Source organism: Pseudomonas sp. PGPR40, from assembly GCF_022014505.1.
In the GTDB taxonomy this organism is placed as follows: Bacteria; Pseudomonadota; Gammaproteobacteria; order Pseudomonadales; family Pseudomonadaceae; genus Aquipseudomonas.
In genome coordinates this window covers 57,672-101,569 of sequence record NZ_JAKLSP010000028.1, presented here as the reverse complement: position 1 = coordinate 101,569, position 43,898 = coordinate 57,672, and the positions used below count along the sequence as shown (strand labels likewise).

General features: G+C 59.7%; 38 protein-coding genes (1 of these 38 only partly in view). 23 read left to right on the top strand and 15 right to left on the bottom strand.

The genetic code is table 11. The features are described 5' to 3' along the window. Positions 1 to 138: 138 nt before the first annotated feature. The 8 genes from fabI to gloB all read right to left on the bottom strand — a co-directional run bounded on the left by fabI (position 139) and on the right by gloB (position 10,836). Positions 139 to 933, bottom strand: a complete 795-nt coding sequence (gene fabI, locus MEB48_RS22495; RefSeq protein WP_007906751.1) for an enoyl-ACP reductase FabI — start codon at positions 931 to 933, stop codon at positions 139 to 141. A gap of 20 nt (positions 934 to 953) precedes the next feature. Beyond that, complete coding sequence (locus MEB48_RS22490) at positions 954 to 2,564, bottom strand: ABC transporter ATP-binding protein (RefSeq protein WP_237886086.1); 1,611 nt, start codon at positions 2,562 to 2,564, stop codon at positions 954 to 956. 1 nt (position 2,565) lies between these two features. Next, complete coding sequence (locus tag MEB48_RS22485; RefSeq protein ID WP_237886085.1) at positions 2,566 to 3,585, bottom strand: ABC transporter permease; 1,020 nt, start codon at positions 3,583 to 3,585, stop codon at positions 2,566 to 2,568. Position 3,586: 1 nt separating this feature from the next. Beyond that, positions 3,587 to 4,660 carry a microcin C ABC transporter permease YejB gene (locus MEB48_RS22480; RefSeq protein ID WP_237886084.1) on the bottom strand — a complete coding sequence of 358 codons (1,074 nt, stop codon included), beginning with the start codon at positions 4,658 to 4,660 and terminating at the stop codon, positions 3,587 to 3,589. 4 nt (positions 4,661 to 4,664) lie between these two features. Continuing rightward, positions 4,665 to 6,506 (bottom strand): extracellular solute-binding protein, encoded by a 1,842-nt coding sequence (locus MEB48_RS22475; protein WP_237886083.1) that lies wholly within the window; start codon positions 6,504 to 6,506, stop codon positions 4,665 to 4,667. Beyond that, complete coding sequence (locus MEB48_RS22470) at positions 6,503 to 8,335, bottom strand: extracellular solute-binding protein (RefSeq protein ID WP_237886082.1); 1,833 nt, start codon at positions 8,333 to 8,335, stop codon at positions 6,503 to 6,505. Before MEB48_RS22470 ends, MEB48_RS22475 begins: the two co-directional genes overlap by 4 nt. Positions 8,336 to 8,517: 182 nt before the next feature. Beyond that, positions 8,518 to 9,969 carry a transglycosylase SLT domain-containing protein gene (locus MEB48_RS22465; RefSeq protein WP_237886081.1) on the bottom strand — a complete coding sequence of 484 codons (1,452 nt, stop codon included), beginning with the start codon at positions 9,967 to 9,969 and terminating at the stop codon, positions 8,518 to 8,520. Between the two features lie 99 nt (positions 9,970 to 10,068). Then, entirely contained in the window at positions 10,069 to 10,836 is a 768-nt protein-coding gene (gene gloB / locus MEB48_RS22460; RefSeq protein ID WP_237886080.1) for a hydroxyacylglutathione hydrolase, read from the bottom strand. A gap of 65 nt (positions 10,837 to 10,901) precedes the next feature. On the opposite strand from gloB, the gene MEB48_RS22455 reads away from it, so the two are divergent. From MEB48_RS22455 to MEB48_RS22435, 5 genes are all read left to right on the top strand, one after another. Further along, positions 10,902 to 11,660 (top strand): class I SAM-dependent methyltransferase, encoded by a 759-nt coding sequence (locus tag MEB48_RS22455; RefSeq protein WP_237886079.1) that lies wholly within the window; start codon positions 10,902 to 10,904, stop codon positions 11,658 to 11,660. Between the two features lie 94 nt (positions 11,661 to 11,754). Further along, positions 11,755 to 12,207, top strand: a complete 453-nt coding sequence (rnhA, locus tag MEB48_RS22450; protein ID WP_003180633.1) for a ribonuclease HI — start codon at positions 11,755 to 11,757, stop codon at positions 12,205 to 12,207. Between the two features lie 212 nt (positions 12,208 to 12,419). Then, positions 12,420 to 13,178: a DNA polymerase III subunit epsilon gene (dnaQ, locus tag MEB48_RS22445; protein ID WP_237886078.1), complete on the top strand. Its 759-nt coding sequence runs from the start codon at positions 12,420 to 12,422 to the stop codon at positions 13,176 to 13,178. 262 nt (positions 13,179 to 13,440) lie between these two features. After that, positions 13,441 to 15,696: an Orn/Lys/Arg decarboxylase N-terminal domain-containing protein gene (locus MEB48_RS22440; RefSeq protein WP_237886077.1), complete on the top strand. Its 2,256-nt coding sequence runs from the start codon at positions 13,441 to 13,443 to the stop codon at positions 15,694 to 15,696. 14 nt (positions 15,697 to 15,710) lie between these two features. Then, positions 15,711 to 16,325, top strand: a complete 615-nt coding sequence (locus MEB48_RS22435) for a GNAT family N-acetyltransferase (RefSeq protein ID WP_237886076.1) — start codon at positions 15,711 to 15,713, stop codon at positions 16,323 to 16,325. Here MEB48_RS22435 and MEB48_RS22430 read toward each other — a convergent pair. Both MEB48_RS22430 and MEB48_RS22425 read right to left on the bottom strand, forming a co-directional pair. After that, on the bottom strand, positions 16,291 to 17,184 hold the full coding sequence (locus MEB48_RS22430) for a LysR substrate-binding domain-containing protein (protein WP_237886075.1): 894 nt from the start codon (positions 17,182 to 17,184) through the stop codon (positions 16,291 to 16,293). The two genes, MEB48_RS22435 and MEB48_RS22430, sit on opposite strands and share 35 nt — an antisense overlap. 88 nt (positions 17,185 to 17,272) lie before the next feature. After that, a complete protein-coding gene (locus MEB48_RS22425) occupies positions 17,273 to 17,500 on the bottom strand; it encodes a hypothetical protein (protein ID WP_237886074.1) in 228 nt (75 codons plus the stop codon). Positions 17,501 to 17,685: 185 nt separating this feature from the next. On the opposite strand from MEB48_RS22425, the gene MEB48_RS22420 reads away from it, so the two are divergent. Continuing rightward, on the top strand, positions 17,686 to 18,246 hold the full coding sequence (locus MEB48_RS22420) for an NADPH-dependent FMN reductase (protein WP_237886073.1): 561 nt from the start codon (positions 17,686 to 17,688) through the stop codon (positions 18,244 to 18,246). Between the two features lie 144 nt (positions 18,247 to 18,390). Here MEB48_RS22420 and MEB48_RS22415 read toward each other — a convergent pair whose 3' ends face one another. Next, positions 18,391 to 19,341, bottom strand: coding sequence for a DUF1853 family protein (locus MEB48_RS22415; protein ID WP_237886072.1), 951 nt, complete (start codon positions 19,339 to 19,341; stop codon positions 18,391 to 18,393). Positions 19,342 to 19,465: 124 nt separating this feature from the next. On the opposite strand from MEB48_RS22415, the gene MEB48_RS22410 reads away from it, so the two are divergent. The 8 genes from MEB48_RS22410 to MEB48_RS22375 all read left to right on the top strand — a co-directional run bounded on the left by MEB48_RS22410 (position 19,466) and on the right by MEB48_RS22375 (position 29,831). Continuing rightward, positions 19,466 to 20,356: an NAD(+) kinase gene (locus MEB48_RS22410; RefSeq protein WP_030130396.1), complete on the top strand. Its 891-nt coding sequence runs from the start codon at positions 19,466 to 19,468 to the stop codon at positions 20,354 to 20,356. Then, a complete protein-coding gene (locus MEB48_RS22405) occupies positions 20,353 to 21,327 on the top strand; it encodes a metallophosphoesterase (RefSeq protein ID WP_442969117.1) in 975 nt (324 codons plus the stop codon). Before MEB48_RS22410 ends, MEB48_RS22405 begins: the two co-directional genes overlap by 4 nt. Beyond that, on the top strand, positions 21,324 to 22,196 hold the full coding sequence (locus MEB48_RS22400; RefSeq protein ID WP_237886070.1) for a rhomboid family intramembrane serine protease: 873 nt from the start codon (positions 21,324 to 21,326) through the stop codon (positions 22,194 to 22,196). Before MEB48_RS22405 ends, MEB48_RS22400 begins: the two co-directional genes overlap by 4 nt. Before the next feature lie 28 nt (positions 22,197 to 22,224). Continuing rightward, positions 22,225 to 22,485, top strand: a complete 261-nt coding sequence (locus MEB48_RS22395) for a YeaC family protein (protein WP_237886069.1) — start codon at positions 22,225 to 22,227, stop codon at positions 22,483 to 22,485. Further along, complete coding sequence (locus MEB48_RS22390; protein ID WP_237886068.1) at positions 22,482 to 23,312, top strand: DUF2797 domain-containing protein; 831 nt, start codon at positions 22,482 to 22,484, stop codon at positions 23,310 to 23,312. Before MEB48_RS22395 ends, MEB48_RS22390 begins: the two co-directional genes overlap by 4 nt. A gap of 10 nt (positions 23,313 to 23,322) precedes the next feature. Next, a complete protein-coding gene (gene pepN, locus MEB48_RS22385) occupies positions 23,323 to 25,980 on the top strand; it encodes an aminopeptidase N (RefSeq protein WP_237886067.1) in 2,658 nt (885 codons plus the stop codon). Positions 25,981 to 26,353: 373 nt separating this feature from the next. Beyond that, on the top strand, positions 26,354 to 27,418 hold the full coding sequence (locus MEB48_RS22380; RefSeq protein WP_237886066.1) for a WD40/YVTN/BNR-like repeat-containing protein: 1,065 nt from the start codon (positions 26,354 to 26,356) through the stop codon (positions 27,416 to 27,418). 28 nt (positions 27,419 to 27,446) lie between these two features. Next, positions 27,447 to 29,831 carry an efflux RND transporter permease subunit gene (locus tag MEB48_RS22375; protein WP_095053806.1) on the top strand — a complete coding sequence of 795 codons (2,385 nt, stop codon included), beginning with the start codon at positions 27,447 to 27,449 and terminating at the stop codon, positions 29,829 to 29,831. A 176-nt stretch (positions 29,832 to 30,007) separates the two neighbouring features. Here the strand turns inward: MEB48_RS22375 and MEB48_RS22365 are convergent, their stop codons facing one another. Both MEB48_RS22365 and MEB48_RS22360 read right to left on the bottom strand, forming a co-directional pair. After that, a complete protein-coding gene (locus tag MEB48_RS22365; RefSeq protein ID WP_237886090.1) occupies positions 30,008 to 30,727 on the bottom strand; it encodes a FadR/GntR family transcriptional regulator in 720 nt (239 codons plus the stop codon). A 198-nt stretch (positions 30,728 to 30,925) separates the two neighbouring features. Beyond that, complete coding sequence (locus MEB48_RS22360; RefSeq protein ID WP_237886065.1) at positions 30,926 to 32,662, bottom strand: IlvD/Edd family dehydratase; 1,737 nt, start codon at positions 32,660 to 32,662, stop codon at positions 30,926 to 30,928. Positions 32,663 to 32,855: 193 nt separating this feature from the next. Between MEB48_RS22360 and MEB48_RS22355 the strand changes: the two genes are divergently transcribed. The 9 genes from MEB48_RS22355 to MEB48_RS22320 all read left to right on the top strand — a co-directional run bounded on the left by MEB48_RS22355 (position 32,856) and on the right by MEB48_RS22320 (position 39,837). Next, positions 32,856 to 34,178: an MFS transporter gene (locus MEB48_RS22355; RefSeq protein WP_237886064.1), complete on the top strand. Its 1,323-nt coding sequence runs from the start codon at positions 32,856 to 32,858 to the stop codon at positions 34,176 to 34,178. A 166-nt stretch (positions 34,179 to 34,344) separates the two neighbouring features. Beyond that, the gene (araD1, locus tag MEB48_RS22350; protein WP_237886063.1) at positions 34,345 to 35,337 is read left to right on the top strand and encodes an AraD1 family protein; all 993 of its coding nucleotides are present in this window, start codon (positions 34,345 to 34,347) and stop codon (positions 35,335 to 35,337) included. Between the two features lie 10 nt (positions 35,338 to 35,347). After that, a complete protein-coding gene (locus MEB48_RS22345; RefSeq protein ID WP_237886062.1) occupies positions 35,348 to 36,928 on the top strand; it encodes an aldehyde dehydrogenase (NADP(+)) in 1,581 nt (526 codons plus the stop codon). A 199-nt stretch (positions 36,929 to 37,127) separates the two neighbouring features. Continuing rightward, a complete protein-coding gene (locus tag MEB48_RS22340; protein ID WP_237886061.1) occupies positions 37,128 to 37,424 on the top strand; it encodes a DUF5629 family protein in 297 nt (98 codons plus the stop codon). Further along, a complete protein-coding gene (locus tag MEB48_RS22335; RefSeq protein WP_237886089.1) occupies positions 37,417 to 38,586 on the top strand; it encodes a lactonase family protein in 1,170 nt (389 codons plus the stop codon). Before MEB48_RS22340 ends, MEB48_RS22335 begins: the two co-directional genes overlap by 8 nt. A gap of 156 nt (positions 38,587 to 38,742) precedes the next feature. Next, a complete protein-coding gene (locus MEB48_RS22330; protein WP_237886060.1) occupies positions 38,743 to 38,922 on the top strand; it encodes a hypothetical protein in 180 nt (59 codons plus the stop codon). Positions 38,923 to 39,129: 207 nt separating this feature from the next. Continuing rightward, positions 39,130 to 39,255: a hypothetical protein gene (locus MEB48_RS29160; RefSeq protein WP_269137580.1), complete on the top strand. Its 126-nt coding sequence runs from the start codon at positions 39,130 to 39,132 to the stop codon at positions 39,253 to 39,255. 115 nt (positions 39,256 to 39,370) lie between these two features. Then, on the top strand, positions 39,371 to 39,583 hold the full coding sequence (locus tag MEB48_RS22325) for a hypothetical protein (protein ID WP_237886059.1): 213 nt from the start codon (positions 39,371 to 39,373) through the stop codon (positions 39,581 to 39,583). Further along, a complete protein-coding gene (locus tag MEB48_RS22320) occupies positions 39,580 to 39,837 on the top strand; it encodes a hypothetical protein (protein WP_237886058.1) in 258 nt (85 codons plus the stop codon). Before MEB48_RS22325 ends, MEB48_RS22320 begins: the two co-directional genes overlap by 4 nt. A gap of 111 nt (positions 39,838 to 39,948) precedes the next feature. On the opposite strand, the gene MEB48_RS22315 is transcribed toward MEB48_RS22320, so the two are convergent. Both MEB48_RS22315 and MEB48_RS22310 read right to left on the bottom strand, forming a co-directional pair. After that, positions 39,949 to 40,545 (bottom strand): glutathione S-transferase, encoded by a 597-nt coding sequence (locus tag MEB48_RS22315; protein ID WP_237886057.1) that lies wholly within the window; start codon positions 40,543 to 40,545, stop codon positions 39,949 to 39,951. Beyond that, a protein-coding gene (locus MEB48_RS22310; protein WP_237886056.1) for an AAA family ATPase crosses the window boundary here: on the bottom strand, positions 40,542 to 43,898 show its 3' portion. 285 nt of this gene lie beyond the right edge of the window; the window shows 3,357 of its 3,642 coding nt (coding positions 286-3,642); the start codon falls outside the window, past its right edge; the stop codon is at positions 40,542 to 40,544. The genes MEB48_RS22315 and MEB48_RS22310 overlap by 4 nt, the downstream gene beginning before the upstream one ends.

The window sequence follows — 43,898 nt, the reverse complement described above, 5'->3', positions numbered from 1 at the left end:
GCTAGGGTTGATCTCAATACTGGATACGATAAACCGGCTTAGCCGCATAGCCTGAACCGCCGTATACGGAACCGTACGTACGGTGGTGTGAGAGGACGGCGGATGTAAATCCGCCTCCTACTCGATGCTAACCGAAGATCACTCTTCGATGTTGCCCATGGCGGTGGTGTTGAAGCCGCCGTCTACGTACATGATTTCGCCGCTGATGCCGGACGCCAGGTCCGAGCACAGGAAGGCGCCGGCGTTGCCGACTTCGTCGATGGTGACGTTACGACGCAGCGGGGTTTGCGCTTCGTTGGCGGCCAGCATCTTACGGAAGTTCTTGATGCCGGAAGCGGCGAGGGTGCGGATCGGGCCGGCCGATACGCAGTTGACGCGGGTGCCGTCCGGGCCCAGGGAGCCGGCCAGGTAACGCACGCCAGCTTCCAAAGAAGCCTTGGCCATGCCCATCACGTTGTAGTTCGGCATGGTGCGCTCGGCACCCAGGTACGACAGGGTCAGCAGGCTGCCATTGCGGCCTTTCATCATTTCGCGGCCAGCCTTGGCCAGGGCCACGAAGCTGTAGGCGCTGATGTCGTGAGCGATGCGGAAACCTTCACGGGTGGTGGCTTCGGTGAAGTCGCCGTCCAGTTGGTCGCCCGGGGCGAAGCCGACGGAGTGCACGATGCAGTCCAGGCCGTCCCACTTCTTGCTCAGTGCTTCGAAGACCTTGGCGATTTCTTCATCGCTGGCCACGTCGCACGGGAAGCACAGCTCAGGGCTCGAGCCCCAGCCTTGTGCGAATTCTTCGACACGACCCTTGAGTTTGTCGTTCTGATAAGTGAAGGCAAGCTCAGCGCCCTCGCGATGCATGGCGGCAGCGATGCCGGATGCGATGGACAGCTTGCTGGCGACACCGACGATCAGTACGCGCTTACCGGCGAGAAAACCCATGTGTTGCTCCTCTTTTCAGGTTATTGCGCAGTGGCTGGTGCCAGAAAAGCGGCTTCCAGCAACTGCTGTGTATACGGATGTTGGGGGGCGGCAAAAATGCTTTGCGCGTCTCCCTGTTCGACCACTTGGCCATGCTTGACCACCATCAGCTGGTGGCTCAGCGCTTTGACGACAGCCAGGTCATGGCTGATAAACAGATACGTCAGGTTGTACTTTGTTTGCAGTGAACGTAGCAGCTCCACCACTTGGCGTTGCACGGTCCGGTCGAGGGCCGAAGTCGGCTCGTCCAGCAGAATCAACGCCGGTTTTAGCACTAATGCCCGGGCAATGGCGATTCTTTGCCGTTGCCCACCGGAAAATTCGTGGGGGTAGCGGTGCCGGGTTTCCGGGTCCAGGCCTACCTCCTTGAGTGCCGCAATGATCGCTTGTTCCTGTTCCGCTTCAGTGCCCATCTTGTGGATCCGCAGGCCTTCGCCAACGATCTGGCTCACGCACATCCGTGGGCTCAGGCTGCCGAAAGGGTCCTGGAACACCACCTGCATTTCCCGCCGCAGCGGCCGAATTTCTTGCTGCGTCAGGCAGTCTAGCTGCTTGTCTTCAAAACGGATGGTGCCTTTGCTACCGATCAGCCGCAAAATTGCCAGACCGAGCGTCGACTTGCCGGAACCGCTTTCTCCCACAATCCCCAGGGTCTGGCCCTGGGGCAGGCTGAAATTAATCCCGTCTACCGCTTTGATATGGTCCACGGTCTTTTTCAGAAAGCCTTTCTTGATCGGGAACCAGACTTTCAGGTCCTCGACCTGCAGCAGCGGCGGGCCAATCACATTGCTTGCCGGTTTGCCGCTGGGCTCCGCTGCCAGCAATTCCCGCGTGTACGGATGCTGCGGTGCGCGGAACAATTCTTCGCACGATGCCTGTTCGACGATGCAACCGCGCTGCATGACACATACCCGATGCGCAATTCTTCGCACAAGGTTCAAATCATGACTGATCAGTAACAACGCCATGCCCAGACGGGCCTGCAATTCCTTGAGCAGTTCGAGAATTTTCAGTTGAACGGTCACGTCCAGCGCCGTGGTCGGTTCGTCGGCGATCAGCAATTCCGGCTCATTGGCCAGGGCCATGGCGATCATTACCCGCTGGCGCTGGCCGCCGGACAACTCGTGGGGCAGGGCCTTGAGACGCTTCTCGGGCTCGGGGATGCCGACCATTTCCAGCAGTTCCAGCGTGCGTTTGGTTGCGATTTTGCCGGTCAGGCCTTTGTGGATGCCCAAGATTTCGTTGATCTGTTTCTCGATCGAATGCAGTGGATTGAGCGAGGTCATCGGCTCTTGAAAGATCATCGCGATTCGGTTGCCGCGGATGTGGCGGATGGTTTTCTCTTTCAGGCCCAGCAGGTTCTGGTCGGAATAAGTGATGGTGCCGGACGGATGTCGGGCCAGCGGGTAGGGCAGCAATCGCAGGATCGAGTGGGCGGTCACCGATTTGCCGGAGCCGCTTTCACCCACCAGCGCCAGGGTTTCGCCACGCTTGATGTCGAAGTTCACACCCTCGACCACCCGCTGAATGCGCTCGCCGACGACAAATTCGACGGCCAGATCGCGCACTTCGATCAGATTGTCCTGATTCATTTCACTTCCTCGGGTCGAAGGCATCGCGAGCGGACTCGCCGATGAACACCAGCAGGCTCAACATCAGCGCCAGCACCGCAAATGCACTCATACCCAGCCACGGCGCTTGCAGGTTGGATTTACCTTGGGCCACCAGCTCACCCAGGGACGGCGCGCCCGGCGGCAGGCCGAAGCCGAGGAAATCCAGGGCGGTCAGGGTGCCGATGGCGCCGGTCAGGATGAACGGCATGAAGGTCATGGTCGAGACCATGGCGTTGGGCAGAATATGGCGGAACATGATCGCACCATTGCGCATGCCCAGCGCCCGCGCCGCGCGCACGTATTCCAGATTCCGACCACGCAGGAATTCGGCGCGCACCACATCTACCAGGCTCATCCACGAGAACAGCAGCATGATCCCCAGCAGCCACCAGAAGTTTGGCTGCACGAAACTGGCCAGAATGATCAGCAGGTACAGCACCGGCAACCCGGACCAGATCTCCAGGAAACGCTGCCCGGCCAGATCGACCCAGCCGCCATAAAAACCCTGCAAGGCCCCGGCGATCACGCCGATGATCGAGCTGAGAATGGTCAGCGTCAAAGCGAACAGCACCGAAATCCGGAAGCCGTAAATCACCCGGGCCAGCACGTCGCGGCCCTGATCGTCGGTGCCCAGCAGGTTATCGGCCGAAGGCGGCGCGGGCGCCGGGACTTTCAGGTCGTAGTTGATGCTCTGGTAGCTGTAGGGAATTGGCGCCCACAAAACCCAGGCATCCTTGGCCTTGAGCAATTCACGGATGTAGGGGCTCTTGTAGTTGGCTTCCAGCGGGAATTCGCCGCCAAACGCGGTTTCCGGGTAGCGCTTGAGTGCCGGGAAGTACCAGGCGTTGTCGTAATGCACCACCAGCGGTTTGTCGTTGGCGATCAGCTCGGCACCGAGGCTTGCGCCGAACAGAATCAGGAACAGCCACAGTGACCACCAGCCACGCTTGTTGGCCTTGAACAGTTCGAAACGTCGGCGATTGAGAGGAGACAGGTTCATCTCAATGCTCCCGGCTTTCGAAGTCGATGCGCGGATCGACAAAGGTGTAGGTGAGGTCGCCGATCAGCTTCACCACCAATCCCAGCAGAGTAAAGATGAACAGCGTGCCGAAAACCACCGGGTAATCACGGTTGATCGCCGCCTCGAAACTCATCAAGCCGAGGCCGTCGAGGGAGAAAATCACTTCCACCAGCAATGAGCCGGTGAAAAAGATCCCGATGAACGCCGAAGGGAAACCGGCGATCACCAACAGCATGGCGTTGCGAAATACATGGCCGTAGAGCACGCGGTGACGGGTCAGGCCCTTGGCCTTGGCGGTGACCACATACTGCTTGTTGATTTCATCGAGGAAGCTGTTCTTGGTCAGCAGCGTCATGGTCGCGAAGTTGCCGATCACCAATGCGGTCACCGGCAGTGCCAGGTGCCAGAAATAATCGAGGATCTTGCCGCCGGTGCTCAGCTCGTCGAAGTTGTTCGAGGTCAGGCCCCGCAGCGGGAACCAATCGAAATAGCTGCCGCCGGCGAACACCACAATCAGCAGGATGGCGAACAGGAACGCCGGGATCGCGTAACCGATGATGATTGCCGAACTGGTCCAGACGTCGAAGTGGCTGCCGTGTCGCGTAGCCTTGGCGATCCCCAGCGGGATCGACACCAGGTACATGATCAGCGTGCTCCACAGCCCCAGGGAGATCGACACCGGCAGCTTTTCCTTGATCAGGTCGATGACCTTGGCGTCGCGGAAGAAGCTGTCGCCGAAATCCAGGGTGGCGTAATTCTTGATCATGATCCACAAACGTTCCGGCGCGGATTTATCGAAGCCGTACATGTGCTCGATTTCCTTGACCAGCGCCGGGTCCAGGCCTTGGGCGCCGCGATAGGCGGAACCTGCCACCGATACTTCGGCACCGCCCCCGGCAATGCGGCTGGTGGCGCCTTCGAAACCTTCGAGCTTGGCGATCATCTGTTCCACCGGCCCACCGGGGGCGGCCTGGATGATCACGAAGTTGATCAGCAAAATGCCGAGCAGGGTCGGGATGATCAGCAGCAGCCGCCGAAAAATATACGCCAGCATCTGATTACTCCGTGCCCGCAGGGTCGGCTTGCAATTTGGTTTCGACTTCTATCGGCAATGTCGCATTGGGCTTGACCCACCAGGTATTGATGCCGATGTCATATTTGGGCGAAACCTTCGGGTGGCCGATATGGTTCCAGTACGCCACGCGCCAGGTCTTGATGTGCCAATTGGGGATCACGTAATAGCCCCATTGCAGTACCCGGTCCAGCGCTCGGGCGTGGGCCACCAGGCTTTTACGCGAATCGGCGTTGATCAGTTGCTCGACCAGTTGATCCACCACCGGGTCTTTGAGACCCATGGAATTGCGGCTGCCGGGTTTATCGGCGGCGTCGGTCATCCAGAACTCACGCTGTTCGTTACCCGGCGAATTGGATTGCGGGAAACTGCCGACGATCATATCGAAATCCCGCGAGCGCACGCGGTTGACGTATTGCGAGACGTCGACCCGACGGATCACCAGATCAATGCCCAAATCACTGAGGTTGCGCTTGAACGGCAGCAGTATCCGCTCGAACTCGGTCTGGGCCAGCAGAAATTCGATGGTCACCGGTTTGCCGTTGGCGTCGACCATTTTGTCGTCGACGATCCGCCAGCCGGCCTCTTGCAGCAATTGCCAGGCCTGGCGCTGTTGGGGGCGGATCATGCCGCTGGCGTCGGTCACCGGGTTCTGGAACGCCTCGCTGAACACTTGCTCGGGAATCTTGCCGCGGAACGGGTCGAGGATCGCCAGTTGATCGGCGTCCGGCAGGCCGGTGGCGGCCATTTCCGAGTTTTCGAAGTAACTGCGGGTGCGCGCGTAGGCGCCGTTGAACAGTTGCTTGTTGGTCCATTCGAAGTCCAGCAACAGGCTCAGTGCGTGGCGCACGCGCACATCCTGAAACACCGGGCGGCGCAGGTTGAACACAAAGCCTTGCATGCCAGTGGGGTTGCCGTTCGGGATTTCTTCCTTGATCAGCCGACCTTCGGCCACCGCCGGAATGTTGTAGGCCTTGGCCCAGTTTTTCGCGGCCGATTCCAGCCAGTAGTCGAACTGACCGGCCTTGAGCGCTTCCAGCGCGACGGTGTTGTCGCGGTAGTAATCGGTCGTCATCACATCGAAATTGTAGAAGCCGCGATTGACCGGCAGGTCTTTGCCCCAGTAATCCTTGACCCGCTCATAGCGCACCGAGCGCCCGGCCTTCACTTCGATGACTTTGTACGGGCCGCTGCCCAGCGGCAGTTCCAGATTACCCTTGTTGAAGTCGCGCGTGGCCCACCAATGTTTGGGCAGTACTGGCAACTGTCCGAGGATCAGCGGCAATTCACGGTTGTTTTTGTGCTTGAACTTGAACAGCACTTTAAGCGGGTCTTCGACGACCACTTCTTCCACGTCACTGTAATAGACGCGGAAGAGCGGGGCGCCGTCTTTGACCAGGGTCTGGAAGCTGAACACCACGTCTTCGGCACGCACCGGGTGGCCGTCGTGGAAGCGTGCTTCGGGACGCAGGTAGAAACGCACCCAGCTGTTGTCCGGGGCTTTTTCGATTTTGCCGGCGATCAGGCCGTATTCGGTGAACGGCTCATCCAGGCCATGTTTGGCCAGGGTGTCGTAGATCATGCTGATGTCGTCGGCCGGCACCCCTTTGTTGATGAACGGGTTGAGGCTGTCGAAGCCACCGAACCCGGCCTGGCGAAAGATTCCGCCCTTGGGCGCATCGGGGTTTACGTAATCGAAATGTTTGAAATCGGCCGGGTATTTCGGCGGCTCGTTGTACAGGGTCAGGGCATGTTGCGGGGCGGCACAGGCCAGCCCGGCGAACAACAGAGCGCTGGCCTGCAAGAGCAGGGCGCGTACGAACTTCATCGATCTTTCTCCGAAGATTTCAGCCACCACGCGCTCAGGCCCAGAGTGTAGGGCGGCGTCATGACGAAGGCGAACCGGTTGCGGTAGGCCAGGCGGTGATAATTGAGGTACCAGTTGGGAATGATGTAGTGCTGCCACAGCAGCACCCGGTCCAGCGCCTTGCCGGCGGCGACTTGTGCATCGCGGGTCTGGGCGGCGAGCAATTGTTCGAGCAAATGGTCGACCAGCGGGTTGGCGATGCCGGCGTAGTTCTTGCTGCCCTTGACCCCGACCTGGCTGGAGTGGAAATACTGCCATTGTTCCAGGCCGGGGCTGAGGGTCTGGTTGAGGGTCATCAGGATCATGTCGAAATCGAACTGATCGAGGCGTTGTTTGTATTGGGCGCGATCGACCGTGCGCAGCCGTGCGTCGATGCCGATGCTGGCGAGGTTCTCGACGTAAGGCTGAAGGATGCGTTCCAGGTTCGGGTTGACCAGCAGAATCTCGAAGCGCAACGGTTGGCCGATGGTGTTTTGTAGCCGCTGACCGTTGAGCTTCCAACCGGCCTCGGCGAGCAGGCTCAACGCCTGGCGCATGGTTTCCCGGGGAATGCCGCGGCCTTCGGTCTGCGGCAGGCTGAACGGCTCGGTGAGCAGCTTGGCGGGCAACTGATCGCGATAGGGCTTGAGCAACAGCCACTCGTGACCGACCGGTAGCCCGGTGGCGGAGAACTCGCTGTTGGGGTAATAACTCATTGCTCGCTTGTAGGCGCCGCTGAACAGCGTGCGGTTGGTCCATTCGAAATCGAACATCAGCCCCAGCGCTTCACGGACCTTGATCTGGGCAAACGCCGGCCGCCGACTGTTCATGAACAGGCCCTGAGTCTGGGTCGGGATCTGATGCGGGATCTGCGCCTTGATCACCTCGCCACGGCGCACGGCCGGGAAGTTGTAACCATTGGCCCAGTTCTTCGCCTGGTGTTCGATGTAGATGTCGAACTCGCCGGCCTTGAACGCTTCGAAAGCCACGTCGCTATCACGATAGAACTCGACTTCCATGCGATCGACGTTGTATTTGCCGCGATTGACCGGCAAGTCCTTGCCCCAGTAATCCTTGACCCGTTCGAAGACGATCTGCCGTCCAGGCGTTACCGAGCTGATTCGATACGGCCCGCTGCCCAATGGCGGCTCGAAGGTGGTGGCCTTGAAATCGCGACCTTCCCAGTAATGTTGGGGCAACACGGGCAACTCGCCCAGGCGCAGGATCAACAGCGGATTGCCGGCGCGCTTGAAGACGAAACGGATACGCCGTGGGTTGAGGATATCCACCCGCGACACTTCCTGAAGGTTGGTGCGGTATTGCGGATGACCGTCCTTGAGCAGCAAACGGTAAGAAAACGCGACGTCGTAAGCGGTGATCGGCGTGCCATCGTGGAAACGTGCTTCGGGACGCAGGTTGAATACCACCCAGCTGCGGTCCTCGCTGTATTCCACCGATTGGGCGATCAGGCCATAGCTGGAGGTCGGCTCATCGCCGGACGGCGCGTATTGGCCGGTGCCGACCATCAGCGGTTCATTGAGTTCGTTGATGCCATATTGCAGGAAGTTGCCGGTGGAAACCGGGCTCGAGCCTTTGAATGTGTAAGGGTTGAGCGTATCGAAGGTGCCAAACGCCATCACCCGCAACGTACCGCCCTTGGGCGCTTGCGGGTTGACCCAGTCGAAGTGGGTAAATCTGGCCGGGTACTTGAGCGTGCCGAACTGCGCATAACCATGGCTTTCGCTGATCGTCGCGCTTGCGGGGGAGCTCAAGGCCAGGCTGATCAGGAGCAGGAGGAGGGGACGCTTCAAGTCAGAGATCCGATCCAGGCGGCTTGGGCTTTGTGGGCCGTACAGTAACAGCTTGTATCGACAGGAAAAAGACGGGGGGTTAATGCGTGGTTAATTGTGCAGGTGAAGGTCCGGCGGCTCGCAGAACCTGTGGCGAGGGAGCAAGCTCCCTCGCCACAAAAAGCCCCATTGCCTGAGCCAGCTTAATTCGGCGAAGCCACCGTCAGCATCTGTCCCGGCTTCAGTGCCTGGCCAACTCTAGGGTTCCAGCGCTTGAGGTGCTGCATTTCAACGTTGAAGCGTTTGGCGACCATGTACAGCGAGTCGCCTTGTTTGACCTTGTACCGGGTCTGCGTCTTGTTGGTTACCTTGCCGCTCGTTTTGCTGTTCGCCGCGACCACGGTGTTGACGCGCCCGGATTTGCGCTTGGTGGTGTCCTGCATCACCAGGGTCTGGCCGACTTTGAGATCCTTGCCGGTCAGTTTGTTCCAGCGTTGCAGATCCTTGACGTCGACCTTGTTGGCCTTGGCGATGGTGCCCAGATTGTCACCGCGTTTGACCCGGTAGGCGCGCTTGAGGCTAGCGATTTCGCTGTCGTCTGCGCCTTCGAATACTGGCTTGAGCGATCGCTGACTGATCAGCTCTTCAGGGCGCATGGTCGACAGACTGGTGGTCAGCAGTTGCGCCTTGGACGTCGGCACCAGCAAATGCTGGGGGCCGTCAATGGTGGTGCGCTGCTTGAAGGCCGGGTTGAGCTGGAACAGCTCGTCTTCGTCGATGTTGGCCACCGCGGCAACCTTGGACAGGTCCATGCGCTGGTTGATTTCGACGACCTGGAAGTACGGTTCATTGGCGATCGGGTTGAGGTTCACGCCGTAAGCTTCGGGCGCGAGGACCACTTGCGACAATGCCAGCAGTTTCGGCACATAGGCCTGGGTTTCCGCTGGCAGCGGCAGGTTCCAGTAGTCGGTCGGCAGGCCGAGTCGTTCGTTGCGCTCGATGGCCCGGCTGACCGTACCTTCGCCGGCATTGTAGGCCGCCAGAGCCAGCAACCAGTCGCCGTTGAACATGTCGTGCAGGCGGGTCAGGTAATCCATGGCCGCGGTGGTCGAGGCGGTGATGTCACGACGGCCATCGTAGAAACGGGTCTGACGCAGGTTGAAGTAACGCCCGGTGGAAGGAATGAATTGCCAAAGACCCACCGCATTGGCCCGGGAATAGGCCATCGGGTTGTAGGCGCTTTCAATTACCGGCAACAGCGCCAATTCCAGCGGCATGTTGCGTTCTTCAAGGCGTTCGACAATGTAGTGAATGTAGAGGCTGCCACGTTCGCCGGCGTTCTCGAGGAAGGACGGGTTACTGGCGAACCACAGGCGCTGTTGCTCGATGCGCGGGTTGACGCCCAGGTTGTCCTGCAACTGGAAGCCCTGGCGCATGCGCTCCCAGACGTCCTGTGGAATTTGCGGTGTTGGTTTTTCGCTGAGCCAGATGGGTTTTTGTTTGGCTCGAGCGGCGATGTTCGGAGTGTGTGTCGCTTCGGTCTGCGGCACATGGCTGGAACAGCCCGCCAACGTGGCGGACACAGCCACCGCGATGGCTTGAGCCAAGCGGGTCAATGCGTCTGAATTGATGGTTTTACGAATAGGTGACGACATTGGCTGGAAGTAAGTTCCGGGCAAAAATGTCGGGCGATTCTAGAAAGCGCACCCCCTTCGGTCAACCATTCAGAATTTTTGTATCAGTAAGCAGCCTCCCTAGAACGTATCTTTCCACGCTCGAAGAGCAGCAAAAACCGCACTCGGAGCCCGGTTATCGGGTCCGTTCCGTTCGTCCACTTTTTCTTTAACGGATGTTTCGTCGGTGCGCAAAAACGGATTGGTGAGTTTTTCCAGCGCCAGCGTCGAAGGCAGGGTCATGATTCCAGCGTCGCGTTGCCGGGTGACTTCATCCAGGCGTTCAAGGGTATTGGGGTTGGCCGGTTCGACTGCAGCGGCGAACTTCAGATTGCTCAGGGTGTACTCGTGGGTGCAGTAGACCAGCGTATTCTCGGGCAGTGCCGCGAGGCGGCTCAGCGAGCGATGCATTTGCTCGGGCGTGCCTTCGAACAACCGTCCGCAACCGGCGGCGAACAGGGTGTCGCCGCAAAACAAATGGCCCTGGTGATAATAGGCAATGTGCCCGAGGGTATGGCCCGGCACTGCGAGAATGTCGAAGTCCCAGCCCAGCACGTTGATGCGGTCATTGTCCTTGAGGGCCACGTCCCGCGCCGGGATGATTTCGCTGGCCGGGCCGTAGACTGTCGCGTCTGTCGCTTTTTTCAGCCGCTCGACGCCGCCGACATGGTCATGATGGTGATGAGTGATCAGAATATCGCTTAATACCCAACCCGGGTGCGCCGCAAGCCACGCTTGTACTGGGGCGGCATCGCCCGGATCGACCACGGCGCAGCGCTGGGTGCTGTGGTCTTGTAACAACCAGATGTAGTTGTCGGTGAAGGCGGGCAGGGCACTGATCTGTATCATCGTCGGATTCGCCAAGCGGAAAACATTGGCGCATCTTAGAACTTCCTGGCGCGTTGGAGAATGCAATGACCGATAAAGCGTTCGCTCAGGCCGATCCTGAGTGGCTGACATTGATCAGCGCGGCCCGTGAATGGCTGTCCGGGCCCATCGGGCAATTTCTGCTGGACGAAGAGCGCCGCATGCTCGAAGACGAGTTGGGGCGCTTCTTCGGCGGCTACCTGGTGCATTACGGCCCTTCTGCGCAAACGCCGCCGTCGGCGCCGCAGGTTCAGCGCAATGTGCGGCTCGGTGCGCCGTTGCCGGGGGTCGAGATCGTTTGTGAAGAGCAGGCCTGGCCTTTGAGCGAGCACGCCGCCGATGTGGTGGTGTTGCAGCACGGGCTGGATTTCTGTCTGTCGCCCCACGGTTTGCTGCGCGAAGCTGCGAGCAGCGTGCGGCCTGGCGGGCATCTGCTGATTGTCGGGATCAACCCCTGGAGCAGTTGGGGCTTGCGTCATGTGTTCGCCCATGATGGCTTGCGCAAGGCCCGTTGCATTTCTCCGTCGCGGGTTGGCGACTGGCTGAACCTGCTGGGCTTCGCGCTGGAGAAACGCCGCTTCGGGTGCTATCGTCCGCCGCTTGCGTCGCCCGCCTGGCAGTCCCGTCTGGCCGGTTGGGAGCGCAAGGCCGGTGACTGGCAGTTGTCGGGTGGTGGCTTCTATTTATTGGTCGCGCGCAAGATCGTGGTGGGCCTGCGCCCAGTGCGCCAGGAGCGACGCGAACCAATGGGCAAGTTGATTCCGTTGCCGATGGCCAAGGTCAATCGTCGTCACCTCGAACCGTAATACACATTTTAATTTTCCCGGCCGGGGTTCGCCCCGGCCTCGGGCATCGTCGGTCACCGATCGGCGAGCCACCGCATTTTCTGGATAGATTGGCATGAGCGATAGCGTAGAACTCTTCACCGATGGCGCCTGTAAGGGCAATCCTGGCCCCGGCGGCTGGGGCGCGTTGCTGGTGTGCAAAGGCGTTGAAAAAGAACTGTGGGGCGGCGAAGCCAACACCACCAACAACCGCATGGAACTGATGGGCGCCATCCGTGGCCTGGAAGAACTCAAGCGCTCCTGCGATGTACTGCTGGTGACCGACTCCCAATACGTGATGAAAGGCATCAACGAGTGGATGGCCAACTGGAAGAAGCGCGGCTGGAAAACCGCGGCGAAGGAACCGGTGAAAAACGCCGACCTGTGGAAACTGCTCGACGAGCAGGTCAATCGCCACAACGTCACCTGGAAATGGGTGCGTGGGCACATCGGCCATCACGGAAATGAACGGGCTGACCAACTGGCCAACCGCGGCGTTGATGAAGTGCGTGGGTACAAGCAGGCTTGATCTCCCGACCATAGATCGTTCCCACGCTCCGCGTGGGAATGCCTCAAGGGACGCTCTGCGTTCCCAATGGGACGCAGAGCGTCCCCGGCTGCATTCCCACGCAGAGCGTGGGAACGATCAATGGAAGCGAGCCACGGTGTATCTGAAAGACCCCGGCGAGCGTGTTAACATCGCCGCTTTTGCACGATTGACCCGTTGAGAGCTGAGCACTGATGGCCACCAGATCCGTTGTACTCGATACCGAAACCACCGGCATGCCGGTGACCGACGGCCACCGGATTATCGAAATCGGTTGTGTCGAGTTGATCGGTCGGCGCCTGACCGGCCGGCACTTCCACGTTTATCTGCAACCGGATCGCGAGAGTGACGAAGGCGCCATCGGCGTCCACGGCATCACTAACGAATTCCTGGTGGGCAAGCCGCGATTCACCGAAGTGGCCGATGAGTTTTTCGAGTTCATCAAGGGCGCGCAGCTGATCATCCATAACGCGGCGTTCGACGTTGGCTTCATCAACAACGAATTCGCCTTGATGGGCCAGCACGATCGTGCGGACATCACGCAACATTGCTCGATCCTCGACACCCTGATGATGGCTCGGGAACGTCACCCGGGGCAGCGCAACAGCCTCGACGCCTTGTGCAAACGCTATGACGTCGACAACTCAGGCCGTGAACTGCACGGCGCCTTGCTCGACTCCGAGATTCTCGCCGACGTTTACCTGACCATGACCGGTGGGCAGACCAGCCTGTCGCTGGCCGGGAATGCATCCGATGGCAATGGTTCCGGTGGGGGCGCGGACAACTCCGCCACGGAGATCCGTCGTCTGCCGGCCGATCGTCAGCCGGCCCGGATCATCCGCGCCAGTGAAGAGGATCTGGCCCAGCACATCGCGCGCCTTGAAGCCATTGCCAAATCCGCCGGCGCTCCGTCGCTGTGGCAGCAATTGGCCGAGGCCAAGGCTCAGGCCTGAAAAGAACACAACAAATGCCCATGAACGACGCGAACCTGTAGGAGCCGGCTTGCCGGCGAAGGCGTTTTCACGGCGCTGCATGCTGTGAGGCCGCCTTCGCTGGCAAGCCAGCTCCTACACCGTGAACGGAGTGCTCAATTCGGGCCAGTTATAATGACCCGGCGCCCCACTTCGGGGCATCCCCCTCGCCACATGCGCTCCAACCCTCTACCCTGAGGTTATTGGCAGGCTACGGTCTGCCGCCTCAGGACACCGAGCCCCCATGTATAAAGATTTGAAATTCCCGGTCCTGATCGTCCACCGCGACATCAAGGCCGACACCGTTGCCGGTGATCGTGTGCGCGGTATTGCGCGGGAACTGGAGCAGGAAGGTTTCAGCATTGTTTCTGCGGTGGATTACAACGAGGGACGTCTGGTCGCCTCGACCCATCATGGCCTCGCCTGCATGTTGATTGCCGCCGAAGACGCCAGCACCGATGCTCATCTTCTGCATAACATGGCCGAGCTGATCCGCCTGGCACGGGTTCGGGCGCCGGACCTGCCGATCTTTGCCCTGGGCGAGCAGGTCACCCTGGAAAATGCCCCGGCCGATGCCATGGCCGAGCTCAATCAGCTGCGCGGCATTCTCTATTTATTCGAAGACACCGTGCCCTTCCTCGCGCGTCAGGTCGCTCGCGCGGCGCGCAAATATCTGGACGGTCTGTTGCCACCGTTCTTCAAGGCATTGGTGCAGCACACCGCCGACTCCAATTACTCCTGGCACACGCCGGGCCATGGCGGTGGCGTGGCCTATCACAAAAGCCCGGTGGGGCAGGCGTTTCACCAGTTTTTCGGGGAAAATACCCTGCGTTCGGATTTGTCGGTGTCGGTGCCGGAACTCGGTTCGCTGCTCGATCACACCGGTCCGCTGGCGGAGGCGGAAGCGAGAGCCGCGCGCAATTTTGGCGCCGATCACACCTTTTTCGTAATCAATGGCACCTCGACCGCCAATAAAATCGTCTGGCATTCCATGGTGGCTCGCGATGATCTGGTGCTGGTGGATCGCAACTGCCACAAGTCGGTGCTGCACTCGATCATCATGACCGGCGCGATCCCGCTGTACCTGTGCCCGGAGCGCAATGAGCTGGGGATCATCGGCCCGATTCCGTTGAGCGAATTCAGTCGCGAATCGATCCAGGCCAAGATCGACGCCAGTCCGCTGACCCAGGGCCGTGAGCCCAAGGTCAAGTTGGCGGTGGTGACCAACTCGACTTATGACGGTCTCTGTTACAACGCCGAGCTGATCAAGCAGAGCCTGGGCAACAGCGTCGAGGTGCTGCATTTCGATGAGGCCTGGTACGCCTACGCGGCGTTTCACGAGTTCTTCGCCGGCCGTTATGGAATGGGCACTTCCCGCACTGAAGACAGCCCACTGGTGTTCACCACCCATTCCACGCACAAATTGCTGGCGGCGTTCAGCCAGGCGTCGATGATTCACGTTCAGGACGGTGGCGCCCGGCAACTGGATCGCGACCGTTTCAACGAAGCGTTCATGATGCACATCTCGACCTCGCCGCAGTACAGCATCATCGCTTCGCTGGACGTGGCGTCGGCGATGATGGAAGGGCCGGCAGGTCGTTCGCTGTTGCAGGAAATGTTCGACGAGGCCCTGAGCTTTCGCCGGGCCCTGGCCAATCTGCGCCAGCATATCGCCGCCGATGACTGGTGGTTTTCCATCTGGCAGCCGCCCTTGGTGGAACGCATCGAACAGGTGGTCACCGAAGACTGGTTGCTGCAACCCGACGCCGATTGGCACGGCTTTGGCGGCGTGACCGACGACTACGTGCTGCTCGATCCGATCAAGGTCACGCTGGTGATGCCGGGTTTGACGGCGGGCGGTGCCCTGAGCGCGCGGGGGATTCCGGCGGCGGTGGTCAGCAAGTTCCTCTGGGAACGTGGGCTGGTCGTGGAAAAGACCGGTCTGTATTCGTTCCTGGTGCTGTTCTCCATGGGCATCACCAAGGGCAAATGGAGCACGCTGCTGACCGAGTTGCTGGAGTTCAAGCGCAGCTACGACGCCAATGTCAGCCTGGCCACCTGCCTGCCGTGCGTGGCGCAACCCAATATTGCCCGTTATCAAGGCATGGGCCTGCGCGATTTGTGTGATCAATTGCACGCCTGCTATCGCAGCAACGCCACGGCCAAACACCTAAAACGCATGTACACAGTGCTGCCGGAAGTCGCCATGAAGCCGGCTGACGCCTATGATCAATTGGTACGCGGGGAAGTTGAAGCTGTTTCGATCGATGCTCTGGACGGGCGGATCGCGGCGGTGATGCTGGTGCCGTATCCGCCGGGGATTCCATTGATCATGCCCGGCGAGCGTTTCACCGAGTCGACCCGTTCGATCATCGATTACCTTAAGTTTGCCCGTACGTTCGACAGTAGCTTCCCCGGATTTGTCGTAGATGTGCACGGCTTGCAACACGAAGACGAGGGCAATGGACGGCACTATACCGTCGATTGCATCAAGGAATGAGGACCTTTCCTAGTATGCAACCTGTCATGAATCCCAAATACCCAGGCCTCTCGGTGCGTGTCGCCGATGAGGGATTTGCGGCTTATATCTGGGGCAGTGATTTCAGTTTTGAAGTCGCCGCCTATGGTGCCGCGCAAATCGGTAAGCCGGTGGCGCAGTGGCCGGTGACGCCAATCACCCCGTATCGCAAGTGCTATGGCATCGATCCCGAGGAATTCAGCAGTTTTCGCGATGCCGCTGACAGCGCGATTTTCATGGCCTATCTGGATGATGAGCCGGTGGGTCACCTGGTGGTCAGCACCAACTGGAACGGCTTCGCCCATATCGATGAGTTGGCGGTGCATGCTCCGGCGCGTTGCCATGGCGTGGCCAAGGCGCTGCTGGACGTGGCGCAGTTCTGGAGTCGCAAGAAAAAACTGCCGGGCATCATGCTGGAAACCCAGAACAACAACCTGAGCGCCTGTCGACTTTATGAGCGTTGCGGTTACACGGTCGGCGGGATCGATCATCTGCGCTATCGCGGGATCGACCCGAACACCGCCGAGGTGGCACTGTTCTGGTACCGGTTGTTCGATAATCCGCTGGAAAGCCCGCTCAGCTCGCCAGCATCGCCACGGCTTGTTCCGTGATGATGTCCAGCAACGCCTGAACCGCCGAAGAGGGCTCGACGCTCTTGAGGCTCAAGGCATAGACGCTGATCGGGACGGCAGGCGCCAGTGGGCAGGCATCGAGCCCGGCCGATTTGGCGCCTAGGGCGGTAAACGGGTCGACGATCGCCAGGCCTTCACCGGCCTCGACCATGCTGCGCATCATTTGATGAGTCTGGACCCGGGTCTGGATGACGGGAGCCGGGCGCAGCGCATGCAGCTTGTTGTCCAACGCCGGGCTTAACGGATCGTGCCCTTCCAGGCCGACCATCGACTGACCGGCCAGGTCCTGCAGCGAGATGTACTTCTGTTTCGGTTGCAGCCAGCCATGGGGCGCCAGTAGCTGGAGCTTGCCTTGAGCGATGACCTGGCAATGGATATCCGCGTACTCCGGGTCGTGCAGGCTCAGGCCCAGATCGCTTTCACGCAGCAGCAGGCTTCTGACAATCTCGCGGGTCGGCTGGCTCAGGAGGGTGCAAGGTGCGTCGGGGAGGCGTCGGCGCAGGGCCGCGATGCTATGTGGCAACAATTGTTGTGCCAGCGGCGGGGTGCAGATGATTCGCAGGGGTGGGGCCAAGTATTGCTTGAGGCTGCTGGCCAGTCGCTGGACCGGCTCAAGGGCTTCGTAGACGTGGGCGATCTCGACCTGCAACTCCCGCGCCTCGCGCGTGGCTTGCAAACGACCACGCACGCTGGCAAACAGCATGAAACCCAATTGATCTTCGGCGTCACGCAGGGTGCGTTCGACCTCGGCCACTGGCAGCTGCAGCCATTCGGCGGCGGTGCCCAGATGGCCGGTCTGCAGAAGCGCCTGGATTACTTCGATATGACGTAAACGCATGCGTGAAGTCCATGTTCAGCAGGTGAGGGAGTCAGTCACTGAATCCTAACTCAAGTGCGCGCATATGACTTCTGCTCATAACAGCGGGTTATGAGGCGACGCTTGTTTCAGGTTCGCGAATGAGAGTGACGCCCGTTTGCACAAGCAGAAATTCGTTGTCGGCGAGCTTGTTGACCCGGTCGCCAATGGCCAGCTTATAGGTAGTGACAGGCCCCGAGCCGTCTACCGATGGGATAGATTCCTGGAACTCATGCACCGAATAAACGCGGCCTTCCGCGTCTCTGGCATGGAACTGACTGACGAGTACTGCTGCCATCTGCTTAGAACCTCTGGAGATAAATCACTCAATTTGCGGTTCTGTAGACCGTGGTTGGGCGAGGTAAGTTTTCCTACAGGAAAAAAATAGTCAGGGACGGCGATTTTCCGTCGTCCACTGGTTGAATCGTCATTTGATCATCTATAACTAAGGGCTCTTTCCATCGGACAGTCGAGGAATTCTCCATGAGCAATGTCTACGAGATCGCCGTTCTGGTCGGCAGCCTTAGAAAAGCATCAATCAACCGCAAGGTCGCGCTGGCGCTGGCCGAACTGGCGCCTGCCAATCTGAAGCTGACTATTATCGAAATCGGTGATTTGCCGCTCTACAACGAAGACATCGATGGTGATTCACCGCCGGCAGCCTACAGCACTTTCCGACAACAAGTGAGCTCATCCGACGCAGTGCTGTTCGTGACCCCGGAATACAACCGTTCGGTACCGGCGCCATTGAAGAATGCGATCGATGTGGGTTCGCGCCCCTATGGCAAGAGCGCCTGGAACGGCAAGCCGGGCGCGGTGATCAGCGCTTCACCAGGCGCCGTCGGCGGATTTGGGGCCAACCATAACGTGCGCCAGTCCATGGTGTTTCTCAATGTGCCGTGCATGCAGCAGCCGGAAGCCTATCTGGGCGGCGCCGGTTCATTGTTCGACGAGGCGGGAAAGCTGTCCGAGTCGGTCAAGCCGTTCCTGCAGAAATTCATCGATGCCTATGCGCTGTGGGTTGAGCAGCATAAAAAGCAATGACCGTCCCCATCTAGACCGCGTTGGGCCATTCGCGGGCAAGCCTCGCTCCTACAGGTTTTGTGTCGTTCGCCAATTTCGTGAACGACACAAAACCTGTAGGAGCGAGGCTTGCCCGCGAAGAGGCCCGCCCAAACGCTACAAAACTCAACCATTACCCGGCACATTCGGCCAAAGATCGGACACCAGAAACAGCCGCTCGGCTTCTTCCCAATCCCCATTCGTACTTTCCGTCAGCCGAACCATCAATTGCGCCGGTGCCAGCGGGTCCAGATCGCTCAGCCACGCATTCAGCTGTTCAGCGTTCCAGGTTTGCTCTTCGGGGTAGTGCGCAGGCGCCAGCCAGGCATGGCGGGGCAGGGGTTGCCAGCGACCGAAGGGGCGCTGCACGACAAAGTCCGTCCAGTCCTTCTGATGCAGCCAGCTACCGCGCAAATGTTGAGGATGCGCGCCGCTGGGTGACTCAGCCTGTCCCGGCCACGGATAGAGCAGATAACCGCCCAGCCACAGATGCGCACTGAACTGCTGGATATCCAGCGATGCCAGCACGGCACGGCTTTCCGCCCGCGCGGAAATCGGTAATTGATGCTGGCTCAGGTGCTCCAGTTTACGGTCGAGTCGATCATGACAACCCGGTCCGAGCCACTGCGCGGTGTCATGGCCGTCACCGTTCTGTGGCCCAAGATAAAGCTTGATCGCCAGTTCAAGATGATGCACGCCATCGCGATCACGCAGCAGCATGTCCAGCTCACCCAAGGTGTGACCTTCACGGCGGATCGGCAGGTTGGCGGCAATCAGTTCGATGCCGGGCGCGTGCCGCACGGCGTATTGCCATAGCCGCTCGTAGTACAGACCCAGGCGTCGGGTCCTGGCCTGGGCCAGCCAGTGCAGCAAATCGTAGCTGTCGCGATCCAATTGTCTGAGCCAGTCTTCCAGGCGCTCCGGTGCCTGCACCCAGTCGCTGCCGGCCAGCGGATGACGCTGCGGCCACGGGGTGATGCTGAGCATCGGCGGCGCGAGGATGACCCAAGCCAGGTCGCGCACTTCAGGGTGGCGCAACTGGTGGGGTAACTGGAGCAAATCTGGAAATAGGATCATCTTGCGAGCATAGCCCGAAACGCGAGCGCACCGTCGTGGCTGAAAGGGTTTTGTCTACGCCGCGCTTTCGCCCATAATCGTGTTTTTCGCCGTCGCAGACCCTCCGCGTCCCAATAGGAGCCCCATGGAGCAATTTCGTAATATCGGCATCATCGGTCGCCTGGGCAGTTCTCAGGTGCTGGATACCGTCCGCCGACTGAAACGGTTTCTGCTCGATCGTCACCTGCATGTGATCCTCGAAGACACCATCGCCGAAGTCCTGCCAGGCCATGGCCTGCAAACTTCGTCGCGCAAGATGCTCGGTGAAGTCTGTGACATGGTGATTGTGGTCGGTGGTGACGGCAGCCTGCTGGGCGCCGCCCGTGCCTTGGCCAAGCACAACATTCCGGTGCTTGGTATCAACCGTGGCAGCCTGGGGTTCCTGACCGATATTCGCCCCGATGAGCTGGAAGTCAAAGTCGCCGAAGTGCTCGACGGCCACTATCTGGTGGAAAACCGCTTCCTGCTGCAAGCCGAAGTCCGGCGCCATGCCGAGGCTATCGGCCAGGGCGATGCGCTGAACGATGTGGTGCTGCACCCCGGCAAATCGACGCGGATGATCGAGTTCGAGTTGTACATCGACGGCCAGTTCGTCTGCAGCCAGAAGGCCGACGGCCTGATCGTTGCCACGCCGACCGGTTCGACCGCCTACGCCTTGTCGGCGGGTGGCCCGATCATGCATCCCAAGCTCGACGCTATTGTGATTGTGCCGATGTACCCCCATACCTTGTCAGGTAGACCGATCGTGGTCGATGGCAATAGTGAGCTGAAAATCGTCGTGTCCAAAGATATGCAGATTTACCCGCAAGTCTCCTGTGACGGGCAGAATCACTTCACCTGCGCGCCCGGTGACACCATCACCATCAGCAAGAAAGCGCAGAAGCTGCGGCTGATTCATCCGCTCGACCACAACTACTATGAAGTCTGCCGGACCAAGCTCGGCTGGGGCAGCAAGTTGGGCGGTGGAGGCGACTGATGCTCGATCCCGCGCGTAGCTACGACCTGATTGGTGACGTGCACGGTTGCGCTCTGACCCTTGAGCACTTGCTTGACCGGCTCGGTTACCACAAACAGGCTGGCGTCTGGCGGCATCCGTCGCGCATGGCGGTGTTCCTCGGCGACATCATCGACCGCGGCCCGCGGATTCGCGAGGCGCTGCACATCGTCCGCGACATGGTCGAAGCCGGCCAGGCGCTGTGCATCATGGGCAACCATGAATTCAACGCCCTGGGCTGGAGCACGCCGGCGCCGCCGGGCAGCGGCAAGCAATTCGTGCGTGAACACACGCCGCGCCATGGCCGCCTGCTGCACGAAACCCTGACCCAGTTCGAAGACCATCCCGCGGAATGGCATGACTTCCTGCAATGGTTTTATAAGCTGCCATTGTTCATCGATGCCGGGCGTTTCCGGGTGGTGCATGCCTGCTGGGATGCCGGCCTGATCGAGCCATTGCGCGGATTGTTCCCCGACGGGTGCATCGATGAACATTTCCTCCAGGCCTCCGCGGTGCCGGGCAGTTTTGCCTGCACCGTGTTCGATCGCCTGTTGCGCGGCACCGACATGCGCTTGCCCGACGGGTTGACCATGACCAGCGGCGATGGCCTGACGCGCTCGTTTTTCCGCACCAAGTTCTGGGAAGACGACCCGCAAACCTACGGAGATATCGTGTTCCAGCCCGATGCCTTGCCTGAGCCGGTAGCCCGCAAGCCGCTGTCCTCCACCGAAAAAGACACTTTGCTGCGTTATGGCGTCGATGAGCCGCTGTTATTCGTCGGCCACTACTGGCGCAGCGGTAAACCGGCGCCGATCCGCCCGAACCTGGCGTGCCTGGATTACAGCGCGGTGCTCTACGGCAAACTGGTTGCTTATCGTCTGGATCAGGAAACCCGTCTCGACCCACATAAATTTGTCTGGGTCGATGTCGAACGGCCGGAGGTGTTGCAATGACGGCGGTAGCGGTATTGCGCCTGCCTTTGGCGGTGGATTTGAGCGGGTTCGTCAAACTGCTGCAGCGTATGCAAGTGCCCCACCGGGTCAGCGAAGAGTCGGGTGAACAGGTGCTGTGGGTGCCGGCCGACATCAGCGAAGACGTGCGCTCGTTGTATGAGCGCTTTCCCGCTGGCGACCCTGATCAGCAACTGGATATCCCGATCGCGCAGACACGGCAGCGTCCGGGCCTGGTCGAACAGTTGCGCCACAGCAAGGCCACGGCGTTGGTGCTGTTGCTGAGCCTGATCGTCGCCATGGTGACTTTGCTTGGCGAAAACCTGGAGACGATGCGCTGGCTGACTTTCCTGGAGTTTCGCGTGGTCGGTGACTACATCCATTTCACGCCATTGGCCGATAGCCTGGCAGCGGGGCAGTGGTGGCGTCTGGTGACGCCGATGCTGGTTCACTTTGGCATTCTGCACCTGGCCATGAATGGCATGTGGTACTGGGAGCTGGGGCGGCGCATCGAGTCGCGCCAGGGCAGCATCAACCTGATCGGCCTGACGTTGCTGTTCAGCCTGGTGTCCAACTATATCCAGTTCCTTTTCAGCGGCCCGAGCCTGTTTGGCGGGTTGTCCGGCGTGCTTTACGGTCTGCTCGGGCATTGCTGGATCTTCCAGCTTCTGTCGCCGACCCCGGCTTATCGCCTGCCCCGAGGGGTATTGGTGATGATGCTGGTGTGGTTGCTGGTGTGCCTGTCGGGGCTGATCTCGATGATCGGTTTCGGCCAGATTGCCAACGCGGCCCACGTCAGCGGGTTACTCATCGGATGCTTCACCGGTTTGTTGGGCGGTTTGTACAACCGCCGTAAACTGACTTCTAAATAAGCTATGAATGAAGAGCGCGGAGCCCTTGATGTCCTCTTTTAATGAAATGATCAAAAACATCACCCCGTCTATCTACCAGAGCCTGAAACTGGCGGTGGAAATCGGCAAATGGTCCGACGGTGGCAAACTCACCGCCGAGCAGCGCGAACTGTCCCTGCAAGCGATGATCGCCTGGGAAATCCAGAACCTGCCCGAGGAGGAGCGCACCGGCTACATGGGCCCGCAGGAATGCGAGTCGAAGTCGATCGAAGTGCCAAACATTCTGTTCAAATCGGATGCCATCCATTGATCGAGATTGGTCGCGGTGCAATCAGCAAAATGTCGGCGCGCCTTGACGGGCCGAACGTGCAGTACGCCTTTCGCCTGGGCGACGCCGAGGTACCGGTCAATCCGTTGATCGGCACCACGGTGCGCCTGGAATACCTGGGGGCGATCCACTGCACCCATTGCGGACGCAAGACTAAAACCAGTTTCAGCCAGGGTTATTGCTACCCGTGCATGACCAAACTGGCCCAGTGCGACCTCTGCATCATGAGCCCGGAACGTTGCCACTACGACGCTGGCACCTGCCGCGATCCGGAGTGGGGCGAAAAATTCTGCATGACCGATCATGTGGTGTACCTGGCCAATTCGTCAGGAATCAAAGTCGGCATTACCCGCGCCACGCAGCTGCCGACCCGCTGGCTCGATCAGGGCGCCAGCCAGGCCTTGCCGATCATGCGCGTCGCGACCCGTCAGCAGTCGGGATTCGTCGAAGACCTGTTCCGCAGCCAGGTCGCCGACAAAACCAACTGGCGTGCTTTACTCAAGGGCGATGCGGTATCGGTGGATCTGGCGCAGGTTCGCGATCAGCTGTTTGAAAGTTGTGCGGAAGGTTTGCAAGGTTTGCAGGAACGATTTGGCCTACAGGCAATCCAGACCATTACCGATGTCGAACCGCTCGAGATCCGCTATCCGGTCGAGCAATACCCGGTCAAGATTGTCAGCTTCAACCTGGACAAGAACCCGATTGCCGAAGGCACGCTGCTGGGGATCAAGGGCCAATACCTGATTTTCGACACCGGCGTGATCAATATTCGTAAATACACGGCCTACCAGCTCGCCGTGCATCAGTAAGGATTCCAGCATGCGCACCGAACAACCGAAGATGATCTACCTGAAGGACTATCAGGCGCCCGAGTACCTGATCGACGAGACGCACCTGACCTTCGAGTTGTTCGAGGACCACAGCCTGGTCCATGCGCAACTGGTGATGCGCCGCAATCCTGAACGTGGCCCGGGCTTGCCGCCGCTGGTGCTGGACGGTCAGCAACTCGAGCTGCTGTCGGTGACATTGGCCGACCAGGAGCTTTCTGCGGCGCAGTATCAGTTGACCGAGAATCACCTGACCCTGCACCCGACCAGCACCACCTTCACGGTCGACACCAGCGTCAAAATCCACCCGGAAACCAACACCGCCCTGGAAGGCCTGTACAAATCCGGCACCATGTTCTGCACCCAGTGCGAGGCCGAAGGTTTCCGCAAGATCACCTATTACCTCGACCGCCCGGACGTGATGAGCACCTTCACCACCACGGTGGTTGCCGAGCAGCACAGCTATCCGGTGCTGTTGTCCAACGGCAACCCGATTGCTTCAGGTCCCGGCGAAGACGGCCGGCACTGGGCGACCTGGGAAGATCCGTTCAAGAAACCGGCCTACCTGTTCGCGCTGGTGGCCGGTGACCTGTGGTGCGTCGAAGACACCTTCACCACCATGACCGAGCGCTCCGTGGCGCTGCGCATCTATGTCGAGCCGGAAAACATCGACAAGTGCCAGCACGCCATGAACAGTCTGAAGAAGTCGATGCGCTGGGACGAAGAGGTCTACGGTCGCGAGTACGACCTGGACATCTTCATGATCGTCGCGGTCAACGACTTCAACATGGGCGCCATGGAAAACAAGGGCCTCAACATCTTCAACTCCAGCGCCGTGCTGGCTCGCGCCGAAACCGCTACCGATGCCGCGCACCAACGGGTGGAAGCGATCGTTGCCCACGAATACTTCCACAACTGGTCGGGCAACCGCGTGACCTGCCGCGACTGGTTCCAGTTGTCGCTCAAGGAAGGCTTCACCGTATTCCGCGATTCCGGCTTCTCCGCCGACATGAACTCCGCCACGGTCAAACGCATCCAGGACGTGGCCTATCTGCGCACCCACCAATTCGCCGAAGACGCCGGCCCGATGGCTCACGCCGTGCGCCCGGACAGCTTCATCGAAATTTCCAACTTCTACACCCTGACCGTGTACGAAAAGGGTTCGGAAGTGGTCGGCATGATCCATACCTTGTTAGGCGCTGACGGTTTCCGCAAAGGCAGTGACCTGTACTTCGAACGCCATGACGGCCAGGCCGTGACCTGCGACGATTTCATCAAGGCCATGGAAGACGCCAACGGCGTTGACCTGACCCAATTCAAACGCTGGTACAGCCAGGCCGGCACACCGCGTTTGGCGGTGAGCGAGTCCTACGACGCCGCAGCGAAAACCTATAGCCTGACCTTTCGCCAGAGCTGCCCGGAAACCCCGGACAAGGTGCAGAAACTGCCGTTTGTGATTCCAGTCGAGTTGGGCCTGCTGGACAGCAAGGGTGGCGAAATTGCCCTGCGTCTTTCCGGTGAAGCCAGTGCTCAAGGCACCTCGCGGGTTATTTCGGTGACTGAAGCCGAGCAGACCTTCACCTTCGTCGACATCGCTGAAAAGCCGCTGCCGTCGTTGCTGCGCGGCTTCTCGGCGCCGGTGAAACTGAGCTTCCCGTACGACCGCGATCAGCTGATGTTCCTGATGCAGCACGACAGTGATGGTTTCAACCGCTGGGATGCCGGTCAGCAATTGTCGGTGCAGGTGCTGCAAGAGTTGATCGAACAGCAACAGAAGGGTGAAGCGCTGGTGCTGGATCAGCGTCTGGTTTCAGCGCTGCGTACCGTGCTGTCCGACGACACACTGGACCAGGCCATGGTCGCCGAAATGCTCTCGTTGCCGGGCGAGGCGTACCTGACAGAGATTAGTGAAGTGGCTGACGTAGACGCCATTCACACCGCCCGCGAGTTTGCCCGTAAGCAATTGGCTGAAGGTTTGTTCGAGGCATTGTGGCTGCGTTATCAGGCCAATCGCGATCTCTCGAAGAAAACGCCGTATGTGGCCGAAGCCGAGCATTTCGCCCGCCGTGCGCTGCAAAACATTGCGCTGTCGTACCTGATGCTCAGCGGCAAGCCGGAAGTCTTGGCGGCGACCCTTGAGCAGTTCGACACCAGCGACAACATGACCGAGCGTCTTACTGCATTGGCAGTGTTGGTCAATTCGCCGTTCGAAGAGCAGAAAGCCACGGCGTTGGCGACCTTCGCCGAACACTTCAAGGACAATCCGCTGGTCATGGATCAGTGGTTCAGCGTTCAGGCCGGCAGCACATTGCCGGGCGGTCTGGAGCGGGTCAAAGCCTTGATGCAACATCCGGCGTTCACGATCAAGAATCCGAACAAGGTGCGGGCATTGATCGGCGCGTTTGCCGGGCAGAACCTGATCAACTTCCATGCGGCGGATGGTTCCGGGTACCGCTTCCTGGCGGATCTGGTGATCGAGTTGAACGGCTTTAACCCGCAGATCGCCTCTCGCCAACTGGCGCCGCTGACTCGCTGGCGCAAATACGACGACGCTCGTCAGGCGTTGATGAAAGGTGAGCTGGAGCGGATTCGCGCTTCGGGGCAACTGTCCAGCGATGTGTTTGAAGTGGTCAGCAAAAGCCTGGCCTGACCTTACTCACCTGATCGTTCCCACGCTCCGCGTGGGAATGCATCCCGTGACGCTCCGCGTCACAGCTTCAATAGCGGACGCAGAGCGTCCATGGCGGCATTCCCACGCAGAGCGTGGGAACGATCTTCCTGAGTATCACCCCTCGAAATACCTCCTCATTCACCCACAACCCATATCCCCCCAGTTAACAAAACATAACGTGGCGTCGATTGTCAGACCTTTCCAAACCCCGATAGGATAAGCCAGCTTCCGAAGGAGCTCTGGATTGCGGGTTTCAGGACTATGCTTCTGGAATAGGGCAATCGCGATGAGCACCCCTTACGGCGCCCTGAAGGGTTGAACGACCTAACAATAATAATGTGGGGGAAGGTCTATGAGTGAGCCTGTCATGGGTGTGAGTATTGGCCGCCCGCCGGCGTTACGCAGGTTCGCGTTGCTGGCTACAGCGCTCTCGCTGTTGGGCTGTACGATGCTGTCGGCGCCTGCGCTGGCCGCTGCCGCGTCGGCCTCCGACGTGGTCTATTCCGTTGAATCCGCCAAGGCCAGCAAAGGCCTGATGCTCGATGTCGTACACGCCGGCAAACGCCTGGTGGCGGTCGGCGATCGCGGGCACATTCTGTATTCCGATGACCAGGGCGCGACCTGGACCCAGGCCAAGGTGCCGACCCGGCAATTGCTGACGGCGGTGTTTTTTGTCGATGACAAACACGGTTGGGCTGTCGGCCATGACGCGCAGATCCTCGCCAGCGAAGACGGCGGCATCACCTGGAGCAAACAATTCGAAGACCTGAAACGCGAATCGCCGCTGCTCGACGTCTGGTTCAAGGACGTTAACAGCGGCTTTGCCGTGGGCGCTTACGGTGCCTTGCTGGAAACCACCGATGGCGGTAAGAACTGGGAAGACGTCAGCGATCGCCTCGACAACGAAGACCAGTACCACCTCAACGCCATTGCAGCGGTCAAGGATTCCGGCATTTTCATCGTCGGTGAGCAGGGCAGCATGTTCCGCTCCGCCGATGAAGGGCAGACCTGGGAAAGACTTGAAGGCCCCTATGAAGGCTCGCTGTTCGGTGTGATCGGCACGGCGCAACCGGCCACTCTGCTGGCCTATGGGTTGCGCGGTAATCTCTACCGTTCCACCGATTTCGGCAGCACCTGGGAGCAGGTCGAGCTCAAGGCTGCACGCGGCGCGCTGGAATTCGGCCTGTCTGGCGCCACGTTGCTTGATGATGGCTCCATCGTGATCGTCGGCAACGGGGGCAGCATCATTCGCAGCAGCGACGACGGCGAAACCTTCAGCGTGTTCAACCGCCCGGATCGAATTTCCGTTTCGGCGGTGACTGCGGCAGGCAATGGCAATCTGATTCTGGCAGGACAGGGTGGCGTTCGCGTCACTTCGCCCACCGGCGAGAATGGAAAAAACGGGTCGTCCAAATGAGCCGGGCAAATAATAAGAAGGCGGGTCTATGACATCCTTAAGCACTCCTCATCAGGACAAGGCGACGTTTCTTGAGCGTCTGATTTTCAACAACCGCCCGGCAGTCATCGCCATCTGCCTGCTGGTCAGTGTTTTCCTGTTCTGGCAGGCGACGCTGATCCGGCCGTCCACCAGTTTCGAAAAAATGATCCCGCTCGAGCATCCCTTCATTGAAAAAATGATGGAGCACCGCAACGATCTGGCGAACCTGGGCAACACGGTGCGGATTTCCGTGGAAGCCACCGACGGCGACATCTTCTCCAAGGAGTACATGGAGACCCTGCGTCAGATCAACGACGAGGTGTTCTACATTTCCGGCGTCGACCGTTCCGGCCTCAAGTCGCTGTGGAGCCCGAGCGTGCGCTGGACCGAGGTGACGGAGGAGGGCTTCGCCGGTGGTGAAGTGATTCCCCAGAGCTATAACGGCTCCCAGCAAAGCCTCGACCTGCTGCGCAACAATGTGCTCAAGTCCGGGCAAGTCGGGCGCCTGGTGGCTAACGACTTCAAGTCGAGCATCGTCGACATCCCGCTGCTGGAGTCCTACCCGGACCCGCAGGACCAAGGCAAGTTGCTGGCGCTGGACTACCGCAAGTTCTCTCACGAGCTCGAAGACAAGATCCGCAACAAGTTCGAAGCGCAGAACCCCAACGTGAAGATCCACATTGTCGGGTTCGCCAAGAAAGTCGGCGACCTGATCGATGGGCTGGTCATGGTGGTGATGTTCTTCGGCGTCGCCTTCGTCATTACCCTGATCCTGCTGTACTGGTTCACGAACTGCATGCGCAGCACCGTGGCGGTGTTGAGCACGACACTGGTGGCGGTGGTCTGGCAGTTGGGCCTGATGCACTTCTTCGGCTTCGGGCTTGACCCGTACTCGATGCTGGTGCCGTTTCTGATCTTCGCCATCGGGATTTCCCACGGCGTGCAGAAAATCAACGGTATCGCCTTGCAGTCCAGCGAGGCGGAGAACGCGCTGACTGCGGCACGCCGCACATTCCGTCAGCTGTTTCTGCCGGGGATGATCGCGATCCTCGCGGATGCGGTGGGCTTTATCACGCTGTTGATCATCGATATTGGCGTGATTCGCGAACTGGCCATTGGCGCGTCCATCGGCGTGGCAGTGATCGTGTTCACTAACCTGATTCTGCTGCCGGTGGCGATTTCCTACGTCGGCATCAGCAAACGTGCCGTCGAACGCAGCAAGAAAGACGCGCACCGCGAGCATCCGTTCTGGCGTCTGCTGTCGAATTTCGCCAGCCCCAAAGTCGCACCGATTTCCATTGCCCTGGCGCTGATCGCTTTCGGTGGTGGTCTCTGGTACAGCCAGAACCTGAAAATCGGCGACCTCGACCAGGGCGCGCCGGAGCTGCGTCCGGACTCGCGTTACAACAAGGACAACAGCTTTATCATCAATAACTACTCCACCAGTTCCGATGTGTTGGTGGTGATGGTCAAGACCAAGTCCGAAGGTTGCTCGCGCTATGAAGCCATGGCGCCAATCGACGAGCTGATGTGGAAAATGCAGAACACCGAGGGCGTGCAGTCGGCGATCTCGCTGGTGACCGTGTCCAAGCAGATGATCAAGGGCATGAACGAGGGCAACCTGAAATGGGAAACCCTGTCGCGCAACCCGGACGTGTTGAACAACTCCATCGCCCGTGCCGATGGCTTGTACAACAACAATTGCTCTCTGGCACCGGTGCTGGTGTTCCTCAACGACCACAAGGCCGAAACCCTGGACCGCGCGGTGCATGCGGTGCAGGACTTCGCCAAGGAGAACAACAAGGAAGGCCTGGAATTCATCCTCGCTGCCGGTAATGCCGGGATCGAAGCCGCCACCAACGAGGTGATCAAGCGCTCCGAACTGACGATTCTGGTTCTGGTGTATATCTGTGTCGCGACAATGTGCATGATCACCTTCCGTTCCTGGGCGGCGACCTTGTGCATCGTGCTGCCACTGGTACTGACCTCGGTCCTCGGCAACGCGTTGATGGCGTTCATGGGCATTGGCGTGAAAGTGGCGACCTTGCCGGTGGTGGCGCTCGGGGTGGGGATTGGCGTGGACTACGGGATCTACATCTACAGCCGTCTGGAAAGCTTCCTGCGTGCTGGTCTGCCGCTGCAAGAGGCGTACTACCAGACGCTGAAATCCACCGGTAAGGCCGTGCTGTTCACCGGCCTGTGCCTGGCGATCGGCGTGTGCACCTGGATCTTCTCGGCGATCAAGTTCCAGGCCGACATGGGCCTGATGCTGACCTTCATGCTGCTGTGGAACATGTTCGGCGCATTGTGGCTGCTGCCAGCGCTGGCACGGTTCCTGATCAAACCGGAGAAACTGGCGGGGCAGAAGGGCAATTCGCTGTTCGCTCACTGACCGGTCGCTGAAACTAAGAAGCCGCAACCAGGGTTGCGGCTTTTTTGTATCTCAAATTCGACACAGATCCCCTGTGGGAGCGGGCTTGCTCGCGAATGCGGTTGTACATTCAGCATTGATGTTGACTGACACTCCGTCTTCGCGAGCAAGCCCGCTCCCACATTGGTTCAGTGTGGTTATGAGGGATCGGTTCCTAGCACCACATTCAACGCACTGCGCGCATCATCCAACTGCACCAGCGTCGCATGCCGTGCGCCCAGCGCATCACGATTCTCGATAGCGGTCAGGATCGCCTTGTGCCGTGGCAACGCCAGTTCATGCAGATTCGGTCGTTGGTTGGAGTGCTTCAACGCTTCGGCAATCGCCACCGACAACATGTTGCACAGGTTCGCCAGCAAGTCGTTATGAGTCGCATCGGCGATTCGGCTGTGGAAATCCAGATCCGGTTGCAGCAAGGCTTCCGGGGTCGGCGCCGCTTCCATGCGTTGGTAGGCTTCACCGATGGAAGCAATGTCATCATCAGTGGCGAACTGCGCAGCCAACGCGGCGGCGGCTGGTTCGATGATGCTGCGCACGCTGGTCAGCAGATCAAAGAATTCATTTTGCGGGCTGCTTTGCATCAGCCAGTGCAGCACGTCCGGGTCGAGCATGTGCCATTCCTTGCGCTGCTTGACCACCGTGCCGACCCGCGGACGGGAATACACCAGGCCCTTGGCGACCAGCACCCGGGTGGCTTCGCGCAGCACCGGCCGGCTGACGGCATACTCCTCGCACAACAGGGCTTCGGCGGGCAGTTTGTCGTCCGGCTTGAACCGTCCCGAGACGATCTGCATGCCCAGTTCCTGGACGATGCGCGAATGCATGCTTTTGCGGTCGGAGGGTTTACGGTAATCCATGGGGAACGGCGCGATCCTGAACGATGGGGTGCCGCGCATGATAGCAGGCACGGCGCAATCTTGAGGCAGGGATGATGATCGTTCCCACGCAGAGCGTGGGAATGCCTCAAGGGACGCTCCGCGTCCCCGCGCGGGAAGTGACGCGGAGCGTCACGGGCTGCATTCCCACGCAGAGCGTGGGAACGATCGGTGGGGGGGTTAGTGAGAGTGGCGCGGCACTTCGGCCCCTCGGCAACCGACGAGGAAGTCGAAGTCGCAACCCTGATCCGCCTGCAGCACATGGTCGATGTACAGCTGGCGATAACCGCCCACGATCAACTGCTGTGGCGGTTGCAGATCGGCCATCCGCGCTGCCAATTCGGCGTCGGGAATGTCCAGGTGCAAACGCCCGTTGGCGCAATCGAGCTCGATCCAGTCGCCTTCCTTCACCGCCGCCAAAGGCCCGCCGGCTGCGGCTTCCGGTGCCACATGCAAGACCACCGTGCCGTACGCCGTGCCGCTCATGCGTGCATCGGAAATGCGCACCATGTCGGTCACACCTTGAGCCAGCAGTTTGGCCGGCAACCCCATGTTGCCGACTTCGGCCATGCCCGGATAACCCTTCGGCCCGCAGTTTTTCATCACCAGAATCGAGTCGGCAGCCACGTCCAGTTCCGGATCGTTGATCCGCGCCTTGTACATGTCGAAGTTCTCGAACACCACCGCACGGCCACGGTGTTGCATCAGCTCGGCACTCGCGGCTGAGGGCTTGAGCACCGCACCAAGTGGCGCCAGATTGCCGCGCAACACACAGATGCCGCCGTCGGCGCGGATCGGGTTGTCGAGGGTGCGAATCACTTCGTCCTGACCGTAGATCGGTGCGTCCTTGGTGTTCTCGCCGATGGTTTTGCCATTGACGGTGAGGGCATTCGGGTTCGGAATCAGGTTGGCTTCGCCGAGGCGACGCAGCACCGCGGGCAAACCGCCGGCGTAGTAGAACTCTTCCATCAGGAAGCGCCCGGAGGGTTGCAGATCGACGATGGTCGGCATGCCGCGACCGATGCGTGTCCAGTCATCCAGGTCCAGTTCGACACCGATGCGCCCGGCGATGGCTTTCAAGTGGATCACCGCGTTGGTCGAACCGCCAATGGCGGCGTTCACCCGGATGGCGTTTTCGAAGGCTTCCTTGGTGAGGATTTTCGACAGTTTCAAATCTTCGCGCACCATCTCTACCGCGCGCATGCCGGACATATGCGCCAACACATAACGGCGCGCATCGACCGCCGGAATCGCCGCGTTGTGGGGCAGGGAAGTGCCGAGTGCTTCGGCCATGCAAGCCATGGTCGAGGCCGTGCCCATGGTGTTGCAGGTACCGGCCGAGCGTGACATGCCGCCCTCGGCCGCGAGGAAATCATCGATGGTGATGGTGCCAGCCTTGACCTGTTCGCTGAGCTGCCAGACCACTGTGCCCGAGCCGATGTCCTGGCCCTTGTGTTTGCCGTTAAGCATCGGCCCGCCGGTGACGACGATGGCCGGCACGTCGCAACTGGCGGCGCCCATTAGTAGCGCCGGGGTGGTTTTGTCGCAGCCGGTGAGCAGCACCACGCCATCGATCGGGTTACCGCGAATCGCTTCCTCGACGTCCATGCTCGCCAGGTTGCGGGTGAGCATGGCGGTGGGGCGCAGGTTCGATTCGCCGTTGGAGAACACTGGGAATTCCACTGGAAAGCCGCCGGCTTCGATCACCCCGCGCTTGACGTGCTCGGCAATCTGCCGGAAATGCGCGTTGCACGGGGTCAGTTCCGACCAGGTATTGCAGATGCCGATGATCGGCTTGCCTTGGAACTGATGGTCGGCGATGCCCTGATTCTTCATCCAGCTGCGGTACATGAAGCCGTTCTTGTCGGCGGTGCCAAACCATTGGGCGGAGCGCAGGGTGGGTTTCTTATCAGACATGATCGGTTCTCTTATTGTATGACTATATTGTTCGAGCTACGGCGTAACATAAGCACAAATTCCACTGTTTGGAAGTGTTGTTGGTTAAATAGTATTACTATATAGTCGCTTTCAACAGAGGGATGGCCCTGGCGGTTTTCCGCGAGAGGCGTCTCCCGAGGTTCTATAACAACAACAATCGGAGACCGAACTCATGAGCCAGGAACTGCGGCTTATTCGTCGCATCACGCTGAAACTGATTCCCTTCCTGATCCTGCTGTACCTGATCGCCTATGTGGATCGCTCCGCGGTAGGTTTCGCCAAGCTGCACATGGGCGCCGACATCGGCCTGGGTGATGCGGCTTACGGCCTGGGTGCCGGGCTGTTCTTCATTGGCTATTTCCTGCTGGAAATCCCCAGCAACCTGATGCTCGACCGCTTCGGCGCAAGGCGCTGGTTCGCGCGGATCATGGTCACCTGGGGCGCCATCACCATCGGCATGGCGTTCGTCCAGGGACCGAACAGCTTCTATGTAATGCGCTTTCTGCTCGGCGCGGCCGAAGCCGGGTTCTTCCCGGGTGTTCTGTACTACATCACCCAATGGTTCCCGGTGCGCCATCGCGGCAAGATCCTCGGGCTGTTCATCCTTTCCCAACCCATTGCGATGATGATCACCGGCCCGGTGTCCGGTGGCTTGCTGGGTATGGACGGGATTCTTGGGTTGCACGGTTGGCAGTGGCTGTTCATCGTCATTGGCGCGCCAGCGATCCTGCTGACCTGGCCGGTGCTGCGTTACCTGCCGGACGGCCCGCAACAAGTGAAGTGGATGGACCCGTCTGAGAAAGACTGGCTGACCGGCGAGCTGAAAAAGGACCTGGAAGAATACGGCCAGACTCGCCACGGCAATCCGCTGCATGCACTGAAGGACAAACGCGTGTTGCTGCTGGCGCTGTTCTATTTGCCGGTGACCCTGAGCATCTATGGTCTCGGTTTGTGGTTGCCGACGTTGATCAAGCAGTTTGGTGGCACTGATCTGGTGACCGGTTTCGTGTCATCGGTGCCGTATATCTTCGGGATCATCGGTTTGCTGATCATCCCGCGCAGTTCCGATCGCTTGAATGATCGCTACGGTCATCTGGCGGTGTTGTATGTGTTGGGCGCCATCGGTCTGTTTCTCAGCGCCTGGCTGACGGTGCCGGTGCTGCAATTGGCGGCGTTGTGCCTGGTGGCGTTCGCGCTGTTTTCCTGCACTGCGGTGTTCTGGACCTTGCCAGGTCGTTTCTTTGCCGGCGCCAGCGCGGCAGCGGGGATCGCGTTGATCAACTCGGTGGGCAACCTTGGTGGCTACATCGGTCCGTTCGTGATTGGTGCGCTGAAGGAATACACCGGCAATCTGGCGTCAGGGTTGTACTTCCTGTCCTGCGTGATGGTGTTCGGCCTGGTGCTGACGGGTGTGGTTTATCGGCTGCTGGAGCGTAAGCACGTGCTGCCGGCCGACCAGTTCGCCGCTAGTGCTCGGGGGGCGACCCGCACCTGAGGTCAACACAATTCAAATGTGGGAGCGGCGGTGCGACGATTCGACTTGCTCGCGAAGGCGTCGTGTCAGTCACCGGTGATGTTGAATGTGATGGCCTCTTCGCGAGCAAGCCCGCTCCCACATGGGTCCTGCGGTGTTTTGAAGAATTGTTTTACAGGAGAAAATCATGCGTTTAGTTCAGTTCGAATTGAGTAACGGCGAGCGCCGCGTCGGCGTGGTCGAGGATGGCCTGGTGCGCGAGGTGCAGGCTGCGCGCACGGTGCGGGATCTGGCGCTGGCGGCGATCGAAGCGGGGGTCAATCTTGAGCAACAGGTTCAAACCCTGGGGCTGGGCATCAGCCATGACTATTCAGCGCTGCTGGCCAATCTGCAAATCCTGCCGCCGCTGGATCACCCGGACCCGGCGCACATGCTGGTCAGTGGCACCGGCCTGACCCATCTGGGCAGCGCTTCGGCCCGGGACAAAATGCATCAGAAGGTCGGCGATGAAACCGCCATGACCGACACGATGCGCATCTTCAAGTGGGGCGTGGAGGGCGGTAAACCGGCGACCGGCCAGGCCGGCGTGCAACCGGAGTGGTTCTACAAGGGCGACGGCAGCATCGTCGTGCGACCGGGCCTACCGTTCCCGCTGCCGCCCTTCGCTGAAGATGCCGGCGAAGAGCCCGAGCTCAGCGGCCTCTATGTGATCGGCCACGACGGCAAACCGTATCGCCTCGGTTTCGCGGTAGGTAACGAATTCTCCGACCATGTGATGGAACGCAAGAATTACCTCTACCTGGCCCATTCGAAATTGCGCAGTTGCAGTTATGGCCCGGAGCTTCGGGTCGGCGAATTGCCCCTGCATCTGGCCGGCATCAGCCGGATCCTGCGTGACGGTGAAGTGTTATGGCAGAACGAGTTCCTCAGTGGCGAAGCGAACATGTGCCACAGCCTGGAAAACCTCGAGTATCACCATTTCAAATACAGCCAGTTCCTGCGCCCCGGCGACGTGCACATTCACTTCTTCGGTACCGCGACTCTGTCTTTCGCTGATGGCATCCGCACCCGACCGGGTGATGTGTTCGAGATCAGCCAGGCCGAGTTCGGTGCGCCCTTGATCAACGGCATAGAGCCCGTTGAAGCGGCATTTGAACCCGGCACCGTCGGCACACTTTAAGGAGACACCCATGACCCGGATTCTTGGTCACAACTACATTGGCGGTCAGCGTAGCGCTATCGGCACCGTCAAACTCCAGAGCGTCGACGCCAACACTGGCGAGGCTTTGCCCCACGATTTCTATCAGGCCACCCCTGAAGAAGTCGACGCCGCCGCGAAGGCTGCCGCCGTTGCTTACCCGGCTTATCGTAGTATGAGCGCTGAACGACGCGCGCAGTTCCTCGATGCGATTGCCGATGAACTGGATGCCCTGGGCGATGACTTTGTCGCCGTGGTCTGCCGCGAAACCGCGTTGCCGACCGGCCGTATTCAAGGTGAGCGTGGACGCACCAGCGGTCAGATGCGTCTGTTCGCCAAGGTCCTGCGGCGCGGTGATTTCTATGGGGCGCGGATTGATCGGGCATTGCCTGAGCGCAAGCCTTTGCCGCGTCCGGATCTGCGTCAGTACCGCATCGGCCTCGGGCCGGTCGCGGTGTTTGGCGCGAGTAACTTTCCGCTGGCGTTTTCCACGGCGGGCGGCGACACCGCTTCGGCATTGGCCGCCGGTTGCCCGGTGGTGTTCAAGGCCCACAGTGGCCACATGGCAACCGCCGAGTGGGTGGCCGACGCCGTGATCCGCGCCGCCGAGAAAACCGCCATGCCTGCCGGTGTGTTCAACATGATCTACGGCGGCAGGGTGGGTGAAGCGCTGGTCAAGCACCCGGCGATTCAGGCGGTCGGTTTTACCGGCTCACTGAAGGGGGGGCGTGCGCTGTGCGATATGGCCGCGGCACGTGCGCAGCCGATTCCGGTATTTGCCGAGATGTCGAGCATCAACCCGGTGATCGTGTTGCCTCAAGCGCTGCACGTTCGTGCTGAAAGCATCGCCCGTGACCTCACGGCTTCGGTGGTCCAGGGTTGTGGGCAGTTCTGTACTAATCCGGGATTGGTGATCGGCATTCGTTCGCCGCAGTTCAGTGCGTTCGTGCAGCAGGTGGCGGGGCTGATAGGCGATCAGCCGGCGCAAACCATGCTCAATGCCGGCACGTTGAGCAGCTATGGTAAAGGTCTGCAGAAGCTGTTGGCACATCCCGGCATCGAGCATCTGGCCGGTAATCCGCAGCAGAGCAATCAGGCGCAGCCGCAGCTGTTCAAAGCGGATGTCAGCCTGTTGATCGAGGGCGATGAAGTGCTTCAGGAGGAAGTGTTCGGTCCGACTACGGTGATTGTCGACGTGGCGGATCAAGCACAACTCGTTGAGGCATTGGACGGTCTGCACGGGCAACTCACCGCGACGATTATTGGCGAGTCGGCGGACTTCGAGCATTTTGGAGAGCTGACGGCATTGCTGGAGCAGAAGGTCGGACGGATCCTGCTCAACGGTTATCCAACCGGCGTGGAAGTCTGCGATGCAATGGTCCATGGCGGGCCGTATCCGGCGACATCCGATGCGCGCGGCACCTCGGTGGGCACCCTGGCCATCGACCGTTTCATGCGCCCGGTATGCTTCCAGAACTACCCCGACAGCTTGCTGCCGGAAGCGCTGAAGAATGGCAATCCGCTGCGCATCCAGCGCCTGGTCGATGGCAAGCCATCACGTGATGCGCTCTAGCCGCCCACAACTGATCGGCTCGGTCCCCTGTAACTGATCGTTCCCACGCTCTGCGTGGGAATGCCTCAACGGACGCTCTGCGTTCGGCTGTTGATGTGACGCGGAGCGTCACGGGCTGCGTTCCCACGCGGAGCGTGGGAACGATCATTGCAGTGTGATGAGCTATCATTGCCACTTTCCCATTCAAAGATTGACTGCCATGACTGCCGTAACCAACACCTTGATCGAAGCCCTCGAACACTGCGACATGCTGGAAATCGACGGGCTGCACGCCTTCGACTTCTCCCTCGATGAGGACGATAACCTGCACATCGAATGCATGGACGGTCGGGCGCTCAAGCGCTGGGAGTTCAGCGTGGCGCAGATCGCGGCGGCAACTTTCGATCCTGACTTGAAGAGCTGGATCATCACCGGCGATTCCGGTGAGCACCGGTTGGTGCCGATGGAAGCGTTCGGCGGTCAGGACGACGAGGACGAAACGAATGAAGATGCGTAACTTCTGGCCGCTGTTGATGGCCGGAAGCGTCGGCGCAATGGGCGTGCAAGCGGCCCCGGCGGACAGTTACCAGTTGCTGGTGGGGTCGTACACCGCCGGCCAGAGCGAGGGGATTTATCGTCTGAACTTCGATAGCCGCACCGGGCAGATCGAGGCCAAACCCCTGCAAGTGGTGAAGAGCGCCAACCCGTCCTGGCTGGCGGTGTCCAAAGATCAACAGCACCTGTTCGCGGTCAACGAAAACGGCCCGGGGCAGGCCGATCCGGTGGGGCGTGTCAGCAGTTATGCAATCGATCCCAAGACCCATGAGTTGAGCCTGATCAGTCAGATGCAAACCCTGGGCAACGAACCAACGCACTCCAGCGTCAGCGGTGATGCCAGTCACCTGTTTGTCAGCAACTACTCGGTGGCTGAAGACCCGGGCGGCACCCTGGCGGTGTTACCGGTGGGCACCGATGGCATGCTCAAACCGGTGGTGCAGATGAGCAGTCATCCGTCTAGCCGGGTCAATCCTGAACGGCAGAAGTCGGCGCACGTACATTCGGTGGTTTCATCGCCGGATGGCCACTACGTGTTTTCCAACGATTTGGGGGCGGACAAGATCTTCGTCTATCGCTTCGATCCCAAGGCCAATCCGGAACGGCCGTTGACCGCCGCCAAGCCGCCGTCCGTCCAGTTGCCACCCGGCAGCGGGCCGCGACACTTGTTGTTCAGCACCGATGGTAAGCACGCCTGGCTGACCCTGGAAATGAGCGCGCAGGTCGCGGTGTTCGATTACCGGGACGGCAAGCTTGAGCAAACGCAGATGGTCGATCTGGCGGCAGGTCTGCCCACATCGGGCAAGGCTGCGGCTGCGCTTCACGCCTCGGCCGATGGCAAATTCCTTTACGTCAGCAACCGCGGCACCACCAATCAGTTGCTGGTGTTCGCCATCGACCCGGCCACCGGGCACTTGAAAGAGCTTCAGCGCCGCTCGGTGGACGGTGATCACCCGCGCGAGTTCAGCCTCGACCCGAGTGGCAAGTTCGTGTTGATTGCCAACCAGAAGAGCCACCAGATTGTGGTCATCGAGCGCGATGCCAAGACCGGTCTGTTGGGTAAAACCGTGCAGAAACTGCCGATGGATGCCCCCAGCGACCTCAAGTTCCTGGTGCGTCAATAGACCGCAGGCCCCAGATGATGGGGCCTGCAACCTTCTATTAATCAGACTGATATCGGCTAATGCTACAAAGCATTTCAAGGCGCCGACCCTCGGGAGTTAAGTTTGCTTCACGGTCCAACCGGGCAAGCAAGCCAACTGAACACGAGGAATACCGCCATGAACTTCAATCTCTTCTCTGTCATCGCTGCTTCCGCTATCTCCGCCACTGTTGCATTGCCCGCCAATGCCAACGTTGAAATCAGCGACAAAAAATCCCACACCCAAAGCTACACCCAGAAATACCTGCTACAGAGCGCTAACTTCTACGCCGCTCTGGATCACAAAGCTCAACACTGAAATGTAAGCCCTGCACCTTTTATGCAGGAGCGAAGTCACTTGCCAATCGAGCTGTAAGCATCGAAAAGCGCCGAAGTGATGTCGCTCCTGCATAACGCGTTTACGACAGCATCATATTGCTATCAATGTATTGCTTGATATCACATAGCCATGAGTTTAGATTTGACGCTGATTTTTTGACTCCTTCCTCAATAAGGATCGACAGCAATGGCGATGCGTCTGGCAGTGGTTCTCCTGTTTCTCTATTCCACCCCGATTCTGTCGGCCGCCGAGCCCGTTCCCAACGAGCCGGATGCGGCCCGCGAGCGCTTGATGAGCTTTATCGAGAACTGAAACGCGCTGGGTTAACGATCAATAAGACTGATAGCTACTATGCATAAAGGTCGCTAGTTAAGTTCTGTTTTTTGATCGATTCTGTGGGCACTGAAACATGCCCACGGAGAACACCATGGCCAGCGCAATCATTACTTCTGCCAAACACGGCGCCTACCTGGCCATCGGTCTTTACGTGGCCATGGTGTTGGTCGTCAGCCTATCGGCTCAATCGCAACACAGCATTCAAACACCGATCCAGGTCGCTTATCCCGCCATTCAATTCGAACACCGCGCGCAAAACGTAAGGGTCGATCACGCCGCCGTGGCGGGAGTGGTGGGCGCATGAAAGGACGCAATCTCTGGGTCATTGCCTTTCTGGCGTTCATGACCAATGGTGCTTCTTTGTTGGGGATCGGGCAGGGTTCGGCGGGGTCGGTGGCGCGGGCCATCGAATGCAACCACAACATCGCCCACAACATTCAGACGGCCAAGGCTCTGGAACTGTTGGTGGGTAATCCGCCGATGAAATCCAATGGCGAATTCTTCGGGCCGTTCCAAGTGGATTGCTCGGCGTTGGGGATGTGCTCAGTATTGGCATGAATCCCCACCCTGTAGGAGCGAGGCTTGCCCGCGAAAGGGCCATAACATTCAGCATTGATGTTGACTGACACACCGCTTTCGCGGGCAAGCCTCGCTCCTACAGGGGATCGGTTATTTTTTCATTATTGATGTGAACAGGTCTGACTCGATGAAGCGCTGCAACCACGCCTGCAATCGCACATAAGGCGTCTGCCCGAACCACTCGCGATCCACGTGGGCGAATTGCCGTATGAATGGCATCAAGGCGACATCCGCCAGGCTCGGGTGCCCGGCCAGCAAGTAGTCGCGGCCTTCCAGCAACTCATTCAGCTTGCGCAAGAATACCTCGCCCTCGGCGCGGTAAAACGCCATCGGCTGCTCGGGATAACGTTCGGCGTACTTGTAGTGATTCAGATGCACCTTGAACACTTGATCGTTCTCTTCGATCAGCGCGGCACTGCGTTGCTGTCCTTGCGGGTCATCCTTGAGCAACCAGTCCTGCGGATCGTTCTGCGCCAGCGTCCAGCGCATGATTTCCAGACTCTCATCGATCACTCGGCCGTCCACACTCAACACCGGCACCGTGCCTCTGCTCGACAGTGCGAGCATTTCGGCTGGTTTGGCCTTGAGGCTGACCTCGACGATATTCACCTCAACCCCCGAATTGTGCAGGGCCATGCGTGCGCGCATGGCGTAAGGGCAGCGGCGGAATGAATACAGCGTATTCATTTCACCTCCAACGTACTCAGGCCATTGCCTTGGCGCTGGACCTGAATCTGTACCGGGATCCGTTCGTGCATTTCCTGCACGTGGGAAATCACCGCGACTTTGCGGCCCTGCGCTTGCAGACCGTCGAGGGCGTCCATGGCCAGTTGCAGGGACTCCGGATCGAGGCTGCCGAAGCCTTCGTCGATGAACAACGATTCGATTTTCAGCGTGCTCGACGCCATCGACGCCAAACCGAGTGCCAGGGCCAACGACACCAGGAATGTCTCGCCGCCGGACAGCGAATGCACCGAGCGCAGTTCATCGCCCATCTCGGTGTCCATCACCAATAACCCGAGCATGCTGCCGCCACGTTTCAACCGATAGCGCCGCACCAATTGCCGCAGCTGGACGTTGGCGTGATGCACCAGCAAGTCGAGGTTGTAGGCCTGGGCGATTTTGCGGAACGTGTCGCCGGTGGCCGAACCGATCAGCGCATTCAATCGCGCCCAGCGCTGGTACTCGGTGTAGGCGTCGGCAATCTGTTGCGCCAGTGCCTGATTAGCATTCTGTCGACGCTGATCCTCGGCCTGTTCTGCGCGCAATTCGGCGCAGCGATGTTCGCTGGCGGCGGACAGGTTTTGCAGCTCGGCCAGCGCCGTGGCCAGTTGTTCGGTATCGAGATTGCCGTTGTGCTGCGCCTGATGATCGAGCAAGCGCTTATCCCGCTCCTGCAATAGCACCTTGGCTTGCTCGATGGCTTTTTCGCTCTGCTGCAATCGTTGACGCAGTTCGCTGACGTGTTGGTCGTCGACGCTCAGCAGATCTTCCAGTCCGCCGTCATCCAGCTCTGGATGCTGCGCGCGCCAGTCGGCAATTTTTCCACTCAGCTCGCGATCTTCAGTTTCCAGAGCCTGCGAACGTTCCTGCTGCGCTTTGAGTTCTGCGGCCAGTTGCACCAAGCGCGTGCGTACGGTTTGCAATTCCTGATTGGCCGTCGCTTCGGCAGTGCGCGCCTGCTCGACGGCTTGATCCAGTTGCTGCTGCCACTGTTCGGCGCTGGCATGTTCGCCCAGCAGTTGAGTCAGTTTTTCCTGGCAAGCCTGTTGCTGCCCGGCCAACGCCGTGAACTGCTGTTGCGCGGCGTCCAACTGCTGGGTGCGGGTCTGCTGTTGGTACTGTTCTTTCTCCAGCGTCTGCTGACGTTGTTGCTGTTCGTTGAGTTCATCGCGCTGCTGGTCGAGTTGTTGCAGACGCTGGGCGATTTGCCGGTCGAGCTGCATGAAGGTCGCGGCGGGTTCGTTGCGCAGCGCTTCCAGCGTGTCGGCCGGGAGCAGGGTGCTGAACGCCGTCAGTTCTTCGTCCAGGCGTTGGCGATCACCGCTCAATTCACGTTGTTGGTTGAGCAGGTGCTGTGTTGCCTGTTGGTTCGCTGCTTCGGCACTGCGCAGTTGCTGCGCAAGTCGCGCGGCATCCTGTTGCAGGGTGAGCAGGGCGGTTTGCCGTTGTTCATCCTGCGTGATGCTCTGGTTCAACTGGCTGCTTTGTTGGGTGAGCCAGGTATCGCGTTTGCTTGCGTCCTGGGCCAACAGTTGAGCGGACAATGGATGCGCTTCCAGGCTCGGCGCCAGGCTTTGTTGCTGAATCGCGAGCTGTTCTTGCTGTTGCAGCAATTCCTTTTGCTGAGCAATCAAACCGCCGACTTCGGCGCGCAGATCGGTGAGTTTTTCCTTGAGCAGGTCCACCGCTTTCTGAGCATTGGCCTGTTCACTTTCATCATGTCGGCCGAGGCTTTGCAATAAGGCTTCAGGCTGATGATAAGGATGGTCCGGGCTGCCACAAACCGGGCACGGCTGATCGTCCTGCAACTGCGCGCGCAGTTCTTCGACGCTGGCACTGCGCGCCAGACGCTGACGCTCCAGCAGTTCGCGGGTGACGGTCAGGGTCTGTTCGGCGACGGTCAGTTCGGCCTTGGTCTTCACCCCGTCCTGGGTCAGACGATCACGGTCTTGCTGGGCGGCGAGTTGCCGCTGCTGCAGCTCGGCACCGCGCTTGCCCAGTTCCTGCTGGCTGGCCCATAGTCGTGTCAACTCTTCAAAGGCCCGCAGTTGCTTGCGGTTGTCTTGCAGCAGGCTGCCGAGGATCTGAATCTGTTCGGCCACCGCTTCGGGCTCGGCGCCGGCTTCTTTGTACAGCACCTCAAGGCTCTGGCGCTGGGTAGTCAGTTCCTCGGCGGCGCGGGCGGCGCTTTGCTCCAGGATGGCCAGTTCGGCCTGACCCTTTTTCAGACGATTACCGATCAGCATCAGCTGTTGCAGGCGATCGCGGTAGGCGTTCCAGGCATCGCTCAACGGCGCCAGATGAGTGCTCTGCTCAAGCTCTGCGGCGATACGCTCCAGGCGTGCAGCGACTTGCTTTTGCTGATCCAGCAAACCCTGAATCGCGCTTTGGCCCTGAGTGCAGGCCAGTTCCGCTTGCTGCCTGAGGTCGGCGCTGAGGCTGGCGTCTTTGACCAGACGGGCGAGGGTGCTTTGCTCCTCAAAGGCCTGACGCAGCAATGGCGCATTATTGGTGCGTTGGCTTTGCGTCTCGGCCAGCGCAGTTTGCGCAGCGCTGAGGCTGTGTTCGAGCTGAGCCTGACGCTCGTTCAGCTCGGTTTGCTGTTGCGTGTGCTGCTGAATCTGTACCGCCAGTGGCGTGAGCTGGGCGGTGAGTTCGGTCTTGCGTGCGAACTGATGCCGTTGTGGGGCCAGTTGCTCCAGACGGGTCAGCTTCAAGCGCTCGCCGGCCAGGCTGTTCCAGTGTTGCTGGGAGGATTGCAGCTGTTCGTTGGCGCTCTGTTGCGCGTCCTGCAACTGATGCAGGTCCTTGAGCCAGGTGTGTTGCAACTCCAACTGTTTGAGCTGCGCCTGTTGGGTCTTGAGTTGCCGCTGAGCGTCGTTGAAACGCTCATCCAGCTCGGCCCGGTCTTGCGGCGACAGCGGTGTTACGCCGGTCGCCTGATCCTGCAACAGCTTATGGGCTTCGCGAGCTTCTTTGGTCTTGTCGAAAGCGCGGCGACCGAGACGGGTATAGAGCGCGGTGTCGGTGAGCTTTTCCAGCAGTTCGCTGCGGTCGTTGTCGTCAGCCTTGAGGAAGGCACTGAACTCGCTCTGAGCCAGCATGACGGCGCGAGTGAACTGTTCGAAGTTCAGGCCCAACGCGGCTTCGAGTTGAGCTTTGTACTCGCCTTTCTGGCTGGCCAGCAGTTGATCCTGATCGATGTCGCGCAGGCTCTGGCGACTGGCTTGCAGCTTGCCACCGGCCTTTTCCCGAGCGCGATTGGCCTCCCAGCGAGCGCGATAGCGGCGACCGTCGATACCGACGAAATCCACTTC

Excerpts from the sequence above, each read along its gene's own strand:
- fabI (WP_007906751.1), bottom strand. The coding sequence starts at position 933 with ATGGGTTTTCTCGCCGGTAAGCGCGTACTGATCGTCGGTGTCGCCAGC.
- MEB48_RS22490 (WP_237886086.1), bottom strand. The coding sequence starts at position 2,564 with ATGAATCAGGACAATCTGATCGAAGTGCGCGATCTGGCCGTCGAATTT.
- MEB48_RS22485 (WP_237886085.1), bottom strand. The coding sequence starts at position 3,585 with ATGAACCTGTCTCCTCTCAATCGCCGACGTTTCGAACTGTTCAAGGCC.
- MEB48_RS22480 (WP_237886084.1), bottom strand. The coding sequence starts at position 4,660 with ATGCTGGCGTATATTTTTCGGCGGCTGCTGCTGATCATCCCGACCCTG.
- MEB48_RS22475 (WP_237886083.1), bottom strand. The coding sequence starts at position 6,506 with ATGAAGTTCGTACGCGCCCTGCTCTTGCAGGCCAGCGCTCTGTTGTTC.
- MEB48_RS22465 (WP_237886081.1), bottom strand. The coding sequence starts at position 9,969 with ATGTCGTCACCTATTCGTAAAACCATCAATTCAGACGCATTGACCCGC.
- gloB (WP_237886080.1), bottom strand. The coding sequence starts at position 10,836 with ATGATACAGATCAGTGCCCTGCCCGCCTTCACCGACAACTACATCTGG.
- MEB48_RS22455 (WP_237886079.1), top strand. The coding sequence starts at position 10,902 with ATGACCGATAAAGCGTTCGCTCAGGCCGATCCTGAGTGGCTGACATTG.
- rnhA (WP_003180633.1), top strand. The coding sequence starts at position 11,755 with ATGAGCGATAGCGTAGAACTCTTCACCGATGGCGCCTGTAAGGGCAAT.
- dnaQ (WP_237886078.1), top strand. The coding sequence starts at position 12,420 with ATGGCCACCAGATCCGTTGTACTCGATACCGAAACCACCGGCATGCCG.
- MEB48_RS22440 (WP_237886077.1), top strand. The coding sequence starts at position 13,441 with ATGTATAAAGATTTGAAATTCCCGGTCCTGATCGTCCACCGCGACATC.
- MEB48_RS22435 (WP_237886076.1), top strand. The coding sequence starts at position 15,711 with ATGCAACCTGTCATGAATCCCAAATACCCAGGCCTCTCGGTGCGTGTC.
- MEB48_RS22430 (WP_237886075.1), bottom strand. The coding sequence starts at position 17,184 with ATGCGTTTACGTCATATCGAAGTAATCCAGGCGCTTCTGCAGACCGGC.
- MEB48_RS22425 (WP_237886074.1), bottom strand. The coding sequence starts at position 17,500 with ATGGCAGCAGTACTCGTCAGTCAGTTCCATGCCAGAGACGCGGAAGGC.
- MEB48_RS22420 (WP_237886073.1), top strand. The coding sequence starts at position 17,686 with ATGAGCAATGTCTACGAGATCGCCGTTCTGGTCGGCAGCCTTAGAAAA.
- MEB48_RS22415 (WP_237886072.1), bottom strand. The coding sequence starts at position 19,341 with ATGATCCTATTTCCAGATTTGCTCCAGTTACCCCACCAGTTGCGCCAC.
- MEB48_RS22410 (WP_030130396.1), top strand. The coding sequence starts at position 19,466 with ATGGAGCAATTTCGTAATATCGGCATCATCGGTCGCCTGGGCAGTTCT.
- MEB48_RS22400 (WP_237886070.1), top strand. The coding sequence starts at position 21,324 with ATGACGGCGGTAGCGGTATTGCGCCTGCCTTTGGCGGTGGATTTGAGC.
- MEB48_RS22395 (WP_237886069.1), top strand. The coding sequence starts at position 22,225 with ATGTCCTCTTTTAATGAAATGATCAAAAACATCACCCCGTCTATCTAC.
- pepN (WP_237886067.1), top strand. The coding sequence starts at position 23,323 with ATGCGCACCGAACAACCGAAGATGATCTACCTGAAGGACTATCAGGCG.
- MEB48_RS22380 (WP_237886066.1), top strand. The coding sequence starts at position 26,354 with ATGAGTGAGCCTGTCATGGGTGTGAGTATTGGCCGCCCGCCGGCGTTA.
- MEB48_RS22375 (WP_095053806.1), top strand. The coding sequence starts at position 27,447 with ATGACATCCTTAAGCACTCCTCATCAGGACAAGGCGACGTTTCTTGAG.
- MEB48_RS22365 (WP_237886090.1), bottom strand. The coding sequence starts at position 30,727 with ATGGATTACCGTAAACCCTCCGACCGCAAAAGCATGCATTCGCGCATC.
- MEB48_RS22360 (WP_237886065.1), bottom strand. The coding sequence starts at position 32,662 with ATGTCTGATAAGAAACCCACCCTGCGCTCCGCCCAATGGTTTGGCACC.
- MEB48_RS22355 (WP_237886064.1), top strand. The coding sequence starts at position 32,856 with ATGAGCCAGGAACTGCGGCTTATTCGTCGCATCACGCTGAAACTGATT.
- araD1 (WP_237886063.1), top strand. The coding sequence starts at position 34,345 with ATGCGTTTAGTTCAGTTCGAATTGAGTAACGGCGAGCGCCGCGTCGGC.
- MEB48_RS22345 (WP_237886062.1), top strand. The coding sequence starts at position 35,348 with ATGACCCGGATTCTTGGTCACAACTACATTGGCGGTCAGCGTAGCGCT.
- MEB48_RS22340 (WP_237886061.1), top strand. The coding sequence starts at position 37,128 with ATGACTGCCGTAACCAACACCTTGATCGAAGCCCTCGAACACTGCGAC.
- MEB48_RS22335 (WP_237886089.1), top strand. The coding sequence starts at position 37,417 with ATGCGTAACTTCTGGCCGCTGTTGATGGCCGGAAGCGTCGGCGCAATG.
- MEB48_RS22330 (WP_237886060.1), top strand. The coding sequence starts at position 38,743 with ATGAACTTCAATCTCTTCTCTGTCATCGCTGCTTCCGCTATCTCCGCC.
- MEB48_RS29160 (WP_269137580.1), top strand. The coding sequence starts at position 39,130 with ATGGCGATGCGTCTGGCAGTGGTTCTCCTGTTTCTCTATTCCACCCCG.
- MEB48_RS22325 (WP_237886059.1), top strand. The coding sequence starts at position 39,371 with ATGGCCAGCGCAATCATTACTTCTGCCAAACACGGCGCCTACCTGGCC.
- MEB48_RS22320 (WP_237886058.1), top strand. The coding sequence starts at position 39,580 with ATGAAAGGACGCAATCTCTGGGTCATTGCCTTTCTGGCGTTCATGACC.
- MEB48_RS22315 (WP_237886057.1), bottom strand. The coding sequence starts at position 40,545 with ATGAATACGCTGTATTCATTCCGCCGCTGCCCTTACGCCATGCGCGCA.